Below are 57,412 nucleotides of genomic sequence, written 5' to 3'. Positions count from 1 at the left end.
GGCATGGCCCGCGCCCGGGTGCACCACCATGCCCGCGGCCTTGTCCACCACCACCAGGTCCTTGTCCTCGCGCAGCACCGCGAGGGGCAGCTCCTCGGCCACCGGCAGGGCCGGCGTGGGGGCGGGAACCTCGAGGGTGAGCCGCTCGCCGCCCTTGAGCCGCAGGGAGACCTTGGCGGGCTTGCCGTCGACCTGGGCGTGGCCGGACTCGATGAGGCCCTGCAGGCGCGAGCGCGTGAACTCGGGGAACACGCGCGCGAGCACTTGATCCAACCGCTCACCCCGGGCTTCGGGCGGGGCCAGCTGCTCGCGCACGGCGGGGCCTACCAAATCTTCGACTTCACGTGCGCCTTGGAGCGCAGGACGATGTCGTTGATGGCGCGCTCGAAGAAGTTCATGCGCTGGAAGATTTCCGGGCTGACGCGGCTCTTGTACAGCTCACGGCCTTCCTCGAGCTCCTCCTTGAGGACCTCGAAGAGGTTGTCCTGCTCGATGCCCTTGATGATCTTCTGCTCGTTGTAGAGCGAGATATCCGAAGCAATCGCGCGGGCCAGCCGCATCGCCTTGATCTTTTCTTCTTCCGTCATTCTGGCCCTTTCTAGGCACCGCCTCCTGGGGTGTCAACTTCGTTGCCAGGGGTAGATGCGGGGGGCTGACGGTCCCGTTCAGCGCTTTTTCCTATCCTCCGAGGAAGCAAGGGCCATGTAGCTGCGCGACACCCGGAGGGGATCCAGCCCGAGCTCCCGGGCCATGCTCATCAGCATGCCACGCAGATAGACGGGCGCGGGCAGCTGATCGTAGCGATCCGCCTCGATGTTCTCCACGTGCCGCACGGAGATGCGGGTGCGATCGGCCAGGGAGTGCGGCGAGAGGTTGCGGCCCTCGCGCACCTGACGCAGCAGCTCGCCGTTGAACTCGGCCTCGGCCGAGATGTCGACGACCGTCTTGAGGCGGGTGCGCGAGTCGCGCCCCTTCATCGACGCGGGATTGGGCGACGACTCGGCGGCGGGAGGGGACGCCGCGGGGGGGAGCGCCGAGGCGTCGCCGGGCGGCTGTGCCGGGGGCGGACGGCTCACGGCGCGCGGCGACTCCGCCGTGGGGCGGGCGGGAGGCGAGCGCAAGCCCGGGCGCGCGGGCAAGGGAGGCGGAATGACGCCCCCGTGCCTTCTCGCTGGCGCGGAGGGCCGCGCGTGGACGACGGGCTTCGTACCCGCCTGGGGCTCGGGCAGCAGGGCTTCCGGAGGTGGAGGCGGGGGCGGAGTCACGGCCACGGCCGAGGGCTCGACGATGACGGAGGGCTCCTCCCCCACCGGCGCGGCCTCCAGCATGGCCGTCAGGTCCACCACCACCGAGGCCGCGTCCACCACGGGCGCGGGCTCGACGACGGGGGCCACTTCCACCACGGGCGCCGCCGCCTGCACCACCGGCGCGCTCTCGGCGGCGGGGGCTTCCGCCACGGGCGCGGTCTCGGCCACCGGGGCCGCCGTCACCACCGGCGCGGCCTGCGCCGCGGGCGGGTCCTCCACCACCACTTCCGTCTCGAGCAGTTCCAGGGCTTCGATCTCGGAACTCTCGGGGGCCGGCGTCTGGGGGGCGGCCGCGCTCGCGAGGTCCTCGCCCCGCAGCAGGGCCAGCTCCTCCGGAGTCCGCGTCACCCCGAGCTGCCGGTCGTACTCCAGGCGGCGCTCCAGCGTGCAGAGCACGTCCCGGGCCTTGGCGAGGCGCTCATGCAGGGCCTCGAGCTGTCCCGGATCCACCAGCGTGTACACGGCGATGGAATCCGGCGCGTACGTCTCCATGGCCTGGGTATAGGCGCCGAGGATCTGCGCCTGTGAAGCGGAAACGGGAACCTCCAGCAGTTCGTAATACGACTGTTGCTCGAAGTGGTTCATGGGGAAGTCACTCCGTCGAGAGCCAACAAACGGTCGGCGATGCTCTGGATGCCCAGGGCGGAGGGGGAATCCGGCTTGTCCAGCACGATGGGGCGGCGCTTGCGCACCGCGCGCCAGGCCTCGTCGTCGTAGCGGATGGCGCCGAAATCATCCATTTCGAGGCCGAAGAACTTCTTCCACGCGGAGACCACCGCGGCATTCACCTTCACGTCCGCGTCCGTGCGGGCCTGATTGAGCACCAGCTTCACGCGGAAGGCGGCCAGCTCCTTCTCCAGCTTCGCGGCGAGCGTGGGGCTCGTCTGGCGCACGTGCTGGACGATCTCCAGCGGCGTGCGGCTCGCGCCCTCGCGGGTGGACAGGGCGCGCTCCACCAGCCGCTCGATGCCGTACTCCGACTCCACCTGCTGCAGGCGCCGGAAGAAGGCGGCCTTGACGAAGCGGTAGGCGTTCTCCACCGAGGTGGGCTCGGGCAGCAGCACCAGCACGCCATGGTCGGCGATGATGAAGAAGTCGAGCGTGTTGAAGCTCGAGCCCGCGCCCAGATCCAGGATGAGATAGTCCACGGACTGCGTCTGCAGGCTGCGCAGCAGCCGCTGCTTGTGGGCGTACTTGATGTTGGCCGCGTCCAGCACGTCCAGCGCGCCGGCGATCAGCGACAGGTTGGGCACGCCCGTGGGCACGATGACGTCCTCCAGCCGCGACTTGGGGCGCAGCAGGAAGTCGGACAGCGTCGCCGTGGGCTGGCCCACGCCCAGGCACGTGTGGAGGTTGGCCCCGCCCAGATCCGCGTCCACCAACAGCACGCGTTGTCCTCGCGCGGCCAGCGCGACTCCCAGATTGGAGGACACGAGCGATTTGCCGATCCCGCCCTTGCCGCCTCCCACCGCGATGATGCGGTGGGGGCGAGCACGCGCGGTGCCCGTGGGTTCCACGGGGGCGGCGCTGGGGACGGAAGGCGAGGCTGCGGAGCGGAGAGAGTTCAAGGCCACCGCATCAAAACCCGTCCCGGGCCGCTCGTCGACTCCCTGACCGGACGGAAAGACCCTTGGCCCTCGGCCCCAGGCCGTCGCCTCGTCGAGCGGACAGGCGACCACCTGGAATCCGGAGCCATCCGGTTTCAGTCATCGAGCAATTCTACGTTCCAGTACGACGCATCGGCCAGGTTGAGGAACGGCAACCACTCCCGGTAGGTGACGCGGCGAGACGCTCCGCGAAAGAAGGGCGTCCAACGGGGCCGGACCGGGGTGCGCAGGAGCTTGATGCCCGCCTGCTCCGGCGTGCGGCCCCCCTTGCGCAGGTTACAGGGCACGCAGGAGCACACCACGTTCTCCCAGCTCGTCTTGCCGCCCTGGGAGCGGGGCATGACGTGGTCCAGGTTCAGCTCCGAGCGCGGGAGCTGCCGGGCGCAGTACTGGCAGGTGTCGTGGTCGCGCGCGTAGATGTTGAGGCGGGAGAAGCGCACCCGGCCCCGGGGCAGGTACTCGTAGGCGGAGAGCACCACCACCCGTGGCACGCGGATGCGCCGATCCACGGTGCTGATGGAGTCATGGGCGGTGGTGGCGCTCAGGGCCGCCCAGTCGTCGAACTCGTAGAGCCGGTACTGCGAGTCGATCGCCTTGGCCACCCCGAGGTAGAGCAGCAGGACGGCCCGCTTCACCGAGGTGACGTGAACAGGCTGATAGTTGCGGTTCAACACCAGAACGGCGCTGTTCAACATGGCTGCCTTCCCTGTGAAGCCATGGCGACGGCTTCAGCAACCGGCTCGAGGTCCTCCTCCGCCAGGCAGCGGACATCGAGAACGACATCCCCGTCCGAGATCCGCCCGATCACCGGAACGTCCGCTTTCCGAAGACATTCCAGGAAAGCGGCTGGCTGGTTGAAATTGAGGACGCACGCGAAAGAAGGCAACCGGGCCGCGGGCATGGCTCCTCCACCTACCTGTCCGGAAACAGGCGCGACCCGGGCATGAATGCCTTTGAGGCTCAAAAGAGAGAGCAGCCGCCGCGCGCGCGCTTCCAACACGGGCGCGGGCGTGGTGAGCAGCCGATAGGTGGGAATCGCCTCCAGGCAGCCATCCCGGTACAGCTCCAGGGTGGCCTCCAGCGCAGAGACCGTCATCTTGTCGACGCGCAGGGCCCGGGTGAGCGGGTGTTGACGGATGCGGGCGAGCAGCGCGGCGCGGCCCACGAGAATGCCCGCCTGGGGCCCTCCCAGCAGCTTGTCGCCGGAGAAGGCCACCACGTCGGCGCCCGCGGCGACGGTGGCGGGAACGGTGGGCTCGTGGACGAAGTCCTCGCCCGGTAGCGACACCAGCGCCCCCGAGCCCAGGTCCACCAGCACGGGCACGCCGCGCGCGCGGCCGAGCGCCGCCAGTTCCTTGACGTCCACCTCGGCGGTGAAGCCCACCAGGGCGAAGTTGGAGCGGTGCACCTTCATCAACACACCGGTGTCCGGCGTGAGCGCGGACTCATAGTCCGAGCGCCGGGTGCGGTTGGTGGTGCCCACCTCCACGAGCCGGGCCCCGGACTGCTTCATCACGTCGGGCACGCGGAAGCCGCCGCCGATCTCCACCAGCTCGCCGCGCGACACGATCGCCTCGCGGCCCGAGGCCAGCGCGGCGAGCATCAACAGCGCCGCGCCCGCGCAGTTGTTCACCACCAGGGCGTCCTCGGCACCGGTGAGCTGGGTGAGCAGCTCGACGACGGGCGCGTAGCGGCTGCCGCGCTCGCCCTCCTCCAGGTCATACTCGAGGTTGCAGAAGCCGCGCGCCACGCTGGCCACGCGCGCCACGGCCTCCAGCGCGAGGGGTGCCCGCCCGAGGTTGGTGTGCAGCACCACCCCGGTGGCGTTGAGCACGGGCCTCAGGTTCGGGGTGGACAGGGCGCGCAGGGCGTCGTCCACGTCCGCGTCCTCGAACGCTCGCTCCTCGCCCTGGAGCAGCCGCTCGCGCACGGACGCCACGGCCAGACGGAGCGCGGCGACGGCCCGGGCGCGAGGAATGCCCGCCAGACGCGCCTCCAGGGAGGGGCGGCGGAGGAGCTGCTCGATGGAGGGGAGTGCGCGCAGCCGCGCGTTCTTCCCCCCGTCGTCGGTCGAGGGTGCACCCACGCCGACAAGTGTAAGAGGCAACGGGCGCGCGCGCCAGCCAACCCCCTCCCCTTCACCTCGAAGTCACTTCGGACTGTTTCACCCGCGAAACCGGGGGAGTCCCGGAGCGGGCGGCTCGATGGGCGATGGAGCGGTCTCCTCGCCCGGATCCTGCTTCCGGGGCTGGCGCTGCATCATCTGGAAGACGTGCGTGCGCTCCAGGTGTCTCGCGTTGGTGCCCTCCCGCCACCGCTCGTCGTCCATGGGCTTCTGTGCGGCGGGCGGCGGTGGCTCGGCCGGCGGGACCTCGGGAGCCATCTCCGGGGCCTTCACGAACGGGGCCTTCGCGGACGGAGCCTTCGCGGGCACCTTCTCCGCGGAGGCCTTCGCGGAAGGAACCTTCGCGGGCGAGGGCTTCGCGGCGGCCTTCTTCTCGGCCCTGGCGGCCTCGCGCTCGGCCTGGAGCTTCTTCGCCTGGACGATGAAGGTGCGCTCCATCTCCATCGCCTTCATCACCGGTGCCGCCCCCGCCCGCCGCCGGGTGCCCGCCGATCTCGGCGCGGCGAGCGGATCCCTCTCCGCCAGCGCCATGACGAGCGCACGCAGGCTCTCGACGTGGCCGGTGCGGTACGGGCTGAGGTGCGTCCGCGCCACCCCATCCAGCTCCACCAGGACACGGGGGGCCTGTTCGGGATCGGGGTTGCCGCGCAAACGCTCGAGCAGCTCGGCGGTGAGCTGGCCCCCCTCCGGGTTCATGCCGTACAGCGCCGCGTGATGGCAGAGGGCCGAGCCCAGCAGCCTCCGCGCCTCCTCGCTCTCCCCCTTCTGACTGCGCGCGATGACCACCCCACTCAGGGCCCGGAACACCTGGCGGGCGACGCGTTGCACGAACAGGCTGCCCCCGTTGCGATAGTGGGGCGCGGCCAGGCCGCACTCGGCCAACAACTGGAGGATGCGGGGATGCCCCAGGGGGCGCACCGCCACGGGCACGATGCCCAGGAAGCTCGGCTCGCCCAGCTCTTCCGCGATGAGCGTCTGGCGCAACAGCCGCTGCCCGCTGTCCGTGGCCCCCACCGCGTCGAGGCTCGCCACCGCCACGAGCGCCTCGGTGACCAGGGGACCATTGCCCCCGCCCGGCACCACGTTGCGCGCCGCGAGCAGCAGCGCGCACATCGGCATCAGCTCGGCCAACGTCGAGACGTGTCCGTCGAGCTTCTGGCTGCGCTCGAGCAGCTCGCCCTTGTCCACCGCCGTCTGCACCGCGCCCAGCATCGGGCCACAGCGCTCGCGCGCCTTCTGGACGATGTCCTGGAGGCACTGGCCCAGGGCCGCGGCCACGTCGTGCTTGCCGCTCTCCGCCAGATTCAACATCAGCCGGACGGCCCAGTTGCCTCCCTCCGGTGCTTCCTGGAGCGCCGGGCCCAATGCCTTGACGAGCTTGCCCGCCGCGTCCGCGGAGCCCGCACCGAGCGCCCCCGCCAGGAAGGCCTTCGACATCGTGTTGCAGGCCACCCGCCCCAGCGCCTCCGACGTGCCCAGGAACAACACCAACACATCATGGAACTGGTTGGTCGGCAGGCGGATGGCGTCACGCGCCAGCTTCTCGATGTGTCCACGGCTCTTCTCGACGAGCGTGGCGCGGTAGGCCGGACTCGCGGCACACCGCAACGCGGCCTGGAACTCGGAGACACGCTCGGCCACGCCCGTGCCAGGAAAGGCCGCGAGGTGTCTCGCCTCGGCGCTGGCCGTCTCGGCGAGCATCTTGTCGAACGTCGCGGCGTTCTCGCTTCCGGCCATATGGGCGGCGCGCGAGATGAACGCGGCGATCTTCCTCCGGTTCTCGGTGGTGGCCTGGTCCACCTGCCCGGCGAGCCGGTCCAACTGCGGCTTGAGCTCGCGCGCCAGCATGCGCTTGAACTCGGGGCCCTGGGCCCCACTGAGCTGCTCGTTGAGCTGGCTCACGATGCGCGTGGGCGCCTCGCCTTGGTGCTCCATCTGGCCGAGCAGCCGCGCCTCGCGCCGTGCCTGATCCACGGCGTTGATCTCCGTGTCCTCCCCGAGCAGCCGCGTCCGCATGACGGAGCGGGTGTGCGCGTCGTCCGCCTCTCCCTTGACGAGCGGGCGATCGACGAGGCCCGGGATGCGCCGCGCCTCCCTGTCCGCCCCGGCCCCCGAGGACGGAGCTCCGGGAGGCCGACGCCCGGAATCCGAGCCCATCCTGGACCCGGCGGGTGCCTTCGCGGCGGGAGGGTGACGGGGGGCGTCCGGAAAGAAATCCCCACCGGGCTTCGGCGCGGGACTCCTCGCGAGGCCCTTGCTCCCTTTCGTCCCAGGCGCGCTCGGCGAGGACTCGGGCCGGGCGGGAATTGGGGGCTCGGGGGGAGCGGACTTGGGCATGGAGACCCGATTCTACCCGCTCCTGGCCGGGCGCGTCAGACGCAGGCGGGGTGAGGAAACGTGATACCGAAACTCCCTGCCTTGGCAAAGAGATTCCTGTTATTTCTATTTTTTCAGATAAAGCCGTGAAACAAGAGGAGCCCTCTCATGAAGAATCCCTGGATGAAGCGCGGTCCCTGGCTCGCCCCCCTCGCCCTGTGCGTGCTGCTGGGGAGTGCCTGTGGAAATACCCAGACGTCGGAGGAACCGGGCCCAGGGCAGACCGGCACCGACCTCCCCTCCGAGGGCGGTGGCGGCGGCGACCAGCCCTTCCAGGCCTCGGACTGTGCCGCGGGCAATGCCGCCGCGCTCGAGGATCTCGGAGACGACCTTCCGGAGGGAACGGGCAAGCCGGTGACCACCATGAGCATCCTGAACGTGGGCGGCACGGGCTCGTACCAGCGCGTGACGAACATGTTGCCCGGCGTCTGGGGACAGCCCTGCCCCTCCAATGCCTGTCAGAAGGCGGAGACGCCCGTCAGCGGCCCGCTCGCGCCGTTCAACGAGGAGATGACGGTCAACTTCCGCGGCCCCATGGAGCTGTATGACATCGCGGTCTATCAGCCGGCCGCGAGTGCCTGGAACCGCGTGTCCTCCTGGAACCGCTGCGGCTCCACGAACCTCACCTTCTTCAACAACCTGGGAGGCGGCAACGTCAGCGGCGAGTGGACCGTGTGTGGAGGCAACAGCCAGAGCTACGCCTCCGCGGATGGGAAGAAGGCGGCCGTGGCGCCCACGCGCTTCAACGGCTCGCTCGCCAACCGGACCGAGCTGAACATCCTCTCCGACAAGGCCTGCGTGGGCACGGGCGACTCGAGCGAGTGCGGCTTCTACCGGGGAGTGACCCGCCATGGCTGGGGCGGCGCGAAGATCTTCGCCATCCGCGCCCGCATGCCGCGCTACACGGAGCCCAAGACCCAGTACTACGACGATGTGCCGGCCATCTGGATGCTCAACGCCCGCGTGGTGCGCACCGCCCAGTATGGTTGCAATTGCCGGGGCATGGGATCGCCCGGGGGCTGCGGAGAGCTCGACGTCGCCGAGGTGCTCCATGGCGAGAACCCGCTGTACGCCACGAGCACCATCTACTCGTTCGAGGGCGCCACCGGCAGCGGGCCGAACTACTTCCAGCGTCCGGTGAAGGAGAGCGCCACCTTCATCGTCATCTTCGACGCGAGCGGGAAGATCCAGATGCTGCGGCTCGCGGCGAATGCCTTCAACTTCGGTGACACCGTGCCCAACAGCACCGTGTCCGAGTGGCTCGCGCGCACGGGCCTCAAGATGTCCCTGCCGTGAACCAGGCCCCGGGTTGATGGGGAGGTTCAGACTTCCTCGTCAGGTAGGAGCGTGCGCAGCAGCTCGTCGTCGGGCCCGAGTGGGCGCCAGCCAGGAGGCGGAGGGGTGGCGCGAAGCGCTGCCCTCGCCTGCTTGACGCGTTCCTTGTGGGTTTCAGGGGTGTAGGCGGACCACGAGCCGAGCGCCAGGGCCACCTTGAAACGGTTGGCTTCGTCCATCACGGCCGGCCAACCGTCGGGGAGAGATTCCCACAGTTCGCGCACGAGCTGTCCGCGTACCAGACGAGTGAGCCGATGGCTCCGATCCGCCTCGTCAACGAGCACGCCAAACACCTGGGCCCCGGCGACCTCATCCTTGCCAAGCTCCTCGGCCAGAGCCACCAGCGAGGCGGTCGGACGCGCCTCGGCGAATGCGGTGAGCGAGTCGTAACCGCGCTCGCGGACCCGCTCATACAGGCGGACCCTCCAATTGCCCCGCCAAGCACGGCCGTCGGTCATTTTCCTCTCCACCTGGTGAAGCTCATCGGGAGGTTGTAGCGCTTCATATGAAACGCGACTGTTCGCAGGATCTCACTTCGCGTCAACATCTGGCCAGCTTCAGCCTCGGCCTCGTACAGCGCCTCCATGATCATCTGGTTCCATTCGCCGGGCCATTTGCGTCCGAGTTGCCAGTTGCCACCACCGTGAACCGCCTGATGGTTTGCCTGCTCCATTTTGACGCAGAACTGGTCGATGCTCATGTCACCGGTGAAGCCGCGCTTCTCGAACCACTCGCGGAACTCTCGTGGCAGGACGTGGTGCTCCGGGGACTCAGCCATGCCCGCCCCCACTCTGCCCGTCACCCGCATGCTCCGCACCTCGGGCCCATCGCCGAGCGCCTCGCGCACGCCCCTCGGAAGCTCATCGTCAGACTGCGCCATCATCACCTGGCCAGAATGAATCCGGACGGCGGCGTTGACGACGGGAAGAGAAATGACGCCCGCCTGAACCAGCCGACGCATCATCTCCACCCATTCGGCGGAGACGACCATCCGAGTGCCCATCATCACGCCGTTGGAACCCACCACGAGGCCCACGCCGAGCGTGGCCGGAGCAGTTGGTGGTAGCAGTCGAGGCAGAGCCATCTTCATCGCCGAGGCCGTGGTGAGCAGATCGATGAGTTCCTTCGCCCTCAGCACCTTCTCAAGCCGCTCCGCCGCCACGCGCACGGACTCACGAGTTGTAACGAACTCGCTCGTGAGGTGGCCTATGAGAGCGGGGAGGTCGGCCGTTAATGATTCGACCTGCGCTGGATCCAGGGAGGCAAGTGCCACCATCGTCGGCGCGAGCATCGTCTGCGAGCGGTCTATCTCCGAGAACAACTGCTCCACACTGTAATAGGGGCACTGCTGGAGCACGATGTCGGCGAGGTTGAGGAAGTCAAGCCATACGGTGAGCACGAGAGAGCCCAACATGGCGGACTGGATCCGTGGGCCGGAAAGGCGCAGGAGGCCAAGTTGCATTTCCGGGTCGCCTACTTCCGAAGCGGTGTTGGCCAATCTGGAGGCAATCGCGAGTTCGGAGTCAATCCATCGTAATTGCTGAACGCCATAATCGACCGAGGGGATGAACAGATCGGCGTGTCGGCCGGCGATGCCAGCACGGCTGGCCTTAAGTCTGGAAAGTTCGCCGGAGATGCGTCGGGTGGAACCGGCCACATCGCGAATGGCACCGAGAACCACGAGATGGTTCGCGATGGCGCTCGGCCGCGTAGACTCCGCTGCATCGCGAAGGACTGCACCCCCAACGACGCTTCCTGCCCGTGTCACGGCCTTGCGAGAGGTTTCGCGATGGAGCAACCGCTCGGAAGCATCAGGCTCAGGCAGAGCAGATGGTGGGAAGACGAGAACATGCGGAAGCACCTCGCTCGACCTCTCAGCCAATGCAGCTCCAGAGGCCTCGTGCGGCGTGTAGCGCAGGTTCATCCCCTGGCCGGGTGATGGCGCCAGCGACGCGCAACCGGTGGACAGCAGGGCCATCACGAGCAGCAACCGCGCTCTTCGTGCCCGCGACGAGTCAGCGTGCATTGTCCACCCCAATCTTTCGGAAACGAATGGTCTGCCCCGTTCTAGTCGCTCTCCCGTAGTCCGTGAACCAGTCCCCGGGTTGATCGCGATGTCTGGGTTCCGGCTGGCTCCGTTCGATGCCATCCTGCGAGAATGGAAGATCCCATTCTCGCCCGTGTGGTTGAGGCGCTCCGGCCCGTCCCAGGCATTGTCGCGCTCGTGCTCGGCGGCTCGCGCGGCCGGGGCACCGCTGGCCCTACTTCCGACTACGACATCGGCCTGTACTACGAGCCCGACGCGCCAATCGATGTCACGGCACTCCGGTCGGCCATTGCTCCACTCGTCGATGATCCCTCCTCGACGGTGACCCCGCTCGGCGAGTGGGGACCGTGGATCAACGGTGGGGGTTGGCTCACCATAACGGGCGTGAAGGTCGATCTCCTCTACCGCGACCTCGGACGCGTGCGCGAGGTCATCGCCGAGGGGCGGCAGGGCCGCTTCTCGATGAACTACCAGGTGGGCCACCCTCACGGCTTCTGCTCGGTCATCTGGATGGGCGAGGTCGCCACCTGTCAGCCGCTGCTCGATCCGCTCGGCCGCCTCGCGGAACTCAAGGCCCAGACCTGGCCATTTCCGGAGCCGCTGCGGGATGCACTGATCGCCCGCTTTGGCTGGGAGGTGGGCTTCGCCATCGGCAATGCCGAACTCGCGGCCAGGCGCTCCGAGCAGACGCACGTCGCGGGCTGCGCCTACCGGGCGCTGTGCTGCGTGGCCCAGGTGCTGTTCGCCTTGAACGGCCGCTACCTCATCAACGAGAAGGGCGCCGTCCCCGAAGCCGCGACCTACCCCCTCACGCTCGAGGGTCTCTCCAAGATGCAAGCCGAGATCTGGCGCGACATCGGCAACGCGGACCACGCGAGTGCACTGCGCCGGTTGCACGGCGTGTCCGACGCTCTCCGCGCGCTCGTCGAGCGCACGGGAACGAAGGCTAGTTGATGGGATAGGAGTGCACGAAGAAGTAGACGAGCATGCCCTGGAACAAGGCGCAGCCCAGGATGATCGGGTCGCGCAGCGCGGGACGGCGGGCGAGCCACGCGCCCAGGGGCAGGAAGGCGGGCCACACCGCGGCGCTGTAGCGCCCCAGGCCCACCAGTCCCACCGTCCACAGCACGAGCATCAACGGAAGCGCGAAGGCGGCCAGCACCCACCACTGGCGCCGCCGCAACAACAACAGGGCCCCCACCCCGGGGATGAACGACACCCCCACGTACAGGCCAACCTCCGGCGCCCACTTTCCGCGCAGCCAGTCCCCCAGCCCCGCCCAGGCTCCCCCCCACCCTTGCGCGCGCACCTTCCACCAGAGCTGGGGATCTCCGAAGGTCCGCCATAGATAGACGAAGTAGAGCGAGGTGATCAGCGGAGGCAGCAGCAGCGCGAGCACATCCCGGTGCAGCAGCGCCCGGACGCCCCCGCCCCGCGAGCGCAGCTGTTGGTAGAGCAGCGAGAAGCCCGCCAGCAGCGAGAGATGGCGCGCCAGTCCCGCCACCCCCAGCGTGAGCCCGGCCCACCCATGCCGGCCCCGCAGGCTCAGCGCCACCGCGAGCGCGGTGAGCAGCACCATCAACGACTCGGGATAGCCCGCGGAGTGGAAGAAGGCGAAGGGATAGGCCGTGAAGAGCAGCAGCGCGGTGCGCGCCTCCTCCTCGTCCGCGAGCTCGCGGAAGAGCTGGTGCAGCACCACGAGCGCCAGCAATCCAGCCACCTGCGCGATCCCCACTAGCGCCACCGGAAGGCTCAACCCCGTGAGCTCATGCACCAGCCGTCCGAGCAGCGGCAGGAGCGGAAAGAAGTTGGTGGCCTGGGCCCGCGTATAGCCCTCCTGGGCGATACCCACGTACCAGCCGCAGTCCCACCAGCAGAACGCCTCCAGGCCCGCGAGTCCGGGGTACTTGAAGGGCGGGCGATACAGCCGCGTCTCCAGCACGAGCGACACCCGCGCGAGCAGCCAGAGCGCCAGGCGGCTGAACACGAACAGACCCACGGGAAAGGCGACCCGGGCCCCCCACTCGCGCAGCCGGGTCCTCGCGCTCATGGCGTCATCACCCGGAGGTTGAGCTTGCGGAAGGGGGCCAGGGTGGACTCGGAGGCGGGAGCCTCGGTCACCAGCGCCGCCAGGGCTTGCACGGGCGCCACCACGAAGGGCGCGAGCGTCCCGAGCTTGTCGGCCGTCAGCACCGCCACCGTCTCGGCCGCGCCCTGGATCATCGCGCGCTTGACGGCTGCCTCCTCGGCGTGGAGCGCGGTGATGCCCGCCTCGGCGTGCAGCCCACACACGCCCAGCAGGAACAGATCGGCCCGCACCTGCCGCAGTGCCTCCACCGTCTCGGCGCCCACCAGCGTCAGGGCCTGCGGGTGCACCCGGCCGCCCACCAACCGGACCTCGAGCCCCGGATGCTCCGCCAGCGCGAGCGCCACCGGCGGACTCACCGTGACGACGGTGCCCCGAAGCTCCCGCGGCAGGCACCGCGCCACTTCCAGCATCGTCGTTCCCCCATCGAGGAAGAGCACCTGATCGGCGCGCACCAGCCCGGCGGCGATCCGCGCCAGGGCCTGCTTCTCGGATTGCTGTGCCTCGGCACGAGCCTTGTGGGTCAACGGCGCTTGCGCCCGGGGGAGCGCGCCACCATGCACGCGCCGCAGCAGGCCCGCCTCGTCCAGCTCACGCAAGTCCCGCCGGATCGTGTCCTCCGAAACCCGCAGGATTCCGCAGAGGTCGGCGGCGAAGACCCGGCCCTCGGTCGCGAGCCGCTCGAGGATGATGCGCCGCCGCTCCTCGGGCAGATGCGCGGTGGCAGAACTGTCTGGAGGCGGCATTCCCTTCCATCTTCCGTGCGGTTTGGCGCGTGATACCGCGGGCCCCTGCGGGACTCAAGCGGCGGAAGCGGAACGGGACGGGAGCGGAAAAAACACACGGCGTCTGGCTCGCTCCCCACGAACCAGACGCCGGCGGAGGGTGAAACCACCCTCGATAGAAACCCTTGGTGACTCAGTAGCCGACGTAGCCGCCGCCGCCGTTCATCGACTGCAGGCCGGGCACGTTGGACACCGAGCCGTAGCGGTCCACCGCGTAGCGCACGCCCGCGATGATGTTGTCCACCGGATCGCGGATGTTGTCGTGGCCGGGCAGCTTGTACGCATCGAACGTCGGCTGGATGGTCTGCATCAGGCCGATGGACGGCGTGCCCTTCTTCGCGTTGTCGTCCCACTGGTTGATGGCGTTCGGGTCGCCGCTCGACTCGTGCTGGATGATCTTGGCGATGTCCTCCGCCTTCATCTTGTCCGCGGGGATGCCCGCCGCGGCGAGCTTCTGCTGCGCCTCCTTGATCCAATCGCCCACCTGGCCCTTGGGCGCCTCACCCGCGCCCTGCGGACCGTTCGTACCCTGCGGACCGCCCACGCCTTCCGGACCGCCCGGACCCCCCTCCGGGTTCTGGATGAACGACTGCGGCTGCTGCCCACCCGCGGGCGGCTCCTCGCCAATCTCCGGCGCCTGCAACAGCTCGGTCAGCTGCTCCAGCGTCTGCACGAGCTGCTTGGCCGTCTCCAGCAACTGGTCCAGCCCTCCACCCTGCCCCGTCGGATCGCTGAAGCTCGAGGGGGTCGGCTCGGTGCTGAAGGCGTCCGAGAACAGATTCAGCAGCTCGTTGGTGTCCAGCTCCGGCAGGGTCTCCGTCGGCGTGGAGGAGAACGACGGGGTCTTGGGCAGCTCCAGTTCGGGGAGGCGGTACGACGGGCTGCGCGAGGAGATGGAGAAGGACATGGTCGAATCCCTTGGGGTAAGGAGCGCGGCTCGCCGCCGCCGTGATGCCCCGACCCAAAGCAGGCTCCGTGCCAGCCACTCCCCGGCCCCTGAGGGCCTCGTATCCCCCTGATCTTCTTGGAGCGTGACTCCTGGAAGGTGAATCCCGGGGGAGAAAGCAGAGAATCCAGGGCTCGGTTCCTGGTGACTGTTGTCACCGGTGCTGACGGTTGTCACCAGATCGCCTCTCACCCGGTACCAGGCGGGCGTTCGTTGGAGGGGTTGCCCCTTGCCGGAGTGACCACCGGTTCACATGAGTTCACTCCGAGCAGTGAATCCACGCAGCCCTCTCACCCATTAGGAGACGAGCGACATGGGAATCAGCAAAGGCAGCGCGCAGTGGAACGGGGGTCTCAAGGACGGCCAGGGGGTGATGAAGCCCGCCCACGCCCCGGAGGCCCCCTTCTCGCTGGGGACCCGCTTCGAGGGAAAACAAGGGAGCAATCCCGAGGAGCTCATTGGCGCGGCGCTCTCGGGATGCTTCTCCATGGCCCTGTCGCTCGGCCTGGAGACCGCCGGCCTCAAGCCCACGAGCATCAAGACGTCCGCGGACGTGCAGCTCGACAAGCAAGGCGCTGGCTTCGCCATCACCACCATCGCGCTCACCACCGAGGCCATCGTGCCCGGCGCGAGTGATGAGCAATTCCAGAAGATCGCCGAGGAGACGAAGAAGGGCTGCCCGGTATCCAAGGCACTCGCCGGGACGAACATCACGCTCAAGGCGTCGCTCGCCCGCTGAGCGCCGCCTCGGGCCCTCGCTTCATGCACTCCGGTGACGGGCGTTGCCACCGGAGTGGCCGGGCACGGCGGCGCGCGAAGGCGCCACCGTGTCCAGCCCCAAGCGGACTACCAGCAGGTGATGCCCACGTTGTTGTAGCGCACGTTCGAGGTCTTGAAGACCAGGGTCCGCATGTCCCCCGAGGCGAAGTTGCTCTCGCCGCAGGCGCAGGTGTAGGTCGATGCCGTCGTGCACGACGTCCAGTTCATGGTGTCGCCACCCCCGTCCACGCGGTACTCGGCGTTGAAGACCGCCTTGTTCTGGGCCACGAACGAGGTCTTGTAGACGCCACACTCCCGGTACCTCTGGCACTCCTCGTTGATGGCGAAGTCGAAGTACGGGACGAGATCGGAGACCTGATCGACGTCGTTCTTGAGCGCGATGCCCAGGCAGTTGGCATGGGCCGTGTCGGCGAGCCAGCGGTTGTAGGCGATCTGATCCGCATACGTGAGGCCCCAGCAGGCCTGGTCGGTGCACGAGATCTCATCGTTGTGCGCGTAGCCGTCGATGTTGTCCGGCTCGACCGCGTCACACCCCTTGGTCTTCGCCAGTTGAATGCGCGCCGTCATCACGTCGCGCACCGCCTGCTTGCGGTGATCCAACCACCACTCGCAGCTGTCGCTGCTGTCACACCAGTCGCCCATGATGTGGATGGACTCGTTACAGTCCTCGCCGGGGCTGCAATAGGTGTCCTGCGGGAAGTCATCGGCATCATCCCGCCAGTTCTCGAAGGAGCCGGCGCTGAAATAGCAGACCACCTTCTTGCCGGCGTTCTTGTACGCCTGGATCGTCGTGCTCGTGGTCTCATAGAGATCCACGACGTAGACCTGGGCGTTGAGATTCGTGGGCAGCGAGCTGTTCTCGAGGTCCCAGATCCAGGTGGAGCCCCTGGGGAAGCTCGGGATGGTGCACGCCGCGCCTTCCGCCGTGCTCACGGCCGTGTCACCGCTCCCCGCCCCCTCCCAGGCCTCGTCCCCCTCCAGGGGCTGGCACGCGGACATGAGCAGCGCGGAACAGGAAATCAGACAGGTCAGCCGCTTCGACATTGCGTCTCCCTTCATGCGTCGGTGTTGGACTTCGCCGCGCATAAGCCACGCCGAGCCGCTCGCCGCAACTGACAAATGTGGAGTTCGCGAAAATGTCGAATAACAAGAAAATTGGCGAAACCCGCCGGTGCTCCCGGCGGGTTCCCTCTCCTTTTCTTAGAGGGAGAGATCGATGCTCACGCGGATTCCGAAGTCACACGAGGCCGTGTTGCCAGACGCATCCTTCGCGGTGCAGGTGACCTTCGTCAGGCCGGGCAGGAAGATGGTGCCGGGGGGAATCGAGCAGGTGACGGGCGCCGGGCCGCAGGCATCCCGGGACGAGACGGCGTAGTGAAGGGAGACACCGATCTCGCCGAGGCGGATCTTCGCTTCCAGCGCGAGGGGGCAGGAGATGGACGGAGGCGTGTCATCCACCACGGTGACCGAGCCCACGCACTGAGCGCTCGCCGCGCCATCCGAGGCGATCAACGTGACGGCGTGGCGGCCCGGGCCGAAGGACGCATCGGGCGACTGGGACACGGAGAGCGGAGCCGGGCCGTGGTCCGGATCATGGCTGCCAGCGTCCACGCTGGCGCGGGCCCGGCAGGAGGCATCGGCGCTGACGGTGACATCGCGGCAGAGCGCCACCGGGGGCTGATTGCTCGGAGGCAACTGGCAGGCGAGCTCCACCGAGGTGGAGGTGGTGTTGTTGCTCTCGACGCACTCGGTGTCGCGACCCGTGCCCTGGCCGTCATCGTCCGCGATGGCCGAGAAGCTCACCGGGCCGTTGGGGGGGGCGGACACGGAGAGCGTCGCGAGCGCGCTGGTGCCCACGGGCAGTGCCTCGGCCACGGAGGCCACGCCGAGCAACGTGCCGCCCGAGGAGGGCTCCGCGTCGAAGAACGCCACCTTCACGCCCGCGGCCACCGGGGCCTCGCCCTGGTTGAGCACGCGTGCGCGGAGCACGACCTGGCCCTCGCCCTCACACGTGGCGGACAGCTCGGACACGACGAGGTCCGCGGCGGCGTAGGGGCTGGGACCCTCGCCGAAGTGGTTGGCGACGTTGGCGTGGAAGGTGTTGAGCCGCGGGTGGAGCCAGTGGCTCGTCGCGGCCGCCGGGATGGAGCCATCGTCGAGGACGTTCGTCACCGAGTAGGCATGCTGGTTCCACAGGCTCCGGGTGCCCGCCCACCCCTGCCGCCCCTGGAACACGCGAAGGCCGTGGGTGCCCGGGTAGGCATGATCGTTGGAGACCACCACGAGCTCCGCGGCAGGATCTCCATCCACGTTCGCGACGACGGGGTTCTCGTGCGTGGTGCCCGAGCTGTTGGGAATCTCCCAGCGCACGGCACCGGTGGCGGCGTCCAGGATGCGCAGCTTCAGCTCGTCGGTGACAACGACCTCGAGCTCGCCGTCATCCTCGAAGTCGAAGGTGGTGGAGCCCACCTTGCCGGAGCTGAGATCCTGGATGGGGGTGGACCACTTCACGGAGCCGTCGGACGCGAGGACCGAGTACGCCCGCTCTCCGGACAGGCCGATCTCCAGCGCCCCATCTCCGTCGAAGTCCGCGAGGTTGGGCGAGCCTCCATGGCCACCGCCGGGAACGTCGACGCTCCAGCGCAACGAGCAGTCGTCGTCGAGCAGGCTCACCCTGCCACGGCCCGCCACGACGATCTCTCCGGCCGGGTCCTCGTCGAAGTTGGCCACGGCGGCGAAGCCATGGGGAATCTCCGTGTTGACGCACAGCACGGTGCCATCGTGGCGGTAGATGGCGCGGTCATTGACCACCTCCTGCTGGCCGTCCTGATCGATGTCCGCCGCGAAGGAGACGGGGCCCGTGTACTGGGCACCGCCCATGCCGTCGGAGCCCACCCACTTCAGCGTGCCGGTGTGATCATAGACGCGGTTGCCGTCGAGGATCTCCACGAAGCCATCGCCGTCCAGGTCCGCCAGCGAGGGGCCTCCCCATTCGTTGTAGTCATTGGCGGCGAGGGCCGAGCGGAACTTGAAGGTGCCATCGTTCTCGAAGCAGATGATGCCGCGGCCGTCCTGGGGAATGGCGCAGATCTCCACCAGGCCATCCTCGTCGAGATCTCCGGCGGCGAGGCTGGCGGCGGGCTTCACCCGGGCCGCCGGATCCGTCACGGCCCACAGGTCATGCCCATCCTCGCCGCTGACGGCCCGCAGCACGCCATCCGTCTGGTACGTGCCTCCCGCGAAGGTGCTGAAGACGATGTCCGAGACACCATCCGCGTTCACGTCCACCACCACGGGCGTCATCATCACCTGGTGGTGCTCGGGCATCACCGCGCTGCCCGTCCACGCCCACTTCAGCTCCGGTTCGAGGACGCCCGGCGGCGGCGGCCGCACCTCGCAGCGCTCCGCCAGGGGACGTGCCCTGAGCGTCATCTCCTCCTCCGGGGCCCGCGTGGTGCCACACCCCGTCGCGGACAACATCCCCAGCACGGCGAACATCCGCCCGTACAACGGCCCACTCCCTGCCACATGACGATGGATACCGCTTCGCGTCTTCATGCCGTGTCTCCTCCCCGCACTGGCCAGACCGGGCCAGGGCCCCCCGAGCGCCACGCCTGCCGGGTGAGCAGTCCTGGTTCAATTGGAGCAAAGCACTGGAATTGGATCTCCGTGCCGCGGGTGTGTCCCGTGCCACACCCGGAGGCTGCCTGCTTGGGCTCGGCCGCGGGCAACCATCCCATATGCTGGACGGTCGATGACAGGAGACACGAGGGAACCGCCCAGGCGAGTCCGCGGTCACGCTTCCCTGGCCGTCGACTGAACAAACCCGGCCGTTCCGGCGAGCCAACTTCCTCCGGGTGCGCTCTTCCTGGTAGACATGACTTCTCGCGCCATATGTCCGGCCGGAAAAACCCATGGAGCGCCGGTTGATGCAGACAGCAGACGCCTCACCCCAACAAGTCTTCCGTCAACTCAATCAGCTCTCCCTGCGCACCGTGACGGCCCACGCCGTGCCCATCGTGTATCTGATCATGGTGATCATGGGCTTCTCGGGGCAGGAGGTGCTCGGGACGCTGTTCCTCATCGCCCCCGCGCTGGTGCTGATCGGCGCCGCGGGGCCGTACCTGGCCCTCAGTTGGCTGGTGTCACGCACCCTGCGCGAGGCCCAGGTGTCCGAGCCCCCGGGGGCCCGGCTCCAGCGCATCCTCCGCCTGCCTCAGATGTACGAGGGCTGTATCATCGCGCTGAGCGCGCTCGGCACGGCCGTCTATGGCGCCGTCCCGACGCTCTACTACCCGGGCAAGAACCCGTGGACCATCGCCTGGGCCATCGTCACCGTCGTGCTGCTGTGTCTGCTCAGCGGCATCCACCGGCGCTTGATGTTCGAGCAGGTCCTGCGCCCCCATGCCATCCAGGAGTTCCAACGCCACCCGGAGCTGGACCTGGGAGGCGCCGGGTTCTCCTGGCCGCGCTACCGCTGGTACCTGCCCTACGCCTTCGGCCTGTTCATCCTCTGCGCGCTGGTGGTGAGCTTCACGGTGCTCGGCCAGCAGGCCCGCCCCATCTATGAACAGATGCTGGAGCAGGTGGACGCCGCGCCCCGGGGCCAGGCCTCGCCGCTCCTGCGGGCGGCCGTGAGCCAGGTGCTCGATGCCTCCACCCTCCCGCTGCTCCTGCTCAACGGCTACCTGCTGGTGGTGGCCACGCTCTCCGCCCTGAGCCTCGCCCGGCATCTGTCGGAGGGCGCGCGCAGCGTGCAGGTCTCCATGGAGGCGCTGGCCGCGGGCGCGCCCGTCCTGCCCCAGTGGGCCTCCACCGACGAGATCGGCGACCTGGCCGCCGCCACCGCCCGCGCCTTCGCCAAGCTGCGCGACTTCTCCCTGTCCCTGCGTGACTCCGCGGGCTCGCTCAAGAACAGCGCCGATCAGCTCGGCATGTCCACCACCAAGCAGACCGAGGTGCTCACCCTCCAGGCCTCCGCGCTCCAGGAGACCCAGGTCACCGCCCAGGAGATCAAGGAGACGTCCGCCATGGCCACCCAGAAGGCGGAGAACGTGCTGCGCCAGACCGAGCGGGCCAATGAGATCAGCCAGGTGGGTGAGAAGGCCATCCAACGCACCCTGGATGGACTCAAGGCGATCCAGGGCCAGGTGAACGAGATGGCCTCGCGCATCCGCGCGCTCGATGAACGCGCCCGGCAGATCGGCCGCATCACCGAGAGCGTGAAGGGCCTGGCGGACCGCTCCAACATGCTCGCCCTCAACGCCGCCATCGAGGCGGTGCGCTCGGGCGAGCACGGCAAGGGCTTTGGCGTGGTGGCGCGGGAGATCCGCTCGCTGGCGGATCAATCCATCAAGGCCACCCACAACGTGAGCGTCATCCTCGAGGACATCTCCGAGGCCATCCGCAGCACCGCGGCCATCACCGAGGAGGGCTCGGCGAAGGTGGGCAACAGCCTGGGGGAGATCCGCGAGTTCGGCGAGACGCTCCAGCAGTTGTCCAACATCGTCCGGGACAACGCGCAGTCCGTGCGGCAGATCACCACGGCGGTCAATCAGCAGGGCACGGGCATCACGCAGATCTTCCAGGCGGTGAGCGATCTGTCGACGATGATGGACCAGACCATGTCCCAGCTGAACAACTCCATGAGCGCGGTGGACCTCGTCCGGGACGTGTCGCACCAGGTGTCCAACTTCCTCGGCAACTACGGCTGGCAGGGGAAGGAGAAGAACCCGGAGTCGCACTGAGGCCCCCCGCGCGCGGGCTCCAGGCGGGCGGACGCCAGGGGCCCCTCCGTGGCCAAATGTCTTTCGTGTTAAGAATTGAGCCCAACTCCAGGGGCGAAAGACATGTCCTCCACAGCCGATCGGCTCATTGAAACGCTGAGAGCGGAAATCGCCGCTCTTGGTCAGCAGGGGGGAGTCGTCACGCCCTCCGTCTACGACACGGCGCAGGTGCTGCGGTACACCCCGCCCGACAATCCCCAACCCGCCATTGACTGGCTGATGGCGCAGCAGCATGCGGACGGAGGCTGGGGACCCGAGGTCATGCCCCTGGCCCGGCACGTCCCCACGCTCGCCTCCGTCCTGGCGCTGCTGGTGTCCAACGACGCGCCGGGCAGCCATGACGCGGCGGCGCGCGGACTCGACTTCCTGCGCCGCTCCGCGGATCTCTGGTCCTTCGAGCAGGCGCTGCCGGATGACATCCCGGTCGCCGCGGAGCTCGTCCTGCCCCGGCTGCTGGAGGACGCGGCCGCGCTGGGGCTCGATCTGCCCCAGCAACCCTTCCGGCTGCTGCGCACGCTGGGCGAGCGGCGGCGCGGGTTGATCGCCCGGGTGAAGATTCGCGCGGGCACCACGCCCGTGCATGGCTGGGAGGCGTGGGGCACCCAGGCGGACTCCTCGGTGATCGACGCCACGCAAGGCGTGGGCAACAGCCCCGCGGCGACCGCGCTCTGGCTGAACCGGCGCCGGGCGGCCACCCCGGGAGCACCGGAGCTTCGGGGCGTGGAGGAGTTCCTGGCGGGGGCCTCGGCGGCGACCCGGACGGGCATTCCGGGCGTCGTGCCCACCGTCTGGCCCATTCCCACCTTCGAGCGTCCCTGGGGCCTGCTCGCCCTGCTCTCCTCGGGCCTGCTGTCCCACCCGGCCCTCCAGGACGTCATCCGTCCCCAGTTGGAGGCCCTGCACCGGGCGCTCAAGCCCGAGGGCATGGGCATGAGCGACAACTTCGACGTCGACGGGGACACCACCACGACGACCGTCGCCCTGCTGGCCAACGCGGGCCACGAGGTGGATGGCCGCATCCTGGAGCGCTACCAGCGCGAGGGGTTGTTCATCACCTACTCGCACGAGATGCAGCCCTCGCTGACCACGACGGCGCATGGCGTGCTGGCCCTGGCGATGCTCGGCCAGGACGCCTCCCAGCCCCTGCGCTTCCTGCTGGAGAAGCGTGGACACAACGGGGTGTGGGTGGGCGACAAGTGGCACTGCTCCTGGCTGTACGCCACCTCGCAGGTGATGGGGGCCCTGGCCCAGGCGGGCGCGGCGGCGGAGCTGCGCGCGAGCGCGGAGGCGATGATCGCCCTGCAGCGCGACGACGGAGGCTGGGGCGTGGGCACGGCCTCCAGCGCGTCGGAGACGGCCTTCGCCGTGCATGCGATGTATGGGCTGCGCGCGGCGCCGGGCGCTTGTGGCGCGGCGGTGCGGCGCGCGCTGCGCAAGGCCGCCGCGTGGCTCACCGCCTGGGACTCCGCTCCTCGCGCCGCCGAGACGCTGTGGATCGGCAAGGAGCTGTACGGCCCCGTCCGGGTGGATCGCGTCTTCGTGCTCACCGCCCGGCTGGCGCTGGAGCTCGAGCGCGAGCTGCTCGCGCGCTGAAGCACCCCGGGGGTGTGGCGGAATGACCCAGCTCGCTCCCACCGGGAGTGAAGGCAGCGGGCGCCCCGCGCGCTCGCGTCTCCTCCGTGAGCCTCGAGCACCGCTCGTGGGAGATGGACACCGTCCTGTCTGAAGAACGACTTGGCATGCTCCGTGCTTTGAGGGTTCCCTGGACACTCGGAGCGATCTCGGGTCTGAATGCGCCGCCTACATCACAGCAGCCAGACGGACGGGTCTTCTCACCCATGTCCTCCACCTCGGGTGGAGGGGCACGGGGGGAGCGGTTGGAAGGGGACCCCGCGGGAATCCGACATGGAGAACTCATGAGCCACACCCACTCGGCGGGCCCCAGGCGCCTGTCGCTTTTCGCCACACTGATGCTCGCCGCCACATCGCTCGCCGGTTCGGACGCGCTCGCCCAGCCCACGGGCCTGGGCCGCTTCGAGCTGGAGCGCCTCGTGCTCAATCCCAACGGCCAGGGCTCGCTCACCGTGGGAACGGGCGAGCTGCTCCCCCAGGGGGGCTACCGGCTGTCGCTGCTGGGGCACTACGAGAACGATCCCCTGGTGATGTACCGGGACGGCAACCGGCTGGGCTCGGTGGTGCGCGACCGCGTCACCGCGCACCTGCTGGCGGCCTGGTCGCCCCTGCGGTGGCTGGAGCTGGGCGCGCAGCTGCCCGTGGTGGCGTGGCAGAAGGGGGATGACCTCTCCGGGCAGGGCGTGGGCGCACCGGCGCGCACGGGCCTGGGCACGCCCACGGTGTACGCGCGGCTGGGACTGCTCGCGCAGCAGCGCGAGGCGCCGTTGGATCTGGCGCTCGAGCTGGGCGTGGGCCTGCCCGTGGGCAGCGTGGACACGCTGTCGCGGGACGGGAGCGTGCGCCTCGAGCCCAAGCTGATGCTGGGCCGGCGCTTTGGCGGACTGCGCGCGGGCGTGGAGGGCAGCGTGCTGGTGCGGCCCTCCGTCATGGTGGGCGGCGAGGAGGTGGAGGACGTGCTGGGCAGCGAGGTGCGCCTGGGCGCGGCGGTGTCCACGACGGGACCGGGGCTGCGCGGAGAACTCAACCTGCGCGGCGTGCTCCCGCTCGGCGGCCAGCCACAGTCCATGGAGCTGCTGGCCGGTCTGCGGCTGCCCCTGAGCGAGCGCGTCGAGGCGTATGCCCTGGGCGGTCCCGGCTTTGGTGACACGCTCGGCACGCCCACCTTCCGCGTGCTCTTGGGCGTGGCGCTGGTCGATGGGAAGCCACGCGACTCCGACAAGGACGGCGTCGTGGACAGCCTGGACAGGTGCCCCACCGAGGCGGGCCCGGCCGAGCGCAGGGGCTGCCCGAGGCCTGACGCGGACGGGGACGGCCTCAGGGACGACGAGGACTCCTGCCCTGCTGAGGCGGGTCCGGCCGAGAACCAGGGCTGCCCGGTGCGCGACGTCGACGCCGACAAGGACGGCATCGAGGACGGCCAGGACGAGTGCCCCAACGAGGCGGGTCCGGCCGAGCAGCGAGGCTGTCCGGTGCGCGATACCGACAAGGACGGCATCGAGGACGACAAGGACGAGTGCCCCAACGAGCCGGGCCCGGCCGAGCGCCGGGGCTGCCCGGTGCGTGACTCGGATGGGGATGGCTTCGTGGACGAGCGGGATGCGTGCCCCTCGCAGCCAGGACTGAAGGAGCTGCGCGGCTGCCCGGCGAAGGACAGCGACAACGACGGCGTGGCGGACCACCTGGACAACTGCCCCACCGAGGCGGGTGTTGCCGACAACCAGGGCTGCCCGGCGAAGCAGAAGCAGATGGTGGCCATCCAGAAGGGCAAGCTGGAGATCAAGGAGCAGGTGTTCTTCGCCACGGGCAAGGCGGTCATCCAGCCGCGCTCCTTCAAGATGCTGGATCAGGTGGCCAAGGTGCTGCGCGAGCACCCCGAGGTGGACCGGATGATCATCGAGGGCCACACGGACAACCGGGGCAAGGCGGAGGCCAACCGCAAGCTGTCCCAGGCCCGGGCCGAGTCGGTGAAGAAGTACCTGGTGATCGAGGGCGTGGAGGAGTCGCGCCTGGAGGCCAAGGGCTTCGGTCCCGATCAGCCCATCGCGTCCAACAATACGGAGAAGGGCCGCGCGGCCAACCGCCGCGTGGAATTCATCATCACCACCGCCGAGCGCGAGCAGCAGCAGTAGCCGGAGAGGAATTCGAAGATCATGAACACTCCAATCATCAAGAAGTGGCTCGCGGCGGTCCTCTGCCTGCTGGCCCTCGGCTCGACGGCGACGCTCGCCGCGCCGGATACGTTCTACCTGGGCGATGGACACAACGGGCCGCTGACGGTGAGCAGCAGCACCACGGTCAACACCTATGCCCAGGTGACCGCCAATGTTGCGGCCAATGCCACCAGCATCCCGGTGGGCACCCCCGTGGGAGCCGCCACGAGCATCCCGGCGGGCAGTCTGATCATGGTCCACCAGACGACCGGAATCAGCCCCACTCCCACCTCGGGAGACACCACCCCCATCAACCTCGATGGCACACCGGTGGGAACCTGGGAGCTGGCGCGGGTGGCCTCGGTCTCGGGCTCGACCTTGACCCTGAGCGCGCCGCTCGTGCGCGGATACACGGCCCTGGTGACCCAGGTCATCGTGGTTCCGGAGTACACCACAGTGACGGTCAGCACGGGTGCCAGCATCGTCTCACATCCCTGGGATGGGAATGTTGGAGGGGTCGTGGCCTTCCTGGTCCAGGGAACCCTCTCCCATGAGGGAGAGATCAGAGCGAACGAGCAGGGCTTCCGGGGAGGCGCGTTCCTCGTCGATACCTCCGGCACGACCGCGTGCACGGAACTGGAGCGAGTCGGTCCTTCGGGCGCGCGTAAGGGAGAGGGGATCGCAAACACGCGCTATGGAGCGGGAAATACCGGCCGTGGCAACGTCGCCAATGGCGGCGGTGGCGGAGTCTGCGTGCGCTCGGGTGGTGGCGGTGGTGGTGGTGCGGGAGCAGGTGGCCTGGGTGGTAATTCCGCTGACGGCAGTCGGCCCTACGGCGGCTTGGGTGGCGCGGCATTGTCCTCCACGTCGCTCACCCGCCTCACGTTTGGTGGTGGCGGTGGCGCGGGACATGGCCAGACGACGGCGGGTCAGCCGGCGGGAAATGGAGGAGGCATCGTCTTCGTCCGGGCCGGGCAACTCGACGGAACAGGTGTTTTCGACGCCTCCGGTGCGACCCCCGAGCAGGCCGCCGAAGCCGGTGGTGGCGGCGGCGGCGGCGGCACCCTCTATCTGCGCGTCGCCAGGGCCGCCAGTTGCGGCTCCCTGAATGCGTTTGGTGGCGCCGGAGGTCGTACGACCCAAACGCAGCCTGGGCCTGGAGGAGGAGGCGGCGGCGGGTATGTCCTCTTTCAGTCCGCAGGGGGAAATTGCTATCCCGACGCGGACAGCGTTGTCGGCGCCAACCCGGGTTCCCGGAGAACGGGTACGACTACTGACGCGAAGCCAGGCGGCAATGGCCGCTTTGAGGTGTTGCCGGGCGGATACGTACCGGTAGTCCCCGTGATCCAGACGCCAGCCCCTGGTGCGGCGCTTAACACCTCCCCGACGGCTATCTCCGGCACGGCAGAGGCCAACAGCACCCTGACGCTGGTGCTCACCACAGGCACGACGAGCACGACATACACCGTGCCGGTGGATGCCTCAGGCAACTGGAGCCTCAACGCCCCCACGCTTCCCACACTGCCGGATGGCTCCTACAGCGTCACGGTGACGACGACGAACACGGCGGGCGATACCAGCCCCCCGGCCACGAGCACCTTCACCGTGGACACCACCGCCCCCGCGGCCCCGGTCATCGTCACACCGCCCAATGGCGCGGTGCTTAACACCTCCCCGACAGCCATTTCGGGCACGGCGGAGGCCAACACCACCTTGTCTCTGGTGCTCACCACGGGCACGACGAGCACGACATACACCGTGCCGGTGGATGCCTCGGGCAACTGGAGCCTCAACTCCCCCACGCTTCCCACACTGCCGGATGGCTCCTACACCGTGACGGCGACGACTCGGGACGCCGCGGGCAACACCAGCCCTCCCTCCCTTCCGAGCACCTTCACCGTGGACACCGTGGCTCCCGCGGCCCCGGTCATCGTGACGCCGCCCAATGGCGCGCCGCTCGGTGCTTCCCCCACGGCCATCTCGGGCACGGCGGAGGCCAACACCACCCTGTCGCTGGTGCTCACCACGGGCACGACGAGCACGACGTACACCGTGCCGGTGGATGCCTCGGGCAACTGGAGCCTCAACTCCCCCACGCTTCCCACACTGCCGGATGGCTCCTACACCGTGACGGCGACGACCCGGGACGCCGCGGGCAACACCAGCCCTCCCTCCCTTCCGAGCACCTTCACCGTGGACACCGTGGCTCCCGCGGCCCCGGTCATCGTGACGCCGCGCAATGGAGCGGTGCTCAGTGCCTCTCCGGCGGCCATCTCGGGCACGGCGGAGGCCAACACCACCCTGTCGCTGGTGCTCACCACGGGCACGACGAGCACGACATACACCGTGCCGGTGGATGCCTCGGGCAACTGGAGCCTCACGGGCCCCACGCTTCCCACACTGGGTAATGGCTCCTACACCGCGACGGCGACGACCCGGGACGCCGCGGGCAACACCAGCCCTCCGTCCACCCCGAGTACCTTCAAGATCGACAACACGATCCCCGGAGCCCCGGTGATCGTGACGCCGCCCAATGGCGCGCTGCTCAATACCTCTTCAGTGACCATCACGGGCACGGCGGAGGCCGGCAGCAACCTGACGCTGGTGATCAACGGAACCTCGTATGGTCCGATCCCGGTGGACGCGGCGGGCCACTGGACCTTCACGCCTCCCACCCTGGCGGATGGCCCCTACAGCATCGAGGCGACGACCACGAACACGGCGGGCACGACCAGCCCCACGGCCACCAGCACCTTCACCGTGGACACCACCGCGCCTGACGCGCCCGTGGTGACGGGTCCCGCCAACGGCTCCACCGTGACGGACACCACGCCCGTCGTCACCGGTACCGCCGAGCCCAACACCACCGTCACCGTCGTCATCGATGGCGTGGTGGTGGGAACCGCCCCGGTGGATGGGAGCGGCCACTGGAGCTACACGCCGACCACCCCACTGACGCCCGGGCCGCACTCGGTGGTCGCCCGCGCTGAGGACAAGGCGGGCAACACCAGCCCCGACTCGTCCAGCAACACCTTCACCGTCGTTCCGGACACCAGCGCGCCCAAGACGAACATCATCTCGGGTCCCTCGAACACCACGCCCAACCGGAGTGCCACGTTCGAGTTCGACGCTGGCGAGCCGGGCGTGACGTACGAGTGCCGCCTGGATGGTGGCGAGTGGACGACCTGCACGTCGCCCGTCACCTACGACAACCTGCCTGACGGCCAGCACACCTTCGAGGTCCGTGCCCGTGACTCCGAGGGCAACGTGGAGTCGACTCCCGCCTCCTACACCTGGACCGTGCACGTGGGAGACGTCGACTTCCGCGGTGATGGTCTCGGCTGCTCGGCCTCCGGTGGGGACTCCTCGCTGGTGCTGATGGCGCTGGGCTCGGTCCTCGCGCTGGCTCGCCGCCGCCAGCGCTGAGCCACTCCCACACGTGAAGTGAGCCGGGCCCCCTTCCCTCCTGGGATGCGGGGCCCGGTTCTTTTCCAGCGCCCCACCGGGCTGTCACGGGGCCATCACTCCCCCCGCGATACATGCTCGCTCCGAGGCCGAACGCGCCCGGCGGGTTCTTCCGCCTCATACCCACAGTGAGGAACACATGATGAATGCCGAGTCGAAGCAGGTGCTGGACGCCGCGAGGGATCTCGCTCCGGTGGTGTCATCCCGGGCGGCGGACATCGAGTCGGGGCGCCGGCTGCCGTTGGATCTGCTCGGCCAGCTCAAGCAGGCGGGCTTCTTCCGGATGTTCGTCCCCCGGAGCCATGGCGGCCTCGAGGTGGACCTGCGCACCGGCATGCAGGTCCTGGAGACCCTGGCCCGGGCGGATGGGGCCACCGGGTGGACGACGATGATCGGCTCGGAGAGCCCTCACCTCTTCTCGTTCCTGTCTCGCGAGCGCTTCGATGCCATCTACGCGAGCGGGCCGGACGTCATCATGGCCGGAGGCTTCAACGCCCAGGGGCAGGCGGTGGTGGAACCCGGCGGCTACCGCGTCACCGGGCGGTGGGGTTTCGCCAGCGGCTGCCAGCACGCGGACTGGCTGTTCGGCAACTGCGTCGTCCTGAACGAGGGCCAGACGCTCCCGCGTCCCACCGAGGGCCTGCTCCGGATGCGGGCCATGCTCCTGCCGCCCCAGGAGGTGCGCATCCTCGACACCTGGAACGTGCTTGGCCTGAGGGGAACGGGCAGCCATGACGTGGAGATGCAGGGCGTCTTCTGCCCCGAGGAGAACACCCTCGACATCTTCTCCGGCACGTCCCACCTGCCGGGCCCGGGCTTCGCCGCGCCCCTGTTGCAGTTCGCACTGCACATGGCGGCGGTGTCGCTGGGCATCGCCCAGGGCGCACTGGAGGATCTGGTGGCGATCGTCGGGACGGGCAAGCGGCGGATGTACGCCCGCGCTCCCCTCTTCGAGTCCCCCGTCTTCCAGCTCCACCTCGGCCGCGCCGACACGCGCGTGCGGGCCGCCCGGGCGCTGCTGCGCGACCTCTCCGATGAACTCTGGGCCACGAGCACGAACAACCCCGCGGCCATTCCGGCCGTGGCACCGCGCGTCTCGGCGGCCCTGGCCTGGGTGACGGAGACGGCGGCCGAGGTCGTGGGCGCGTGCTACCAGGCGGCGGGCGCCAGCGCGCTCAAGGACGGCTCGAGCCTGCAGCGGCGCTTCCGGGACCTGCACACCTTCCGGCAGCACGCGGCCGCGGCGGAAGGCTGGTTCGGCCAAGCCGGGGCCGCCCTGCTCGGGCAGCCCACGGGCTTCTGGACCTGAGCGGCCGGGGCCGCCCGCTCGCTACTTGGAGGCCTGGAGCAGGGGCGCCTTGGTGGGGCGCCCGTAGAGGAGCTGGTAGGTGTTGAACGAGCGCAGCACGCGCTTGATGTAGCCGCGCGTCTCGGCGATGGGCACCTCTTCCACCCACGCGTCCAGCGGCATGCCGGGACGATCCGCGCGCCACTTGTCCACCGCCAGGGGGCCGGCGTTGTAGCTGCCCACGGCGAACGGCGTCTGTCCGGGGAAGCGCTTGATGAGCGAGCCCAGGTAGTGCGCGCCCAGGCGGATGTTGAGCTCCGGCTCCAGGAGCGACTGCGTCGAGGGGGCCTTGAGCTTGAGCTGCCGGGCCACCGCCTTGGCCGTGGTGGGCATGAGCTGGGTGAGGCCGAGCGCCCCCGCCCACGAGAGCGCCTTCGGGTCCAACGCGCTCTCCTCGCGCATGAGGGCCTGCAACAGGTCCGGCTCCACGCCCGCCGCGGCGGTGTGCTTCTCGATGAGGTCGCGGAAGGCGTTGGGATAGGCCACCTCCCACAACGGACGCGTCTGGGGGGTGATGGGGCCGCTCAAGTCCCGGCGCAGGGCGATGCGCGCCACCGCGTGCGCCCCGCGCTCATCTCCGGACAGCGCCAGCAGGTGCACGATCAGCCGGATGTTCTCGGCCGGCAGGCTCACGCGGTTGATGGCGAGCAGCTCCGAGGACACCGCCTCGGGGAAGCCCAGGCGCAGCAGCTCCACGGCGGCGAGGAAGTGCGGATCCTTCTCCATGCCGCCCGCGTGCAGCGGCCAGGGCTCGCGCCGCTCCTGCTGGGTGAAGTCGAGCTGGGGCAGGAGGCGCCGTGCGCGCTCCGCGTCGAGCGTGCCCAGCATCGTGCGCGCCAGCAGGCCGTAGTAGGTGGCGGGGTGCTCCAGCGCGAGCGACTCGAAGAGCGCCGCGGCCTGCTCGGGCTCTTTGCGCTCCTGCAGCGTGCGTGCCCGCCAGTAGCGCGCGCGCTCCACGTCGTTCGTCTCGTCCGCCTCGGCGAAGCGCTTCTCGATCTCCTCGAGGAGGGGGATGCCCCCGTCGGCGGCCTTGCGCTCGCGGGCGATCCAGTAGTCCTTGAAGAGCGCCTCGCCCAGGTAGTCGCCCTGGGGGTAGAGCATGGCCAGCGTCTTGAGGCGCTCGGAGGCGAGCTCCAGCCGCCCCGTCTTCACGTACAGGTCGGCGGCGAAGAAGAGCGCGTCATCGGCGAAGGAGTGCTCGGGGAAGTCGCGGGCGAGCCGCTCGTACGTCTCGGGGCCGCGCACCTGATCCACGATGGAGCGCGAGGAGCCGAGCACGTAGAGCACGCGGGGCAGCAACTCCCGGTCCTGGCACTTGTCGGCCACGGGGGTGAGCGCGGCGATGGCGCTGGTGTGCTGGCGCTCCTTGCGCAGGGCCTTGCCGTAGGCGAAGTGGGCGCGGCAGGCGAGCGCGTCGGGCAGCAGGAGCTTGGGCAACAGGGGCTGGAGCAGCTCCAGGCCCTGGCGGTTGCGGTGCAGCTCGATGAGCTGCTCGGCGCGCACGACTTTCATCTCCAGGGGAGGCTGCTGGCCCTTGAGCCGGGTCTGGGCGACCTGCGCCAGGGGGGTGAGGGGGTGGCGGGCCCACAGGCGCCAGAGGAAGTCGCGCTCGCGCGCCTTGTCCTTCAGGTCCACGGCGAGGTCGGCGCTGGCCAGCAGGGCCTCGGCGCCGACGTTGCGGCCCCAGGCGGGGGCGACGAGGTTGGCCAGGGGGGCGAGCGCGGTGAGGGCGCCCTCGGCGTCCTTCGTCTTGCGCAGCACGCGGCCGAGCCCCAGGCGGGCATCGGCGTAGAGCCGGGACGACTCGGGCACCTGGGAGAGCATCTCGGCGGCCTCGGGGAAGCGGCCGAGGGCCTCCAGGGCGGTACCCGCGTGGGTGAGGCAACGGTCGCGCAGCGCGGGGTAGTCGGCGGAGAGGGCGCGCATCTCCTCGGCGGCGCGCGCGTGGTCCCCGGCGCGCACGGCGCTCAGGGCGCGCAGGTAGCGCACGGGCGGAGACTTCCCCTCCTTCTCGAGCAGCTCGCGGGCGCGGGTGTACTGGCCCTGGTCGAAAGCCGCCTTGGCCAGCGGGAGCGTGCCCTGGGCGAAGTACGGGGCGAGGTCCTCCAGGCCATAGGCGCGGCCGAGGGAGACGGGAGGGGCCAGGGGCGGCGCGGGAGGCGGCTCACCCGGGAAGGCCGGGTTGAAGACCTGCATGTAGCCCGGGGGCACGAGGGACTTCTCCGTGTCCGGGGGCGGCGAGAGCTGGGCCTCGGGGGGCGCGTTGCCGGTGAGCGACCGGGGAGGCGCGGCCGGCTCCTGGGAGGCGGACTCCGGGGGAGGAGACGCCTGGGTGAAGGCCAGCGAGGTGGCGGCGGCGACGGCGAACAGCGGCAGGAAGGCTTTCATACGGGGGAGGCCCTCGGGAGATGGACCGGGGCGACAACAGGAGACACGGGGAAGCAGGGGAAAAATTTCCGGAGCGGCATGAAGGTTAGACTCTCCACCCGCCCATGGACATCCGGACACAGAGCGCACTTCTCGCATCCATCATCGGCCTGGCGCTTGGCGTCTCCATGTTGTTGAGAGCCGCACGTCCGCGGGTGCTCACGCTCTACTCCGTCTTCGCGTTGACATTGGGGGGGTACTACCTCTCCACCTTCATCCATGACTTCTTCGCCACGGGCAACTATCCGTGGGTGACGCGGGTGGCGGTGGGCGCCACCATCCTACTGGCTTCGCTCGTTCCTGGCGCGGCCGTCGCCTTCTTCCTCGAGTTCCTCGGCGTCAGCCAGGGCACCCACCTGTTAGGCAGGCGGCTCGCCTTCCTCTCGGCGGTGTTCGGGCTGATGGTGGCGGTGTCCCCGCTGGCCCAGAAGGAGTGGGCGCGGATCGTCGTGGGCACGTGGGTGCTCGGCGCGCTGCTGGCCTCGGTGTCGTTGCTGCTGCGACGAGTGCGCACCACCGAATCGCGCATCGAGCGGCTGCGGCTGACGTACCTGGCCATTGGCGCCGGGGCGGCCATCCTCTTCAGCGTGTTGGATCAGCTCGAGCGCTACGGGCTGCCCTTCCCCACCCCGCTGGGGCCCGTCTTCACCACGCTCTACCTGTTCTTCCTCGCGCAGACGCTGTTGCGGCTGCGGCTGATGGATCTGCACGAGCTGCTGGCGAAGATCGTCTCGCAGACGCTGCTCGCCTCCATCCTGGCGGTGGTCTTCACGCTGCTGACGATGTGGGTGGACAAGAACAACACCTCGCTCTTCATCTTCAACACGGTGGTGGCGACGTTCGTGCTGCTCATCCTCCTGGAGCCCCTGAGGGCCAAGGTGGAGGAGCGCGTGGTGGCGGTCTTCTTCCGCGAGCGCTTCGAGCTGCTGCGGGTGTTGGGCAGCACGCGGGCGCGCATGGCGGGCGTCATTGAAATCTCCGAGCTGGCGCGGCTGGTGCTCGACGCGCTGCACGAGTCGGGGCGGATCACCCACGCGTCGCTGTACCTGATGGCCGAGGACCGGCCGGGCTACCGGCTGTTGGACGCGCGGGGGCCGGCGCCGGTGTCGTTCCTGGACACGGGGGCGGCGCGCGGGGTGCTGTTCGCGGTGGCGTCGGGACAGAAGGCGGTGCTGCTGGAGAACGTGGAGCGGCGCATCGCGGTGATGAGGCAGCAGGCGGTGGAGGGCAAGCGCTTCCGGGACGAGCTCAAGCGGCTGCACGACACGCGCGCGGCGCTGGTGCAGATGAAGGCGGGCATCACGGTGCCGCTGCTCGGCAATGACCGGGTCATCGGCTTCCTCAACCTGTGGGACGAGCGGGTGCCGGAAGCGTACGCCTCGGATGAAATTGCCCTGATGCTGGAGGTGGCCGAGCGGCTGGCGACGGCGCTGGAGAACTCCAAGCTGTACGAGACCATCCGCGAGAGGGATCGCCTGGCGGCGCTGGGCGAGATGGCGGCGGGCCTGGCGCATGAAATCCGCAATCCGCTGGGGGCGATCAAGGGGGCGGCGCAGTGTCTGGATCCGCGGCTGCTGCCGGGCGAGGAAGGCGAGTTCCTCGAGGTCATTGTGGAGGAGGTCAACCGGCTCAACGGGGTGGTGTCGGCGTTCCTCGACTACGCGAGGCCGCTGAAGCAGACGTTCGGGCCCACGGATCTGAACGAGGTGGTGACGCGCACGGTGCGGCTCATCCAGAACGAGCTGCCGGCGGGGCTGGAGCTGAAGGTGGAGCAGGAGGAGAACCTGCCGCGGGTGGAGGCGGACGCGGAGCAGCTCAAGCAGGTGCTCATCAACCTGGTGCAGAACGCGATGCAGGCGCTGGGCGGGGAGGCGGGAGGAGTCATCACGGTGAAGACGGTGAGGCCGGACCGCTTCAACGACTTCCGGCACGCGGGGGACTCGTTCATCGAGCTGCACGTGTCGGACACGGGCCCGGGGATACCGCCCGAGCAGCACCAGAGCATCTTCGTGCCCTTCTACACGACGAAGCAGAAGGGCACGGGGCTGGGGCTGGCGATTTCGCAGCGCATCGTGAAGAACCACGGGGGGACGCTGTCGGTGCGCAGCAAGCCGGGTGAGGGCGCCACGTTCATCATCCGCCTGCCCGCCCCTCCCCCCGAGCCCACCCAGTCCCAGGACCCGGGGCTCGCGGACGGGCCATCCCTCCCCAACGGCAGGCTCGCCGAGACTCCGCCGCCGGACGGCACGCCGACTCCACCCCGGCACGAGCGCAAGTCCAGGCGCGAGAAGAAGCGCCGGGCGGTCTGAGGCGTGGGGGCTGAAGGTCAGCAGCGTGGAGCCCCATGACAACCTTGCCATACGACTGGCGGAGGCGAGCGAGGTGGGGCGCGGCCTGACCCTGTACGTAAAGCGGAACTTCGCCAGAAAGGACGAACTTGTCATCCCTTTCTCGTGCAAGGGACGCGGGTGTCTTCGTACTGCGGGTGCCCGCATTGGAAAACCCCAGAGGGCCACGTAAGATGTGACATGTTTGGAGGATCCTTCATGGGCGACGGAAGAGCTGACGGAGCCGACCGCACGTTTGTAGGTCAAGTGGGGGTCGTCAACTGGGATGGCACCCCAGAGGTGCAATTGCGTGCTTCACGCAGTACCACAGGGGGCGTGCTCTGCACGTTGCCCTTCAGCTCGCGCGTTCAAGTGATCAACCGGTTCAACGACGGCTGGTCCCAGGTTGCTACCACCGGCGGGTTTGTAGGCTTCGTCGCCTCTTCATACATCTGGACGAAGATTCCTGAGCCGAACGCCCGGTTGCATCGCGTTGAACAAGGCACTCCGGGGACAGCCATCGCCATCTGCGAGACCTACTATGCCGACCAGATCTACTGGGGACAGGATTTACGCTTCCATGTGAATGTCCTGGGTCTGGTGAATCACAAGATCATTCCTCCAGGCACGAATGGATGGCGCACGGTTCGGTTCAATGAAAGAGATTTGATTTGGATTCCTGACCAGACTTATACCAAGTCGTTGATTGGCCTCGTTGATTCTGGCTCAATTTCGTATGACACCCTCAGCCTTCTAGCCTCACCAATAGTACGTTACACCCAGCTCTGCGAGGATTATGCGAGAGCTGTCCGTTTATCGCTGAAGTATCTGAAAAATGCTGTCCTGCGCCATGCAAGGAGGGTGTCCGTCGAGATTCTCGTGGGTCTGGCCGAGACGGTGGTCATCTCGATTGGGGTCATCGCCGCTCTTACAGCGGTAGGAGCCATCATCGGTGGAGGGGTCGGGTTCGTCCTGGGTGGTGCGACCGCGGCTCCTGGTGCGGTGATTGGCGCGGAGATCGGGTTCGAATTCGCCCTCGTCATCCTCGAGTGGTTCGGGCTGGCTATGTTGGCGGTCTGGCTCGGGAAGGCCATCGGAGAGGTGGGCAAGGAGTTCCTGAAATTCGTGATCGCGGTCTGGGATGCGCACGGTGTGGAGGCCAAGCTCGAACTGGCCGCGAAACAGTTCGCTGAAGCCATTGCGACTTTGTTGGGCGCCATTCTGGAAGCGGTGCTCATCGTGGCGGCTTCTCGGGGCGCTGGTTGGGCATCCAAGGCCTTGGGTGAAACGCGCTTCGGCCGTTCATTTGGTGAGAGCAAATTTGGAGATTGGCTGAACACTCAACTCACCGAGTACCATGAGGGCCCAGCAATCCTGTCCAGCCATTTGAAGAAGTTGGAGGCCTCCTCATCAGGGGCTCTCAAGAAAATCTCGAGCAAACTCTCGAGTGAAGAACTTGGAAATGGATTGAACAAGTACTACAGGCGTCCGCGAGAACTCCTGCTCGATTACTATCGAAAAGTGGAAATCGTCACCAGGACCAAGAAGGGCAAAGAGGCGGTGCGGGGGGAGTTCGACTGGGTTGACATGGGAGGAAAGAAATTCATTGAATACAAAGGAGCCAGAGGGCTCTCCCGCAAGACTCCGCATGGCTATGTCCAACAGACCCCCGCCCAATGGGCAGAGGGAGCGATCTTTAATAAGACCGTCACGAGAATCGAGACCTTGCTACATGAGGTGACCGCGACAAGACCAGGTCCCAATGGTTCTCCATCCGTTCCAGCACTCCATGAAATCAAGGGCATCCGGAAGATAGAATTCCGTATTGATGGAGATACCCCCGCGCTGCGTCTGGCCGTGGAAAAGCAATTGGCCGCACTCCGTGGCAGATACCCGGACTGGACCTTCCAGGCCCGTTTCGGCCTCAAGCTCCTCCTTCCGCCTTTTCCTGTCACCGGCGGGGATGAATCGCGGAATTGATCACTGCGCGGGGACTAACGAATGTCCGTAGCCATGCTCATCAAGTTCAAAGCGCAGGACCAGAGGAGTCTCTATCTTCCCATGGCTACGGAAGGAACGTACAGCCGTGAATGGGTGTCCGTGGCCAGGAAACTCGGCCTGCCCTGGCTGCCTCTCTTTCAGACGGGAATCAAGGTGGAGGTCGCGGATCTGCCCGCAGTCATGGATGAACTCCGGCAACTCCGCGCGGCGTTGGTCGACAACCCCGGAAGCACTCCAGTCGTTGAGCGCATCGACTCCATCATCGAGGCCTTGAGCGAGGTGGAGCCCGCTGAGATCGCTGAGATCTTCATTGGATGACAGCGGGGTAGGTGTCAGGACTCGTTCTCGGAGAGGGTGTCAAAGAACTCGAGCGACGCGACTTGGCACAACCCGCGGCGGAAGGAGAAAGGCCCGAGAGGGTGTCAAAGAACTCGATCCTCGGGATCGGCCCATTCCTCCGCGAAGCGTCCCCTCCCCCACCGCCTGCTCCTCGCTTCCCCGTTTGCTCCAGCGCTTCGTCCAGTTGAACCACCGGAACACCCGCCGCGCCGACCCCAACAACTGCGGTAGACACGTGAGGCCCAGCCGCTCGGCGCGCCTCTCCACCAGCCCCTCTTTCACCCATGCGCCTGTCCGGGCTGTAGCCCCAAAGCCTTCTCAGGAGCAGATGCGTCAGACCGGGCACAAGGGAAGCGCCACCTGGGCAGCCGGGATCGCTGGAACTGCACGATGATGCAGTTCACATCCGAGGAATGATGCGGATCACAGCGCCCCCTCGGCTTGGGTTGCACTCTGCTTCCACCAGGGCGCCACCGGGCGGTCCCTGGTGAACGAGTCCACCCCATCGCACCTCGAGGAAAGAACATGAGCAGCCGTTTCCGCCGTCAGGCCTCCTCCGCTGATAAGGGCTCCACGCCCGTCCATACGCGGCGCGTGGCCACCGCACAGGATCTGCGCCGCGCCCTGGATCGCACCCGGAGCGCCGCACAGCCGGCCCTCACCTTCCTCAGCTTCGAGCGGAACGAGCACTCCGAGCGGAACGAGGGTCCGCCGCAGGCGCCGATCTTCCTGAAGGACCTTCCACCGGAGGGCACCGTCTACAAGCCCCAGCAGCCGGCAACCAAGAAGCTCAAGCTGCTCATCGACGAGCACTACTACCGGGAGGCGTTCGAGAGCGCCATCCGGACGGTGAGCAAGAAGCGCATCCCGGAGCTCGACGCCATCAAGACGCTGGACCAGTTCTATTACTACGTGGACTCGCTGGTGACGTGGATTCCGGAGATCCGCGTCTGGGACTGGAACGGCGAGCAGCTGCACGAGCGCACGGTGTACCTGCGCATCACGCAGTTCTATTACTACTTCAACCAGCGCGAACTCGAGGCGCTGCAGAGCCCGGTGGCGCCGGGGACAGGCGCCAGGCTCTCGCCCATCTCCGCCTGGCTGCGCGACTTCGCCGTGGAGTGGGGCTCGTTCCTCGATGCGGCGGAGTCCAAGAAGTACCTCGAGAGCTTCAAGTACGCGCCCGAGTACAGCTGGCAGGACTACGAGAAGGAGCCGCAGCAGTACGCGACGTTCAACGAGTTCTTCGCGCGCAAGTTCAAGAACATCGACGTGCAGCGGCCAGTGGCCTCCGCCGCGGACGACCGGGTGATCGTGTTCCCCGCCGAGTCCACCTTCGTGGGCCAGTGGGCGGTGAGCACGCCGGTCGGCGAGCCGCTGCCGGCACCGGCCTCGATCGTCGTCAAACACATCGAGTGGTCCATCGCCGAGCTACTCCAGGACAGCAAGCACGCGGAGGACTTCCAGGGCGGGCTCTTCACCCACAGCTTCCTGAACACGTACGACTACCACCGGCAGCACACGCCGCTGGCGGGCCGGGTGCTCGAGGCCAAATTCATCCCGGGGCAGGTGTACCTGGAGGTCAACCTGGCGGACGATGGCAAGGACGCGAACGGGGACCTCGCGCGGGCCGTCATCCCGCAGCGCTACCTGGACGCCAATGACCCGACCGGATACCAGTTCGTGCAGTGCCGCGGCCTACTGGTGCTCGAGACCGCGATCGGCAAGGTGGCGGTCCTTCCGATGGGCATGGCGCAGGTCTCCTCGGTGGTGTTCGTCACCCCCCATGCCGAGGGTCAAAAGCCCATCGTCCTGTCGCCCGAGGAGAAGAAGGGGTGCACCTACCAGGAGCAGGTGGAGCTCCTGAACAAGAAGCTCCATGACTCCCTGGTGGGCAAGCACTTCAGCAAGGGCGAGATGTTTTCGTTCTTCCAGTTTGGCGGCTCGGATTGCGTGATGGTTTTCGAGCGCAAGGCCAACGTGAACGTGACCGCCACCGTGGGCGTGCACTACCCCATCCGCAGCCAGTTCGGGGTGTCGAACATCAACCGGTAGACGTCCCGGTGTTCGCGGGAGCCGCCCGGCGGTAGGGCGGCCTCCGCGGAGACTCCACCAGCCGGTCAACGGGCTCCGCTCGGGTTCAGCGCCTTCGGCCCTGGGCGCGCAGGGCAGTGAACTCCAGGTCGTGCTAGCATCATGCCACCAGTGGCGGGGGAGCATGTACGAATGGCCATTCTCGACAACAAGCACCCTGCCCCACCCCGCTCGGTCCTGCAATTCATCTGGGGCGCCTATCTCCGGAGCGCGCTTGTCCCCATTCTCCTCATCGAGTTGGTGCTCATCGCCGCATATATCATCACCAACGAGGTGACGCGGGAGCAGAACCTCGCCACCCTGGAGCGGTTGGCGACAGAGCAGTTGATGACCACTGCTCAGCAACAGGCCGCTCTCATCGGCCAACAACTCGCCCTTGCGGCTCGGGGCGTGGACGTACTTCGCAGACAGGCCCAGCGAGCCTTGCGCACGCCGTATGTTCCCGATGCGGCGGAGCGGGCTCGCTATGCCTTATCTCCAGAAGGAGCGCTCTACACCACGCAAGGCCTGCCGGGTCGGGCCGCAATGCTTTACTCCAACCGAGTCCGGATCGGCGAAGCGGAGCAAGCACGCGCCTTGCAGTTCTCACAGATCGATCCCGTCTTGGCGGCCCTGCAGGACGATCAATCACTCACGGTTCAGAGCTATGTCCTGACACGGGACTCCATGATTCGTGTCTATCCTTACTTTGACATCCTGAAGCGTCTCCCGCCTGACATGGACGTCACGCGCCACAACTTCTTCTATGAGGCGGACGCCAACCACAACCCACACCACCAGATCGTTTGGACGGACGTCTACCTGGATCCAGCCGGGCGTGGTTGGGTGGCTTCGGTGCTGGCCCCAGTGTACCAGGAAGGCGGATCCCTCCCGGAAGCGGTGGCCGGTATGGACATCACCGTAGAGCGATTCATCGCGCAGGTTCGCGAACTGCACATTCCCTGGAATGGCTATGGGGTGCTGGTGGATAAGCATGGGACCCTTCTCGCCCTGCCCTCCCGGGGTGAGCAGGAATTGGGGTTGAAGGAGCTCACCCACACCACCTACGAGGACATCGTCAAACAAGATACCTTCAAGCCTGATGCCTTCAACCTGCTCAAGCGCGCCGACCATCACTCGTTCGGCGCGAAGATCATGTTCGACGAGCAGGGACAGGACACAGTGGTGTTGTCAGGCCAGCGCAAACAGGTGGCTTGGTCCACCGTGGAGGGCACGGGGTGGAAGTTGTTGATCCTGGTGGACCAAGCCCAGGTCTTCGCCAAGGCCAATGACCTGAACTCCCGGTTCAATCGCATTGGCCTGAGCATGCTTGCTGCCCTGGTGGCCTTCTACCTGCTCTTCTTCACCTGGCTGTACCGCAAGGTTCGACGGCTGAGTGTCTCGCTGGCCGATCCGTTGCTGGATTTGGAGGCGATGATGCAGCGAATCGCCCAGAAGCAGTACGTCCAGCCAGTTCCCACCTACCCCATCGCCGAGCTCCAGCACACGGGTGAGGGGTTGGTGCAGATGGGCAAGAGCTTGGAGCAGAGCAATCGGTCCCTCGAGGAAGCCCAGCGCAGCCTGGAACAACTCAACCTGGAGCTGGAGGAGCGCATCCGCCTCCGAACGGGCGAATTGCAGGAGGCCAACAGGGCCCTCCATCGGGAAATCGCCGCCAAGCAGGCACTCATCCATGAGATGCTGCGCATACAGGCGCAGATGATCCAGTCAGAAAAGCTGGCCTCGCTAGGACAACTCGTCGCGGGTATTGCCCATGAGATAAGGAACCCTCTGAACTTCATCAACAACATGGCAGAGGTGGTGCTCGAGCGCGCCACTGAACTAGGGCAGAACTTGGCAACCATCCCCGAGGCTTGCTCAAGCCCGATCCAAGAGAGCATCGAGGATCTCAAGCAAAGCGCGGCCATTATCGATCAGCACGGCAGGCGAGCCAGTCGCATCATCCAGAGCATGATGGAGCATGCCCGGGGCGGGGCGGGTACCTTCCATGCTATCGACGTGAATAGGCTCGTGGAGCAAGCCCTTCGGGTGTCATATCTGAGGGGGCTCGGCCACGAGTCGGGGCGTCAGGTGGCCCTCGAGCGTGAACTGGATCCGAAAGCGGGCCAGATCCAGGTGTCTCCCGAGGAACTGGTCCGGGTGCTGGAGAACCTCCTCCAGAATGCCCGCTTTGCAGTTCTCGAGAGGCAACGCATCTCGACCGCCACCTACACTCCCACCATCCGGATTCGTACCTCCTGCGCCAGCGACAAGGTGATGATCGTGGTGGAAGACAACGGGAGTGGGATTCCTCGAGAGATCCTTCCCCGTATCTTCGAGCCGTTCTTCACGACGAAGCCTCCAGGCGAGGGCAACATCGGCCTGGGGTTGTCGCTGAGCCATGACATCATCGTGAAGATGCACGGAGGGCAGTTGACCGTGGAGAGCGAGCCTGACAGGTACACACGCTTCACGATCAGCTTGCCGAAGGACCCCTCCGTTGGCACTGCCTCCGGAAGGGTGTCAGACGATTTGTAGGAGACGAGGTGTCGGAACGAGTCCCATGACACCTTCCCCTTGCCAGACTCCAGGTGCTCCGCCTCCTGCGTCCACACTCGTGTCTGTCCAACATGCTCTATTGCCGCTCCAGTTCCCCGTCCCAATCAGCCAGCAATCCAGACACCGCGTGGAGGCTGGCGCTGGAACAACGCTCGAAGTCCCTCGGAGGAAGCGCGGCGAGGTGCTCACGCAGGAAGTCCGGGTCGCTGAGCACCTCGGGGTGCTTCAAGTCGTGTTTCAGTTCCAACAAGACGGGAATGAAGCGGAGCACGGCCTCCATGCACTCTTCCCGGGTGGCGCGCGCCATGCGCTCCACCGTCAAGGCCAGGTGCTCGCGCACCGAAGCGGGGCCCCCGGGGCACCACGCATCCAGCGTCTTGCGGTAGAGGGAGTCCATGAGTTCCTCCAGCGAGCAGTCCCGCCACTGAAACGCCCAGAACGCGTAGCGCGGGGCCTGGAGCACGTCCCAGAAGCGCAGCAGCGCCGCGAGCCGTCTGGCGATGCGCTCCGCGCTCTCCGGCGGAGACAGGAGAGGGTGTCAAAGAACTCGGGGGACACGGCCCGGCGCAACACGCAGCGGTGAGCCTGCCCCGTTTTAGTGGCTCTCCTGCACTTTATGTGCTCGACGCCTAGAACCTGCTCGCCGTTGGCATGGTTCGCGAGCGGGCGAGCCCGGAGAGGGTGTCAGAGAACTCGAGCGACGCGACCTGGCACCACCCGCGCCGCGAAGGAGAAAGGCGGAAAGGGCGCTGAGACATCCCGCGCCGCCACCTCTCGGAACGCCGCGACGAAGGTCTGGTACTGCTTACGCAACTCCCTCAGGGCCTGGCGCGTGGAGGCATGCCCCAGAGGCCGCAGGCTGCGCTTGAGGCGCTCGGGCCGGGTATGCGGATGCTGGGCCCTTACCGCTCTCTCCCCGAGCTTCCTGGAGGTGACTCCAGGCGTCAACGACCCTGACGGAGGGCACCTGCCCACTCCCTCAACACGCCTCCCATCCTTCTTGGACGCATACTCGGTGGGTGTAGCCCAGTGTCGGGCTCAGCGGGCCTCCAGTTCCTTGAAGACGACCCCATCCAGTTCCAGGCGACGTACCGCGTCCACCAGGCGCTCGTTGGCGATGATGCGCGTCGAGGCGTCGGCCAGCCGGAAGATGTCCACATGCCGCGGCAGTGAGGCCGCGTCGAGACAATACGGGTCTGGGACGCTGTGGCCCATGGCGACACCACAGGTGGGGCACGGAGGATTCGGAGGCGGTAGGCAGTCCGGGTGGAACCGCCCGTGGATTTCGAGCTGGATGTCCAGCAGGTCGGGGGCGTGTCTGGTCCGGAATCGCACTTGGGTGGGGCAGCCGGTCAGGCCACGTACGCCCGCGCTCTGCAAGCGCTCCAGGGCCTCGCGGCGCATGCAGAGGGACCAGGGGTTCTGCATGACGAGCTGGCCGAAGTAGCCCAGGCCGCTCCCCTGCAGCGGGCCAAAGCGCGCTCCCGATGTAAGCACTGCATGGGCAGGCGCCAGGGGCCGCACCAGCTCGCGCAGCCGGATGAACTCCTCACGAGAAACGGGCCAGGCATCTGATAGCTTCCTCTGGTCCTGGGGCGGCAGAGCCGACAGGTCCACGCAAGGGTATTGGCCCATCGTATACTCCTCTGGCGGCAAGTCGCAGACAGGGCAACGCTCCACACCAGGCAGCCCCCACTTGTGGGCAGCGTTCAGATTGCCCGTGTAGCGGGTGGACGGATCTCTTTCCAACGCGTAGAAATTCATGTGGTTGAGTCTCAAGTCCGGAGTTCAAGGCGCGAGGAGTTGGGGTCCAGGGGCGGGCACCGGAGCGTGGTACGGCCTGATGGGACCGGCGATGTCGAAGCGCAAGGCCAGCTCGAAGGCCTTCCGGATCAGGACCTCCCGTGGCACATAGCCTGGATTGGCATTGATGTATTGCCGCCACGCCTGATTCCACGGGCCGCCATTCGCTCCGTGATGGATGCGCAGGTGCACGTGTTCCGGGATCCGCATCGTCCACTCGTGGATGTTGATACCGCGGGCCCTGAACCATGGCCTGAACTCCTGCGCCTGGGGAAAGAGGTGGTGCTTGATGAGCTTTCCTTCGAGCTGGGGGAAGGCGGGGAGGAAGCCCTGGCGGTAGCGGAAGTGGAAGGTCATCCGGGGCTTGGCGTCCTCCCGAAGCCCCGCGCGCCTCCAGTTGCGCTGGGCACTGGGTGCGCGAAAAGGCGGGCGAGGGAATCGTGCCAGCTCCGCACCATGCGCCAGGGGCCCTTGCGTGAGCGCCTCCGGGTCCACGTCCGCGCAGTCGAAGAAGGCACACTCGCCCTCGTCACAGGCGAGCACGACGCACTGGTCGGCATCCACGTCGTCGCAGGTGGTGGTGTCGTCAGGCTCGGCGCCCTCCAACGCGGGCTGCGAGGTGGCGCACGCGGCCAGCACCAGCGCGGAGAGGAACAGCGGCAGCAGGGGTCGGGGCCGGGGGGCTCGGGTCATGGGGACGCCGAGTCTAGGGTGTGCAACGGCTGGATGTCATACGAGCAGGGAAGCACCCGGGTGTCCGTGCCGGGACCGCCAGAGCCGCTCGCACCTCCTCTGCCGTAGTGTGCAGCGTCTCGGCAACAGTGGGCGCGTGCCATGTCTCCACTACCGTGCCCTCGGGATGCATGCCGGAAGCGTACGCCTCGGATGAGCTCGCCCTGATGCTGGAGGAGGCCAAGCGGCTGGCGACGGCACTGGAGGACTCCAAGCTGCACGAGACCATCCGCTACACCTCCCTGAACTTCGTTCCCGTGGCCCCAATGCGCTCCATGGCCCCTTTTACCTCCTCGGAGACGATGAGCGCGATGGTCCACCCCCAGGTGCGGAAGAGCTTCGCGGCACCGACCGTGGAGGGCTCGATGCGCATGCCGTGAACACCCTGGTACTGACCTACCTTCTCGGGCCGTCCATCCTCCGGCATCCAATAGGACACTTCCTCGGACGCTTCGTCGTCGATGCACTTCACCACGTGGGTGACGTTCAGGATGTAGAACGGCTCCGGCTCTCCGCCAATGTCTACCGGAAAGAGCTGAATATCCTCGGGGGCAAGCTCTTCCAGGAGCGAGGCGACCTTGGCGTGGATCACGGGCGCAACGCCGATACCCGCGAGGGAGAAGTCCAGTGGCTTTCCCGGAATCGTCATGGGCACCTGGAGCTGGCCATCGACGCGCACTGGGACCCCGTTCTTGAACATCCAGGGATCCTCCACTTCCCTCCCCTGCTGATCCACGGGGACACCCAACACCCATCGTCCGGGAACGCTGACATCATCCATCAACCTGAAATAGCGCCTGGGCATGGTGGAACTCCTAGCGCGGTGCGCCCTTGGTGATTCGACAGGACCTGTACTTCACCTTGACTTGTTGGGTCAAATCCGTTCCGCTGGTCGCTGAATGAAGAGGGCGCGCACGTGGCGAATGACCAGAATGGCAAGGACGGTGGACGGGGGCGGTTCGAACGGGGCGCGGCCTACGACGAGGTAGGGCCCGCCCTGGGCCGCCTCCACGACGCGTGGGACGTAGAGACAGGGCGGCCGGCCTTACAACTGCTGGCCACGGACCGCGTGGACTGGCAACCCGAAGGGCCCTGGCGGGTGACCCTCCTGTGCGAGCCGCATCCGGCCTCGGTGACACTGAGGGTGGAGGAGTCACCCGCGTCCGTGCCCGTCTCGGATCTGGCGGACCTCCTCGTGCTCACCACCGCCGCCGTCACGCGAGTGGAGGACAGTCCCCGTCTCCGGGACCACCTCGCCTCGGGCCTGTCGCTCCCAGTCCCACCCAGCTCACGCCGGAGCCCGAGGCACACCGTCACGAGCTGGACGGGCCTCGGGCTGGGTCTGGGCTTCTGGCTCCTGACGAGTCTCTCCGAGCCCCTCCCTCCTCCCGTGGAGGAGACACCCGACGTCTTCTTCCAAGAGGACGCCTCGTCCCTCGTGGACCTGGAGGCGTCCGACCCGGTGGCCCTCACCTACCCCCTGCCCGCCAAACCCTTTCGCAATCAGGCCGTGCCCCCCTGCAAGACCAACAAGGGCGCGGTGGAAATCAAGGGCGGGTGTTGGGTGGAACTCGCTCAAAAGCCTCCCTGCTTCAGCGACCAGGCCGAGTACCAGGGCAAGTGCTACCTGCCCGTCGCCAGGCCCCAGCGGCTGCCGCAATCCGCCGAGCCTTGACGGAACCACCCGTGGCGGACACAGGAGCGAGTCTGGCGCTCTTTTCCTTTTACCCGGTTGGGAGAAGGGCCTCCCTGAGGCATGCTGGCTGTGGGAGCGTGCAATGAGCATGATCGAAACCCCTTCGAGGCTCGAGTCACTTGAACATGAGCAGCAACGATTACGCCGGCAGGTGCGCTGGGTGCTGGGCTTGGCCCTCGCAGGACCCCTTCTCGTTCTGGGGGCGGACCTCGCGCTGTCGCGAGCCTCCGGGGGGACCCCAGGCGAGTTGCGCGTAAGCCGACTCGTCCTCGTTGATGGAGCGGGCCGAGCGCGGGTGGAGTTGGAACTTGCTTCGGACTCACAGGAACCCCGGCTGGTGTTCACGCATCCGGACGGAAAACCCTGGGCCACGCTCGAGGTCGCCGCGCTCCCCGGCGCGCCGAAAGAGCGTCGACAAGCCACGTTCACCCTTCATGATGAGACGGGGGTGGCCAGGATTGGGATGGGCGCATCCAGTCAGGACAGTGGCGTGGCCCTCTATCAGTCGCAGGGCACGCCGGGACTCGCGCTCTATCATTCGCAGGAGTCTCGCGGGCTGGTCGTCTTGAACAGCCGCGTGCCGAGGATCCACCTGCGCTACAATCAGCACGACGACTCGGAGCTCTCCGAGCTGCTCTTCTGGGACGAGCAGAAACGGGTCCAGGTCGATGTCACCGCGGGTCGTGGCGGGACGTCCATGAGCCTCCAGAATCCGGACGGTCAGCGGGTCTTCAGTGCCCCCTGAACACCTTGTTAGGGCTCGGCGGCAGGTGGAGGGCGAGGTGCTCGGCGGCCTTGAGCTCCCTCTCGGCCGCCTCTATCTCCACGAGGAAGTCACCGGCCTTCTTTTTCATGGAGTCGATGTAGAGGCTCAGGTTCGCGCCCGGACACACCTTGGGAGCGCCATCCCGCTTGACCTCGGAGTGCCGCAAGATCCTGTTCGAATCGATCTTGTACTCGAGAACGAGGTGGTTTAGCAGCCGCTGAAGGCTCTCGAGTTGTCGCGCCGTGGGTTTGTCCGGATTCCAGCCGTTCTCCCACCTGTTCTCGAAATCGCCGCACAAGACAATCCCGATCGATCCGTAATCGGGGTCCTTCTTCTTGTCTTTGTTCCCCTCGAACTGCCCCGCGTGCGCCCCCATGGCCCCAATGATGCGGCCCTCATTGATAGTGCCGTCCGAGGTGATCACGAAGTGATAGGGCATGTCGGAGTAGCCGTCCTTCATCTCCTTGACTTGTAGCTCCTTGACCGTCTGTTTGAGCGAGTCCGTCGTATGATGGACGACGATGTTGGTGAGAGGCAGAGGCGCACCAGCGGGATATTCATACCAGTCCTTGTCCTGCTTGCGCGCAAGGGCGCCCCAGGCGGCACGAGAGATCACGGACACCGTGGCATTGGCCTCGACCTCCAATCGCTTCACCTTGGCGGCAGCCCAACGCTTTCCCGCAGTGGCCGCGATGGGATCCAACTCGGTGATCGTCTTGGTGACACGCGCGAGGGCGCTGGGCTGAAAGAGGAAGCCAGGCCGGAGACTGACGTCGAGGGCTGGCATGGTCAGGAGCGCCGCGTTCATCATCTGAGCCAGTTGGGCGGAATTCAGCTCCTTGAGCAAGGTCTGACGATCCGTCTCGCTGAAGGTGGTCAGAGGGCCAACGGCCAAGGGCCAGAATCCCGACTTCACGAAGGTCCTGTACTGGGCCACGCTGTTCGTTGAAGCATTGAACTTCGGGGAGACATATTGGATCAACTCCTGGGACACGTAGCCCTTGTACAGCTTGCCGCCTACGTTCGCCTCGAGCTGGAGCCAGCCCTGCTCGCAACCACTTACCGTGACGATGGTGTCTTGGGGAATGTCAATGATTCTTCCAGTATAGGTCGCGCGAGGATTCTTGACGGGTTTCTCGCGGAGCACCGCGCTACTGGGGAGAGTCCTCCCAATCCAAGGATATGAAGAACGGTCACCCGAAGCAGACCCCTTCTTGCCGCTCATCGCAGACCCCCCTTTGGTAGGCGCCTTCATCGACCTGACGTCAATGCATGTAGCGTAGCACGAAAGCGCTTCGCCTGTGCGGCTGACAGCCCCATCCAAGCCTGAACGAGCCACGCCTTCCCTCCTTCTTGGACGCATACTCGGAGGGTGTGATCCGGGGTCGGGCTCAGCAGGCCTCCAGCTCCTTGAAGACGACCCCATCCAGTTCCAGGCGGCGTACCGCCTCCACCAGGCGCTCGTTGGCGATGATGCGCGTCGAGGCGTCGGCCAGCCGGAAGATGTCCACATGCCGCGGCAGTGAGGCAGCATCGAGACAATACGGCGCTGGGACGCTGTGGCCCATGGCGACACCACAGGTGGGGCACGGAGGGTTCGGAGGCGGTAGGCAGTCCGAGTGGAAGCGCCCGTGGATTTCGAGCTGGATGTCCCGCAAGTCGGGGGCGTGTCTGGTCCGGAATCGCACCTGGGTGGGACAGCCGGTCAGGCCACGTACGCCCGCGCTCTGCAAGCGCTCCAGCTACCTCTCCTCCTCCCCCAGTCCTTTCCAACACGCCAGGGGCGCCAGCTCCAACGCCACCGGCTCGGCCTCCTCTCAGCGAAGCGCCCCTCCCCCACTGCCAGCTCCTTGCTTCCCCTCTTGCTCCAGCGCTTCGTCCAGTTGAACTACCGGAACACCCGCCGCGCCGGCTCCAGCAGCTGCGGTTGTGCCGAACCGGGCAACGAGGGCACAGAACTCGCGCGACCCACTCATCTTCTACGAATCGTCTGACCCCCTTCGGGAGGCTCCCGGTAGATGCCATTGCAGTCGGAGACGCGGCTCTCCCTCCAGGGTCCAGCGGACCTGCAGTCCGCCCATCAACCGAGGATCCTCCGGGAAACCGCTTCGCTTGCGCTCCACCAGGGCCTCGAAGAAGGGCAGCAACACCTCGCGCACCTCCCCCTGAAGCGCTCGAAGGGCCGCCCGGGTGGCCTCCACCCTGTCCTTTCCAGGCTCCCAGGTGTCGAGCACCACCGCGTTCCAGGTGGTGACCGCCAGCTCGAGCATTGTCATGAATTGGTCGGGGTCCAGCTCCTCGATTTCTGGAATGAGCGGCTCGACGAAGGAGATGAGCGTCTGGGAAATTTTGTGACGGGGAGGGGGTGGTACCCGGGGCGGAGGCACGGTACCCGGCGCGACAAGCCGAGGACGCCTCGGCGGAGACCCGGGCGGGGGACTCCTCGCGGTGAAGAGTGGCACGTGGGCACGGAGGTGCGCACTGACGCGCATCCCACCCAACGATGCCTCTTCTCGAAGCTCGAGCTGTTCCGGCGACAGCCGTGCGAGGGCTCGGGAGAGCGCGAGGAGCGTCAACAGATCCTCCCGGCGCAGGGGAACGAAGTCTCCACCCGACAAGCGCAGTGGGGAGGGAAACATGGGAAGGCCGGTGAATCGGCGAACCTCGGCGCGCACCCAGGCGGGCTCCTCCTCGAAAAGCAGGGCGAGGCTCTCCTGGTGGAGCGACTGCCTCATGCGTTCGTCTTCCGGGAGTTGCCCCAGTCGCATGATGGATCCGGGTTGTTCGTAGAGCGCGAAGCCGAACTCCTCGCCCCCATTGCCCAGCACGCACAACTCGCGCCAGCCAGGGTCGGGGCCCTCCAGCCGCAGCGTGAGCACCTCGATGTTCGTCCACAGCTCCCAGGGTTGAGCCCGCCACAGGGCACCGGCCGCCTCGACGAGCTGCGGGAAGAACTCGGGTGGAACATCCTTCGGGCTCAGCGGACCCCATTGCGTGGAGAGCGCCATCATGGCGCGTAACGGGAACAGCTCCCGAGGCACGGGGCGCGAGACGAAACCATACGAGGCCCCAGCACGTGCCAGCCGGGGCTCGCAGTAGAGACGGTGGCCGGGGAAAAGGGGGGCCAACCGGGCCAGTCCCCTGGCGTCGCTCTCCGCCACCTCCGGAGGGTGGGCTGTCCCCTCCCCGTGCAGGGCGAAATAGACGAAGCACCGGCCCTCCTGTGTTTCCATGGGTCCCAGCTTGAAGACATAGAGCGCACCGGGCTCGAGGCCCGGGAGCCTGGGTTCCGTGGAACGGGAGGCCTGGCGCCCGCGGAAGGGCACCACCTTGTCATCATCCGACTTGGAGTCCATGGCGCTTCACGCTACCAGCTCCGGGACCCGGAGATGACCAGAAAAGTCATGTCGCTGGAGTGACTCCCGCAGTCATACCCTCGGACAGGGGGTCGGACTCGACTTTCCCGCCTCCCACAACCCCTGCCATACCGGGGAGATGATGCCCAGAAAGACCGAACCTCCCAGGACCCATGGTCCACCTTGACTTGAATGGTCGAATCCGTTCCCCTGGAGACTCAGGAGATGGGCGCGAGCACCGTCGTCTGGTGCATGGGGGCCCATCCAGGAGCCGCGCATGGCGAACGAGAAGAACGGGACAAAGGATGGGGCGGGGTCCTTCCAGTGGGGCAAGAGCTACGAGGTGGATCCCCGCCTGGGACGCCTCCACGAGGCGTGGAACGTGGTCACCGGCACTCCGGCCCTGACGCTCGTCCCGAGGGGTGACGTGGCATGGCAACCCGCGGGGCCGTGCCGGATGAGTCTCATCTACGAGCCGGAGCGAAACTCCGTGACACTGGACGTGGAGCAGGCGCCCTCCTCGGTGCAAACCTCCGAGTTGACCAACCTCTTCGTCCTGATGACTGGCGCGCTCCAACGCGTGGAGGATGATGTCCAGGTGGATGCTCACCTCGCGGGGGGGCCGGTCGGGGCTGGGGTGCCTGGGGCCTCGCCCGTGCGTCGGGTCTGGCGTATCAGGACGGGACTCGCCGCCGCGGGGGTCGCCGTGCTCGCGGTGGGCCTTGGTGTCTGTCTCTACTCGAGGCTGGACGCCGCGCACACCCATGTCGGCGATCGCGTCTGGGCCATCGAGGATGCGCTTCGACGGGAGACGGACTTCATCGACCTGAGCAATCCGGATCGGGAGACCATCGCCTATCCTCTCCCCGAAAAGCCCTGGACGAAACAAGCCGTGCCTCCCTGTGAGACCAACAAGGGCGCAGTGGAGATCAATAAGGGCTGCTGGGTGGCGTTGGAGAAGAAGCCCCCCTGCTTCAGCAATCAGGCCGAGTACCAGGGCAAGTGTTACATGCCCGTGCGCAAGCAGGATCCCGTGCCGCAATCCGTGCAGCCGTGATCTACCTCTCCTCAACAAGCCTTCAAGGCTTCCCATGCTCCTCGTCGACGAAGCGGCGGATGTGCTTCACCAGCGCGTCCGGCGACTCGAGCATCGGCAGGTGCCCCGTGGCCGGCAGCACCTCCATCCTCGCCCCCTGAATCCGCGCCACCACCTCGCGCTGGAGTGTGTCGACCGGCTCGACGTGGTCTGCCTCGCCGACGATGACCAGCGTCGGCACATGGATGTTCTGGAGGTCAGCAGACACGTCGTCGAGCATGGCGACCTCGGTCCAGCCGGCCCGCGCCGGTGGCGCCCCGCGCAGGCTGTCCTCCATCACACGCGAGCGCTGCTCCGCCGACAGCGGCCGGCCCACCATCACGCCGATCGCCTGCTCGACGCCGGCCGGCGACTCGTAGATGTGGGTCATCGACCGGCGCGCCTCCGCGGGCACCGCGAGCGGCGTCGCGGGCGCCGGCGCCACCAGCACCAGCGCGCGCAGCCCGGCCGGCCGCCGAGACGCCACGAGCTGTGCCGTCTTGCCGCCCATCGAGTGCCCGACCAGCACGTAGTCGTCGAGGCCGAGCGCGCCGATCACCGCTTCGCAGTCGTCGGCCAGCTGACGAATGTGATACCCCTCCGGCGTGGGTGCCGCCTCCGAGTCACCCCATCCCCGGTGATCGTAGGCGATGCAGCGATGCGAGCCGCGCAGCTGTTCAATCACCTCTCGCCATGTTCTCGAGGAGCCACCCCAGTAGTGAAGGAAGACCAACGCCGGTCCCCCGCGCCCCTCGTCCGTCACGCTCAGCCGCAGTCCATTTGCCTTGATGTGCATGCGCCTACCTCCTGCACCTCAAGCTATTCCCCTTGGCTCCATCCATCATCGGCGCTCTGGTTCCGGGACTCCGCACTGCGAGTGCATAATCGGCGAATGGACCAGGTTGAGAGCATGAGGGTGTTCGTGCAGGTCATCGGCAGCGGCAGCTTCGCTGGCGCCGCGCGACAGCTGCGCCTGTCTCCCGGCATGGTCGGCAAGCACGTCCGAGCCCTCGAGGACCGCATGGGCGCGATGCTGCTCCATCGCACCACGCGTCGGCTTCGGCTGACCGAGGTCGGCGAGCGCTACTACCGTCGGTGCACGGCAATCCTGGCGGACATCGACGACGCCGAGCGCGAGGCGCGCGCGCGCCAGTCCACGCCACGTGGCCTGGTCCGCTTGACCGCACCGGTGTCGTTCGGCGTGCTCCACCTCGCCGCGGCACTGGGCGACTTCGTGGCCGCGCACCCGGCGGTCACCCTCGACATCGGCTTGACCGATCAGTTCGTGGACCTGGTGGCCGAGGGCTACGATCTGGCACTGCGCATCGGGCAGCTCGGCGACTCGAGCCTGATGGCGCGGCGGCTGGCGCCCTGCCGCATGGTGGCGTGCGCATCGCCCGAGTACCTGCAACGGCACGCGGCCCCCGAGTCACCGGAGGCGCTGGCACGACACGACTGCCTGTACTACACGGCGACGGCGGGGCCGGGCCGATGGCGCTTCGTGCGCAAGAAGCGCGTGCACGTCGTGCAGGTCACCGGCGGTGTCATCGCCAACAACATGGACCTCCTGCGTGTGTTCGCCGTCAGCGGACACGGCATCGTCCTCGGGCCCACGTTCGTACTCGGCGCCGACCTCGCCTCCGGACGCCTGGTGCCGGTGCTCGATGGGTACGAGCTGCCCGCGCTCAACATCCATACCGTCTATCCGCCCGGCCGCAACGTGCCAGCCAAGGTGCGTGCGGTCGTCGACTTCCTGGCCACGCGGTTCGGACCCGAGCCGAGCTGGGATCGCTGGCGCGGCCGGACCTGAGTAACGGACGTAAGCGCCGAGGGCCAATGCCCGGAGGGCCATCATCCCGGGTAGAAGTGGAAGGCCCAGAAGCGATGGGTGGCGTCCCAGGAAGCACTGTTGATGATGACAGACTTCACCTTGCTCTTCTTGGGCGGCGTGTACTCGACAGCCAGGGCGATGTTCGTGAGGGTCTGGTTGGTGGCCGGGGTGGTCTGGAGCGCCTGGCAATGGGGAACGAGCGCCTGGGCATAGGCGATGACGTCGTCCCGGGTCCAATCCTTGGGGAACGTGGTCCCGGCAGCGCCCGAGTAGTTGCCGGGCCAACTGGGGGTGTGCTTCTTCTGGTGGGAGTCGATGATGATGCTGAACGAGGCCTGGTTCGTGTGTTGAATGACGTACTCGTTCTCCTTCCAACCCGGGGCGAAAGGAGCGCGGGGCGCGGCGGGCGTGTCGTCGAAGCGATCGTTGTTCTTCCAGGGCTTGTTGGTCTTGGGGTTGTTCGCGGGAAGGTTGTGGGGGGGTCCGGCGGTGACGTGGTCGTCAGGTACCCAATGCCCGTTGATGTATGTCCAGTTCATGAGACAGCCTCCTGTGAGTCGGTGGGTTCTGCCTCCGGAAGACGGACGAGGCGCGAGCGTGTGAACCCAAAACCCTCCCAGGACCCTCTGAACCGTTTCCGTCCCCGTTGCCGTCTCAGGGCGATCAGGCGGACGCTTGTATGGGTGGACGGTCGAGCCGCGACATGATGCCACACCCGGTCAATCCTCGAGGGTTCGCGAGCCTCGGGTGATATCCGACGCGAGGACAGGAGGAGTCATGAAGAACCTGGCGGAAGAGTGGACGCGCCGGTTGCTCGTCGACGCGGGAGTGCGCGAGGGCATGCGCGTGCTCGACATCGGCTGTGGAGCGGGCAACGTCACATTCCTGGCGGCGGAGCTCGTTGGGGCTCAAGGGCGGGTGGTGGGCATCGACCGGGATGCGGCGCCGCTCGAGGTGGGACAGCAGCGCGCCCGCGACCTCGGCCTGACGCACGTCCACTTCGTGTGCGCGGACCTGGCCTCACCGCTGGGCGAGCACGGTCCGTTCGACGCGGTGATCGGACGGCGCGTGCTGATGTACCAGCCGGACGCGGTGGCCAGCCTCACGCGGCTCGCCGACGCGCTGTTGCCCGGGGGCCTCATCGTCCTGCAGGAGCATGACTCGACGGGGATGCCCATCTGTCTGCCGGAGCTGCCGCTGCACCGGCGGGTGAGCGGCTGGATGTGGGAGACGGTCGCGCGCGAGGGGGCGGACCTGCGCATGGGCCTGCACCTCGCCCCGGCGCTGGTGAAGGCCGGGTTCAAGGTCGAGCGCGTCCGCGCCGAGTCCACCGTCCTCACGCCGGAGCAGTCGCATCCCATCGGCCACATCCTGCGCGCCATGCGCGGGCGCATCGTGGAGAAGGGGGTCGCGACGGAGGAGGAGCTCGCGCTGGACACGCTCGACGAGCGGCTCGCCGAGGAGATGCGGGCGGCCAACGGCACCTGCCTCTGGGAGATGGTGTTTGGCGCCTGGGCGCGAAAGGCCGGCTGAGCACGGGGCCCAGCGGAGCCTCAGCCGAGCCTCGCCAGCGCCGCGCCCATGGCGGACACCACCGCGTTGAGCGCCTTCAGCGGCCGGATCATGACCTTGAACCGGGTGATGAGACCGCTCTCGTCCCATTCGACGATGTCGACGCCGTTGACCTGAATGCCACCGTCGAGTGCGCACTCGAACTCCAGCACCGCGGAGCGCTCGCCGCGCCACTCGCTGACGTAGCGGAAGGCGGGGCCGCCGAGCACCTCCGTGGCGGCGGTGAGATACTTCATCGTCACCGCCTTGCCCTCCTGCGGCGTGTGTACCGCGGGGCTCTGGAAGACGACGTGGTCGGAGAGCAACGCGTCGAGTGCCTCGCGCGTTGGCGCGGCCATGTATGCGTGCCAGCCGCGGATCGGATCGACCGCCATCAGTTCCATCCTGGGAGAGGAGGCGAACTCGGGCAACGCCGTCGCCTCCGTGGTTTGCCTGATGTTCTCACCTCCGGCGAATGCGGACAAGCAGTCCGCGAGCCGGGTAGCTGGGTGGAACTCGTGAAGAAGCCCCCCCTGCTTCAGCCATCAGGCCGAGTGCTTCTAGGTTCTCACGAGTGATGACTCGCTGTCGGCTGTAACGCGGCCTTCACGAGGAAGAGGGATGCGGCGTGATCGAACTCAGCGGGCATACATTTCACCGGGTGAATAGGCAGCACGGATCCACGACGCCTCCGTTCCAATGGAATTGACCTGGTACTTGATCCACATGTACCCATTCAATCCCCATTTCACCCCCCAGGAGTTGCGAACCAGCCAGGCCCCCTTCACATCGTCCCAGCCGACGATGGCGACCGCGTGATTGACCGGCCCTTTTTCGTCCTGGTTGAACACGCCCTCCGTGTAGGCCTGCATCGCCAGGGTAGCTCTCACCGCGCTGACGATGGGGCCGTATCTGCAAAGGGCATCCTTGATCGCGGGAGTGCTGGGAATCACTTCCTCGGCATTGACATAGTCCCAGGACAGGGCACGCATCTTCCCCGAGGGAGGGGTGCAGTCGGAACGTTGCCCGAGATAGGGCTCGACCTCGGCGCCCACGGCCCCCTTGTTCGTGAGGACCTTGTAGGCGTCAGTCACCAATCCCCCGTTGCAATCACTCGATTCCGAGGCGCAATTCAAGACGTTCTGCTCCGAGACAGGAACGTACTTGCCATGTTGGACGGAGTAACTCCCCTCGAAGGCCGCGGCGGCGGCGAAAGCCCAGCAGGAAAAGCATTGACTGCCTTGATCCCGGATGTCGCCAACGTGGCCCTCTGTCCGCCAATCCCACTGGCCCGCCTTGGGGTCACATCGGGTATTCCACGGCCCGCTGAGGGGTTTGCTCGCGGAAACGAGCTGTATCCTGGGTTCCTTCGTTTGCTCACGCGGCTGCCGCGAACTCATGGTCCTGAGCGGAATTCGCGGGGGAAGAGGGCGCTCGAGAACCTCTGTGTATTTCACATCGAATGTCCAGCCGCGCTCCTTCCGAAGACGTTCCAATTCCGCCAGCCGTGCGTGGGTCTTGGGCGGAGCACCTGCCGTAGCACATGCGGAGAAAGAGAACCCCAGGGCAATAACAAGCAAGCGCTGGAAAAAGCGGAGCATGGAAGAAACTCCTTGAGAGTAGACTCCGCTACGTCCAGGCTATTTCGCCGCGACCGCGAGCTGGACACTGAAGGTCTTCTCGGGGTTCTGCTTCTCCCAGGGTCTGGCCTTCCTGAACTCCAGACTCACGTCCCCTTTGGATACCGCCTTGAAGCGAAAGACCTGGACTTCACGCAGTCCAACCATGCCTGCGGAGCTGTTCTGGGCTTGAGTCTGGGGCTGTGCCACTTCAGAGCCCAGAAACTCCAGGTTGACGGGAGTGGCGCCAGCAAGGTGCCAACTCGAGCCCGAACTCATGTGGACATTGAGGCTGACTTTGACGGTGTCTCCAGCACGGAGCTTGACCGGGCGTGTCATCGTCTCGTCCACGCTGACCTCCGTCTCGCCCACACTTGCCTCCGGTGGATTGCTACAGGCCAGCAGCAGGAGCGTGGGAAGCGCGACTCGAAGATGTCGAAAAGCCTTTTCCATCCCGACTCCGGTCGTGTTTCGATGCACCACCACAACAAGGATGGAGGATTGTCGCGACGATACAGAGCGCGGTTGCTTCTTCCCCCTGTCTCTTGGCTCTCAATAACTTCAAGGGTTTACAAGCATCCCTGCCCTTGCCACAATCCATACGAAACTCAACTAAATCCCGTATACCCGGACAGAGTAGCTTGATTGGCAGAATGGGTCAAGCATGCACCTGTTTCCCGGCTCTCCGCAGGTAGCCTGATTCGGTGATTCACCAAGTAGGGTCATCCTGCCAACGTCTCCGGTAGAGTTGCAAGTCCGAAATCCACTCCCCGGGAGATGATGCCCGGGACGAGACCGAACCTCTTGGGAGCCATGGTCGATATTGGCTGGTGGTGCGGGGCCTGGCCGTCCCCATCACCTCGCTCTGGTTCGCCCTCAAGCCCACGTTCGGAGTGCTCCCCGCCACACGCATGCTGGCCCTGGCCTGCTGCGCCATCGGGCTGGTGTGTACCCTCCTGCTGCGCGAGACGTTCCACCGGGACCTCGACTTCACCGAGTCCTGAGTTCACCGAGGGGATGTATTCTTGTTGGCCTCTCCTTGGGAGCCGACCCGAGGCGGAGCCGGCCGCCACTCCGGCCGTAGCAGCCCGTACAGCACCGCGTCCTGGAGCTCGCCGTCGAGGAAGTAGCGCTGACGCTGGTAGCCCTCGCGCTGGAAGCCCAGGCCCTCGAGCACCTGGATGGAGCTCGTGTTGCGCGGGTCCACGTCCGCCTCCAGCCGGTGCAGCTCGAGTGAGCTGAAGCCGAACTCCACCAGCCGGGTCACCGCCTCGCGCCCGTAGCCGTGGCCCCAGTGCGCGCGGCTCAGCGCGTAGCCGAGGTTCGCGCGCCGGTGCTGCTCGCTCAGCGCCGACAGGGTGCAGGTGCCGATGATCCGGTCGTCCTCGCGCCGGGCGAAGCCCCACTGGAAGATCGAGCGCTCGGCGAAGTACTTGTGGATGTTGCCCAACAGCTTCTCCGCCTGTGCCCGCTCGGTAT

At 67.2% G+C, this 57,412-nt stretch carries 47 protein-coding genes (2 of these 47 only partly in view); 19 read left to right on the top strand and 28 right to left on the bottom strand.

Going from position 1 to position 57,412, the window contains the following annotated elements; genetic code table 11:
• From F0U63_RS19640 to F0U63_RS19610, 7 genes are all read right to left on the bottom strand, one after another.
• Positions 1-330 carry the 5' end (the start) of an RluA family pseudouridine synthase gene (locus F0U63_RS19640; protein ID WP_395847463.1) on the bottom strand. Its footprint begins 618 nt before the window's first position, so the window shows 330 of its 948 coding nt (coding positions 1-330); the start codon lies at positions 328-330; the stop codon falls past the left edge of the window.
• A complete protein-coding gene (locus tag F0U63_RS19635) occupies positions 324-587 on the bottom strand; it encodes a hypothetical protein (RefSeq protein WP_002627508.1) in 264 nt (87 codons plus the stop codon). The genes F0U63_RS19640 and F0U63_RS19635 overlap by 7 nt, the downstream gene beginning before the upstream one ends.
• Positions 588-665: 78 nt before the next feature.
• Positions 666-1,892, bottom strand: a complete 1,227-nt coding sequence (locus F0U63_RS19630) for a helix-turn-helix domain-containing protein (protein ID WP_395847462.1) — start codon at positions 1,890-1,892, stop codon at positions 666-668.
• On the bottom strand, positions 1,889-2,824 hold the full coding sequence (locus F0U63_RS19625) for a MinD/ParA family protein (RefSeq protein WP_395848385.1): 936 nt from the start codon (positions 2,822-2,824) through the stop codon (positions 1,889-1,891). The genes F0U63_RS19630 and F0U63_RS19625 overlap by 4 nt, the downstream gene beginning before the upstream one ends.
• A gap of 185 nt (positions 2,825-3,009) precedes the next feature.
• Positions 3,010-3,609, bottom strand: a complete 600-nt coding sequence (locus tag F0U63_RS19620; RefSeq protein WP_395847461.1) for an HNH endonuclease — start codon at positions 3,607-3,609, stop codon at positions 3,010-3,012.
• Positions 3,603-5,000, bottom strand: a complete 1,398-nt coding sequence (gene selA / locus F0U63_RS19615; RefSeq protein WP_395847460.1) for an L-seryl-tRNA(Sec) selenium transferase — start codon at positions 4,998-5,000, stop codon at positions 3,603-3,605. Before selA ends, F0U63_RS19620 begins: the two co-directional genes overlap by 7 nt.
• A 78-nt stretch (positions 5,001-5,078) precedes the next feature.
• Positions 5,079-7,196 carry a hypothetical protein gene (locus F0U63_RS19610; protein ID WP_395847459.1) on the bottom strand — a complete coding sequence of 706 codons (2,118 nt, stop codon included), beginning with the start codon at positions 7,194-7,196 and terminating at the stop codon, positions 5,079-5,081.
• A gap of 327 nt (positions 7,197-7,523) precedes the next feature.
• Between F0U63_RS19610 and F0U63_RS19605 the strand changes: the two genes are divergently transcribed.
• The gene (locus tag F0U63_RS19605) at positions 7,524-8,711 is read left to right on the top strand and encodes a DUF2403 domain-containing lipoprotein (protein WP_395847458.1); all 1,188 of its coding nucleotides are present in this window, start codon (positions 7,524-7,526) and stop codon (positions 8,709-8,711) included.
• A gap of 26 nt (positions 8,712-8,737) precedes the next feature.
• Here the strand turns inward: F0U63_RS19605 and F0U63_RS19600 are convergent, their stop codons facing one another.
• Together F0U63_RS19600 and F0U63_RS19595 are read right to left on the bottom strand one after the other, a co-directional pair.
• On the bottom strand, positions 8,738-9,208 hold the full coding sequence (locus tag F0U63_RS19600) for an NUDIX hydrolase (protein ID WP_395847457.1): 471 nt from the start codon (positions 9,206-9,208) through the stop codon (positions 8,738-8,740).
• Positions 9,205-10,731 carry a DUF2380 domain-containing protein gene (locus F0U63_RS19595; protein ID WP_395848384.1) on the bottom strand — a complete coding sequence of 509 codons (1,527 nt, stop codon included), beginning with the start codon at positions 10,729-10,731 and terminating at the stop codon, positions 9,205-9,207. Before F0U63_RS19595 ends, F0U63_RS19600 begins: the two co-directional genes overlap by 4 nt.
• Positions 10,732-10,908: 177 nt before the next feature.
• Here F0U63_RS19595 and F0U63_RS19590 point away from each other — a divergent pair, with 177 nt between their 5' ends.
• Positions 10,909-11,751, top strand: coding sequence for a nucleotidyltransferase domain-containing protein (locus tag F0U63_RS19590; protein ID WP_395847456.1), 843 nt, complete (start codon positions 10,909-10,911; stop codon positions 11,749-11,751).
• Here the strand turns inward: F0U63_RS19590 and F0U63_RS19585 are convergent.
• The 3 genes from F0U63_RS19585 to F0U63_RS19575 all read right to left on the bottom strand — a co-directional run bounded on the left by F0U63_RS19585 (position 11,744) and on the right by F0U63_RS19575 (position 14,575).
• Positions 11,744-12,847, bottom strand: a complete 1,104-nt coding sequence (locus F0U63_RS19585) for a mannosyltransferase family protein (RefSeq protein WP_395847455.1) — start codon at positions 12,845-12,847, stop codon at positions 11,744-11,746. The genes F0U63_RS19590 and F0U63_RS19585 overlap by 8 nt on opposite strands.
• Positions 12,844-13,629: a DeoR/GlpR family DNA-binding transcription regulator gene (locus F0U63_RS19580; protein WP_395847454.1), complete on the bottom strand. Its 786-nt coding sequence runs from the start codon at positions 13,627-13,629 to the stop codon at positions 12,844-12,846. The genes F0U63_RS19585 and F0U63_RS19580 overlap by 4 nt, the downstream gene beginning before the upstream one ends.
• Before the next feature lie 172 nt (positions 13,630-13,801).
• Positions 13,802-14,575 (bottom strand): transglycosylase SLT domain-containing protein, encoded by a 774-nt coding sequence (locus F0U63_RS19575; RefSeq protein ID WP_395847453.1) that lies wholly within the window; start codon positions 14,573-14,575, stop codon positions 13,802-13,804.
• 352 nt (positions 14,576-14,927) lie between these two features.
• Between F0U63_RS19575 and F0U63_RS19570 the strand changes: the two genes are divergently transcribed.
• On the top strand, positions 14,928-15,353 hold the full coding sequence (locus F0U63_RS19570; RefSeq protein ID WP_395847452.1) for an OsmC family protein: 426 nt from the start codon (positions 14,928-14,930) through the stop codon (positions 15,351-15,353).
• A 107-nt stretch (positions 15,354-15,460) separates the two neighbouring features.
• Here the strand turns inward: F0U63_RS19570 and F0U63_RS19565 are convergent, their stop codons facing one another.
• Together F0U63_RS19565 and F0U63_RS19560 are read right to left on the bottom strand one after the other, a co-directional pair.
• A complete protein-coding gene (locus F0U63_RS19565) occupies positions 15,461-16,438 on the bottom strand; it encodes an endo alpha-1,4 polygalactosaminidase (protein ID WP_395847451.1) in 978 nt (325 codons plus the stop codon).
• Positions 16,439-16,594: 156 nt separating this feature from the next.
• On the bottom strand, positions 16,595-18,952 hold the full coding sequence (locus tag F0U63_RS19560) for an FG-GAP-like repeat-containing protein (protein ID WP_395847450.1): 2,358 nt from the start codon (positions 18,950-18,952) through the stop codon (positions 16,595-16,597).
• A gap of 371 nt (positions 18,953-19,323) precedes the next feature.
• Here F0U63_RS19560 and F0U63_RS19555 point away from each other — a divergent pair, with 371 nt between their 5' ends.
• The 5 genes from F0U63_RS19555 (at position 19,324) to F0U63_RS19535 (ending at position 29,739) form a co-directional block, all read left to right on the top strand.
• Positions 19,324-21,141 carry a methyl-accepting chemotaxis protein gene (locus F0U63_RS19555; protein ID WP_395847449.1) on the top strand — a complete coding sequence of 606 codons (1,818 nt, stop codon included), beginning with the start codon at positions 19,324-19,326 and terminating at the stop codon, positions 21,139-21,141.
• A 102-nt stretch (positions 21,142-21,243) separates the two neighbouring features.
• A complete protein-coding gene (locus F0U63_RS19550; protein ID WP_395847448.1) occupies positions 21,244-22,773 on the top strand; it encodes a hypothetical protein in 1,530 nt (509 codons plus the stop codon).
• 323 nt (positions 22,774-23,096) lie between these two features.
• Positions 23,097-24,944 (top strand): OmpA family protein, encoded by a 1,848-nt coding sequence (locus tag F0U63_RS19545; protein WP_395847447.1) that lies wholly within the window; start codon positions 23,097-23,099, stop codon positions 24,942-24,944.
• 21 nt (positions 24,945-24,965) lie between these two features.
• Positions 24,966-28,391: an adventurous gliding motility protein AgmC gene (gene agmC / locus F0U63_RS19540; protein WP_395847446.1), complete on the top strand. Its 3,426-nt coding sequence runs from the start codon at positions 24,966-24,968 to the stop codon at positions 28,389-28,391.
• A 178-nt stretch (positions 28,392-28,569) separates the two neighbouring features.
• The gene (locus tag F0U63_RS19535; RefSeq protein WP_395847445.1) at positions 28,570-29,739 is read left to right on the top strand and encodes an acyl-CoA dehydrogenase family protein; all 1,170 of its coding nucleotides are present in this window, start codon (positions 28,570-28,572) and stop codon (positions 29,737-29,739) included.
• A gap of 21 nt (positions 29,740-29,760) precedes the next feature.
• On the opposite strand, the gene F0U63_RS19530 is transcribed toward F0U63_RS19535, so the two are convergent.
• Positions 29,761-32,166: a transglycosylase SLT domain-containing protein gene (locus tag F0U63_RS19530; protein WP_395847444.1), complete on the bottom strand. Its 2,406-nt coding sequence runs from the start codon at positions 32,164-32,166 to the stop codon at positions 29,761-29,763.
• 104 nt (positions 32,167-32,270) lie between these two features.
• On the opposite strand from F0U63_RS19530, the gene F0U63_RS19525 reads away from it, so the two are divergent.
• The 5 genes from F0U63_RS19525 (at position 32,271) to F0U63_RS19505 (ending at position 41,483) form a co-directional block, all read left to right on the top strand.
• Complete coding sequence (locus tag F0U63_RS19525) at positions 32,271-34,514, top strand: ATP-binding protein (protein WP_395847443.1); 2,244 nt, start codon at positions 32,271-32,273, stop codon at positions 34,512-34,514.
• 237 nt (positions 34,515-34,751) lie between these two features.
• Positions 34,752-36,512 (top strand): SH3 domain-containing protein, encoded by a 1,761-nt coding sequence (locus tag F0U63_RS19520; protein WP_395847442.1) that lies wholly within the window; start codon positions 34,752-34,754, stop codon positions 36,510-36,512.
• A 33-nt stretch (positions 36,513-36,545) separates the two neighbouring features.
• Positions 36,546-36,851: a hypothetical protein gene (locus tag F0U63_RS19515; protein WP_395847441.1), complete on the top strand. Its 306-nt coding sequence runs from the start codon at positions 36,546-36,548 to the stop codon at positions 36,849-36,851.
• Positions 36,852-37,397: 546 nt separating this feature from the next.
• On the top strand, positions 37,398-38,927 hold the full coding sequence (locus F0U63_RS19510) for a phosphatidylserine decarboxylase (RefSeq protein ID WP_395847440.1): 1,530 nt from the start codon (positions 37,398-37,400) through the stop codon (positions 38,925-38,927).
• Positions 38,928-39,098: 171 nt separating this feature from the next.
• The gene (locus F0U63_RS19505; RefSeq protein WP_395847439.1) at positions 39,099-41,483 is read left to right on the top strand and encodes an ATP-binding protein; all 2,385 of its coding nucleotides are present in this window, start codon (positions 39,099-39,101) and stop codon (positions 41,481-41,483) included.
• A gap of 97 nt (positions 41,484-41,580) precedes the next feature.
• Here F0U63_RS19505 and F0U63_RS19500 read toward each other — a convergent pair whose 3' ends face one another.
• The 4 genes from F0U63_RS19500 to F0U63_RS19485 form a co-directional block, all read right to left on the bottom strand.
• On the bottom strand, positions 41,581-41,901 hold the full coding sequence (locus tag F0U63_RS19500; protein ID WP_395847438.1) for a hypothetical protein: 321 nt from the start codon (positions 41,899-41,901) through the stop codon (positions 41,581-41,583).
• Between the two features lie 641 nt (positions 41,902-42,542).
• Positions 42,543-43,268, bottom strand: a complete 726-nt coding sequence (locus tag F0U63_RS19495) for a double-CXXCG motif protein (protein WP_395847437.1) — start codon at positions 43,266-43,268, stop codon at positions 42,543-42,545.
• 24 nt (positions 43,269-43,292) lie between these two features.
• Entirely contained in the window at positions 43,293-44,000 is a 708-nt protein-coding gene (locus F0U63_RS19490; protein WP_395847436.1) for a TIGR02269 family lipoprotein, read from the bottom strand.
• A gap of 271 nt (positions 44,001-44,271) precedes the next feature.
• A complete protein-coding gene (locus tag F0U63_RS19485) occupies positions 44,272-44,844 on the bottom strand; it encodes an imm11 family protein (protein WP_395847435.1) in 573 nt (190 codons plus the stop codon).
• A 111-nt stretch (positions 44,845-44,955) separates the two neighbouring features.
• On the opposite strand from F0U63_RS19485, the gene F0U63_RS19480 reads away from it, so the two are divergent.
• Together F0U63_RS19480 and F0U63_RS19475 are read left to right on the top strand one after the other, a co-directional pair.
• Entirely contained in the window at positions 44,956-45,714 is a 759-nt protein-coding gene (locus F0U63_RS19480) for a hypothetical protein (RefSeq protein ID WP_395847434.1), read from the top strand.
• 103 nt (positions 45,715-45,817) lie between these two features.
• Entirely contained in the window at positions 45,818-46,480 is a 663-nt protein-coding gene (locus tag F0U63_RS19475; RefSeq protein ID WP_395847433.1) for a hypothetical protein, read from the top strand.
• Here the strand turns inward: F0U63_RS19475 and F0U63_RS19470 are convergent.
• The 3 genes from F0U63_RS19470 to F0U63_RS19460 form a co-directional block, all read right to left on the bottom strand.
• Positions 46,467-47,726, bottom strand: coding sequence for a peptidoglycan recognition family protein (locus F0U63_RS19470; protein ID WP_395847432.1), 1,260 nt, complete (start codon positions 47,724-47,726; stop codon positions 46,467-46,469). The genes F0U63_RS19475 and F0U63_RS19470 overlap by 14 nt on opposite strands.
• 166 nt (positions 47,727-47,892) lie before the next feature.
• Positions 47,893-48,234 carry a double-CXXCG motif protein gene (locus F0U63_RS19465; protein ID WP_395847431.1) on the bottom strand — a complete coding sequence of 114 codons (342 nt, stop codon included), beginning with the start codon at positions 48,232-48,234 and terminating at the stop codon, positions 47,893-47,895.
• 246 nt (positions 48,235-48,480) lie between these two features.
• Positions 48,481-49,857 (bottom strand): hypothetical protein, encoded by a 1,377-nt coding sequence (locus F0U63_RS19460; protein WP_395847430.1) that lies wholly within the window; start codon positions 49,855-49,857, stop codon positions 48,481-48,483.
• Between the two features lie 277 nt (positions 49,858-50,134).
• Between F0U63_RS19460 and F0U63_RS19455 the strand changes: the two genes are divergently transcribed.
• On the top strand, positions 50,135-50,914 hold the full coding sequence (locus tag F0U63_RS19455) for a hypothetical protein (protein ID WP_395847429.1): 780 nt from the start codon (positions 50,135-50,137) through the stop codon (positions 50,912-50,914).
• Between the two features lie 22 nt (positions 50,915-50,936).
• Here F0U63_RS19455 and F0U63_RS19450 read toward each other — a convergent pair whose 3' ends face one another.
• Entirely contained in the window at positions 50,937-51,728 is a 792-nt protein-coding gene (locus F0U63_RS19450; protein ID WP_395847428.1) for an alpha/beta fold hydrolase, read from the bottom strand.
• Positions 51,729-51,842: 114 nt separating this feature from the next.
• Here F0U63_RS19450 and F0U63_RS19445 point away from each other — a divergent pair, with 114 nt between their 5' ends.
• Positions 51,843-52,742 carry a LysR family transcriptional regulator gene (locus F0U63_RS19445; protein WP_395847427.1) on the top strand — a complete coding sequence of 300 codons (900 nt, stop codon included), beginning with the start codon at positions 51,843-51,845 and terminating at the stop codon, positions 52,740-52,742.
• A 41-nt stretch (positions 52,743-52,783) separates the two neighbouring features.
• Here F0U63_RS19445 and F0U63_RS19440 read toward each other — a convergent pair whose 3' ends face one another.
• Positions 52,784-53,302, bottom strand: a complete 519-nt coding sequence (locus F0U63_RS19440) for a hypothetical protein (RefSeq protein ID WP_395847426.1) — start codon at positions 53,300-53,302, stop codon at positions 52,784-52,786.
• Between the two features lie 238 nt (positions 53,303-53,540).
• Here F0U63_RS19440 and F0U63_RS19435 point away from each other — a divergent pair, with 238 nt between their 5' ends.
• On the top strand, positions 53,541-54,296 hold the full coding sequence (locus tag F0U63_RS19435; protein ID WP_395847425.1) for a methyltransferase domain-containing protein: 756 nt from the start codon (positions 53,541-53,543) through the stop codon (positions 54,294-54,296).
• A gap of 20 nt (positions 54,297-54,316) precedes the next feature.
• On the opposite strand, the gene F0U63_RS19430 is transcribed toward F0U63_RS19435, so the two are convergent.
• From F0U63_RS19430 to F0U63_RS19420, 3 genes are all read right to left on the bottom strand, one after another.
• A complete protein-coding gene (locus F0U63_RS19430) occupies positions 54,317-54,709 on the bottom strand; it encodes a nuclear transport factor 2 family protein (protein ID WP_395847423.1) in 393 nt (130 codons plus the stop codon).
• 243 nt (positions 54,710-54,952) lie between these two features.
• Positions 54,953-55,915, bottom strand: a complete 963-nt coding sequence (locus F0U63_RS19425) for a C1 family peptidase (RefSeq protein WP_395847422.1) — start codon at positions 55,913-55,915, stop codon at positions 54,953-54,955.
• A 39-nt stretch (positions 55,916-55,954) separates the two neighbouring features.
• Entirely contained in the window at positions 55,955-56,386 is a 432-nt protein-coding gene (locus F0U63_RS19420) for a protease inhibitor I42 family protein (RefSeq protein WP_395847421.1), read from the bottom strand.
• A gap of 377 nt (positions 56,387-56,763) precedes the next feature.
• On the opposite strand from F0U63_RS19420, the gene F0U63_RS19415 reads away from it, so the two are divergent.
• Positions 56,764-56,937, top strand: a complete 174-nt coding sequence (locus tag F0U63_RS19415) for a hypothetical protein (RefSeq protein WP_395847420.1) — start codon at positions 56,764-56,766, stop codon at positions 56,935-56,937.
• A 2-nt stretch (positions 56,938-56,939) separates the two neighbouring features.
• Here F0U63_RS19415 and F0U63_RS19410 read toward each other — a convergent pair whose 3' ends face one another.
• Positions 56,940-57,412 carry the 3' portion of a GNAT family N-acetyltransferase gene (locus tag F0U63_RS19410; RefSeq protein WP_395847419.1) on the bottom strand. It continues 139 nt past the right edge of the window, so only the last 473 of its 612 coding nucleotides appear in the window; its start codon lies beyond the right edge, outside the window — the gene reads right to left on this strand; the stop codon is at positions 56,940-56,942.

The sequence above is a fragment of the Cystobacter fuscus genome, assembly GCF_044360685.1.
In the GTDB taxonomy this organism is placed as follows: domain Bacteria; phylum Myxococcota; class Myxococcia; order Myxococcales; family Myxococcaceae; genus Cystobacter; species Cystobacter fuscus_C.
This window is presented reverse-complemented; position numbering and strand designations above follow the sequence as displayed.

Excerpts from the sequence above, each read along its gene's own strand:
- F0U63_RS19635 (WP_002627508.1), bottom strand. The coding sequence starts at position 587 with ATGACGGAAGAAGAAAAGATCAAGGCGATGCGGCTGGCCCGCGCGATT.
- F0U63_RS19630 (WP_395847462.1), bottom strand. The coding sequence starts at position 1,892 with ATGAACCACTTCGAGCAACAGTCGTATTACGAACTGCTGGAGGTTCCC.
- F0U63_RS19620 (WP_395847461.1), bottom strand. The coding sequence starts at position 3,609 with ATGTTGAACAGCGCCGTTCTGGTGTTGAACCGCAACTATCAGCCTGTT.
- F0U63_RS19610 (WP_395847459.1), bottom strand. The coding sequence starts at position 7,196 with ATGGGCTCGGATTCCGGGCGTCGGCCTCCCGGAGCTCCGTCCTCGGGG.
- F0U63_RS19605 (WP_395847458.1), top strand. The coding sequence starts at position 7,524 with ATGAAGAATCCCTGGATGAAGCGCGGTCCCTGGCTCGCCCCCCTCGCC.
- F0U63_RS19600 (WP_395847457.1), bottom strand. The coding sequence starts at position 9,208 with ATGACCGACGGCCGTGCTTGGCGGGGCAATTGGAGGGTCCGCCTGTAT.
- F0U63_RS19590 (WP_395847456.1), top strand. The coding sequence starts at position 10,909 with ATGGAAGATCCCATTCTCGCCCGTGTGGTTGAGGCGCTCCGGCCCGTC.
- F0U63_RS19585 (WP_395847455.1), bottom strand. The coding sequence starts at position 12,847 with ATGAGCGCGAGGACCCGGCTGCGCGAGTGGGGGGCCCGGGTCGCCTTT.
- F0U63_RS19580 (WP_395847454.1), bottom strand. The coding sequence starts at position 13,629 with ATGCCGCCTCCAGACAGTTCTGCCACCGCGCATCTGCCCGAGGAGCGG.
- F0U63_RS19575 (WP_395847453.1), bottom strand. The coding sequence starts at position 14,575 with ATGTCCTTCTCCATCTCCTCGCGCAGCCCGTCGTACCGCCTCCCCGAA.
- F0U63_RS19570 (WP_395847452.1), top strand. The coding sequence starts at position 14,928 with ATGGGAATCAGCAAAGGCAGCGCGCAGTGGAACGGGGGTCTCAAGGAC.
- F0U63_RS19565 (WP_395847451.1), bottom strand. The coding sequence starts at position 16,438 with ATGTCGAAGCGGCTGACCTGTCTGATTTCCTGTTCCGCGCTGCTCATG.
- F0U63_RS19560 (WP_395847450.1), bottom strand. The coding sequence starts at position 18,952 with ATGAAGACGCGAAGCGGTATCCATCGTCATGTGGCAGGGAGTGGGCCG.
- F0U63_RS19555 (WP_395847449.1), top strand. The coding sequence starts at position 19,324 with ATGCAGACAGCAGACGCCTCACCCCAACAAGTCTTCCGTCAACTCAAT.
- F0U63_RS19550 (WP_395847448.1), top strand. The coding sequence starts at position 21,244 with ATGTCCTCCACAGCCGATCGGCTCATTGAAACGCTGAGAGCGGAAATC.
- F0U63_RS19545 (WP_395847447.1), top strand. The coding sequence starts at position 23,097 with ATGAGCCACACCCACTCGGCGGGCCCCAGGCGCCTGTCGCTTTTCGCC.
- agmC (WP_395847446.1), top strand. The coding sequence starts at position 24,966 with ATGAACACTCCAATCATCAAGAAGTGGCTCGCGGCGGTCCTCTGCCTG.
- F0U63_RS19535 (WP_395847445.1), top strand. The coding sequence starts at position 28,570 with ATGATGAATGCCGAGTCGAAGCAGGTGCTGGACGCCGCGAGGGATCTC.
- F0U63_RS19530 (WP_395847444.1), bottom strand. The coding sequence starts at position 32,166 with ATGAAAGCCTTCCTGCCGCTGTTCGCCGTCGCCGCCGCCACCTCGCTG.
- F0U63_RS19525 (WP_395847443.1), top strand. The coding sequence starts at position 32,271 with ATGGACATCCGGACACAGAGCGCACTTCTCGCATCCATCATCGGCCTG.
- F0U63_RS19520 (WP_395847442.1), top strand. The coding sequence starts at position 34,752 with ATGGGCGACGGAAGAGCTGACGGAGCCGACCGCACGTTTGTAGGTCAA.
- F0U63_RS19515 (WP_395847441.1), top strand. The coding sequence starts at position 36,546 with ATGCTCATCAAGTTCAAAGCGCAGGACCAGAGGAGTCTCTATCTTCCC.
- F0U63_RS19510 (WP_395847440.1), top strand. The coding sequence starts at position 37,398 with ATGAGCAGCCGTTTCCGCCGTCAGGCCTCCTCCGCTGATAAGGGCTCC.
- F0U63_RS19505 (WP_395847439.1), top strand. The coding sequence starts at position 39,099 with ATGGCCATTCTCGACAACAAGCACCCTGCCCCACCCCGCTCGGTCCTG.
- F0U63_RS19500 (WP_395847438.1), bottom strand. The coding sequence starts at position 41,901 with ATGGACTCCCTCTACCGCAAGACGCTGGATGCGTGGTGCCCCGGGGGC.
- F0U63_RS19495 (WP_395847437.1), bottom strand. The coding sequence starts at position 43,268 with ATGAATTTCTACGCGTTGGAAAGAGATCCGTCCACCCGCTACACGGGC.
- F0U63_RS19490 (WP_395847436.1), bottom strand. The coding sequence starts at position 44,000 with ATGACCCGAGCCCCCCGGCCCCGACCCCTGCTGCCGCTGTTCCTCTCC.
- F0U63_RS19485 (WP_395847435.1), bottom strand. The coding sequence starts at position 44,844 with ATGCCCAGGCGCTATTTCAGGTTGATGGATGATGTCAGCGTTCCCGGA.
- F0U63_RS19475 (WP_395847433.1), top strand. The coding sequence starts at position 45,818 with ATGAGCATGATCGAAACCCCTTCGAGGCTCGAGTCACTTGAACATGAG.
- F0U63_RS19470 (WP_395847432.1), bottom strand. The coding sequence starts at position 47,726 with ATGAGCGGCAAGAAGGGGTCTGCTTCGGGTGACCGTTCTTCATATCCT.
- F0U63_RS19460 (WP_395847430.1), bottom strand. The coding sequence starts at position 49,857 with ATGGACTCCAAGTCGGATGATGACAAGGTGGTGCCCTTCCGCGGGCGC.
- F0U63_RS19455 (WP_395847429.1), top strand. The coding sequence starts at position 50,135 with ATGGCGAACGAGAAGAACGGGACAAAGGATGGGGCGGGGTCCTTCCAG.
- F0U63_RS19450 (WP_395847428.1), bottom strand. The coding sequence starts at position 51,728 with ATGCACATCAAGGCAAATGGACTGCGGCTGAGCGTGACGGACGAGGGG.
- F0U63_RS19445 (WP_395847427.1), top strand. The coding sequence starts at position 51,843 with ATGAGGGTGTTCGTGCAGGTCATCGGCAGCGGCAGCTTCGCTGGCGCC.
- F0U63_RS19440 (WP_395847426.1), bottom strand. The coding sequence starts at position 53,302 with ATGAACTGGACATACATCAACGGGCATTGGGTACCTGACGACCACGTC.
- F0U63_RS19435 (WP_395847425.1), top strand. The coding sequence starts at position 53,541 with ATGAAGAACCTGGCGGAAGAGTGGACGCGCCGGTTGCTCGTCGACGCG.
- F0U63_RS19430 (WP_395847423.1), bottom strand. The coding sequence starts at position 54,709 with ATGGCGGTCGATCCGATCCGCGGCTGGCACGCATACATGGCCGCGCCA.
- F0U63_RS19425 (WP_395847422.1), bottom strand. The coding sequence starts at position 55,915 with ATGCTCCGCTTTTTCCAGCGCTTGCTTGTTATTGCCCTGGGGTTCTCT.
- F0U63_RS19420 (WP_395847421.1), bottom strand. The coding sequence starts at position 56,386 with ATGGAAAAGGCTTTTCGACATCTTCGAGTCGCGCTTCCCACGCTCCTG.